This window comes from Paenibacillus contaminans (assembly GCF_003285015.1).
Taxonomy (GTDB): Bacteria; Bacillota; Bacilli; order Paenibacillales; family NBRC-103111; genus Paenibacillus_V; species Paenibacillus_V contaminans.
The window spans coordinates 57,672-113,373 of record NZ_QMFB01000031.1 but is presented as its reverse complement, the minus strand read 5'-3'; the positions used below and the strand labels follow the sequence as shown (position 1 = coordinate 113,373).

The 55,702-nt window shown below is 55.8% G+C and carries 43 protein-coding genes (1 of these 43 running past the window's edge); 30 read left to right on the top strand and 13 right to left on the bottom strand.

All coding sequences use genetic code 11. The features are described 5' to 3' along the window. On the top strand, nt 1–302 hold a 302-nt coding region (locus tag DQG23_RS34035; RefSeq protein WP_192894667.1), incomplete at its 5' end, for a transposase. Between the two features lie 230 nt (nt 303–532). Here DQG23_RS34035 and DQG23_RS34030 read toward each other — a convergent pair. Continuing rightward, nucleotides 533–2,668, bottom strand: coding sequence for a HelD family protein (locus DQG23_RS34030; protein WP_113035499.1), 2,136 nt, complete (start codon nt 2,666–2,668; stop codon nt 533–535). Between the two features lie 480 nt (nt 2,669–3,148). Between DQG23_RS34030 and DQG23_RS34025 the strand changes: the two genes are divergently transcribed. The 10 genes from DQG23_RS34025 (at nt 3,149) to DQG23_RS33975 (ending at nt 15,842) form a co-directional block, all read left to right on the top strand. Continuing rightward, complete coding sequence (locus DQG23_RS34025) at nt 3,149–4,057, top strand: Gfo/Idh/MocA family protein (RefSeq protein ID WP_113035498.1); 909 nt, start codon at nt 3,149–3,151, stop codon at nt 4,055–4,057. Nucleotides 4,058–4,202: 145 nt separating this feature from the next. Further along, nucleotides 4,203–5,228: a Gfo/Idh/MocA family protein gene (locus DQG23_RS34020; protein WP_113035497.1), complete on the top strand. Its 1,026-nt coding sequence runs from the start codon at nt 4,203–4,205 to the stop codon at nt 5,226–5,228. A gap of 239 nt (nt 5,229–5,467) precedes the next feature. Further along, a complete protein-coding gene (locus DQG23_RS34015) occupies nt 5,468–6,754 on the top strand; it encodes an enolase C-terminal domain-like protein (RefSeq protein WP_113035496.1) in 1,287 nt (428 codons plus the stop codon). Nucleotides 6,755–6,859: 105 nt separating this feature from the next. Next, complete coding sequence (locus tag DQG23_RS34010; RefSeq protein WP_113035495.1) at nt 6,860–8,152, top strand: enolase-like domain-containing protein; 1,293 nt, start codon at nt 6,860–6,862, stop codon at nt 8,150–8,152. Then, a complete protein-coding gene (locus DQG23_RS34005; protein WP_113035494.1) occupies nt 8,149–9,027 on the top strand; it encodes a helix-turn-helix transcriptional regulator in 879 nt (292 codons plus the stop codon). Before DQG23_RS34010 ends, DQG23_RS34005 begins: the two co-directional genes overlap by 4 nt. A gap of 161 nt (nt 9,028–9,188) precedes the next feature. Beyond that, nucleotides 9,189–10,826 (top strand): plastocyanin/azurin family copper-binding protein, encoded by a 1,638-nt coding sequence (locus DQG23_RS34000; protein WP_158560838.1) that lies wholly within the window; start codon nt 9,189–9,191, stop codon nt 10,824–10,826. An 851-nt stretch (nt 10,827–11,677) separates the two neighbouring features. Further along, nucleotides 11,678–12,322, top strand: a complete 645-nt coding sequence (locus tag DQG23_RS33995) for an RNA polymerase sigma factor (protein ID WP_192894666.1) — start codon at nt 11,678–11,680, stop codon at nt 12,320–12,322. Between the two features lie 8 nt (nt 12,323–12,330). After that, nucleotides 12,331–13,113: an anti-sigma factor gene (locus DQG23_RS33990; RefSeq protein WP_158560839.1), complete on the top strand. Its 783-nt coding sequence runs from the start codon at nt 12,331–12,333 to the stop codon at nt 13,111–13,113. 620 nt (nt 13,114–13,733) lie between these two features. Beyond that, on the top strand, nt 13,734–14,132 hold the full coding sequence (locus DQG23_RS33980) for a DUF2203 domain-containing protein (protein ID WP_113035489.1): 399 nt from the start codon (nt 13,734–13,736) through the stop codon (nt 14,130–14,132). Nucleotides 14,133–14,210: 78 nt separating this feature from the next. Beyond that, nucleotides 14,211–15,842 carry a copper resistance CopC/CopD family protein gene (locus DQG23_RS33975; protein ID WP_146762439.1) on the top strand — a complete coding sequence of 544 codons (1,632 nt, stop codon included), beginning with the start codon at nt 14,211–14,213 and terminating at the stop codon, nt 15,840–15,842. Nucleotides 15,843–16,443: 601 nt separating this feature from the next. On the opposite strand, the gene DQG23_RS33970 is transcribed toward DQG23_RS33975, so the two are convergent. The 4 genes from DQG23_RS33970 to DQG23_RS33955 are packed head-to-tail and all read right to left on the bottom strand — an operon-like array spanning nt 16,444 to nt 20,560. After that, nucleotides 16,444–17,559, bottom strand: coding sequence for a GerAB/ArcD/ProY family transporter (locus DQG23_RS33970; protein WP_158560837.1), 1,116 nt, complete (start codon nt 17,557–17,559; stop codon nt 16,444–16,446). A 22-nt stretch (nt 17,560–17,581) separates the two neighbouring features. Continuing rightward, nucleotides 17,582–17,809, bottom strand: coding sequence for a hypothetical protein (locus DQG23_RS33965; RefSeq protein ID WP_113035486.1), 228 nt, complete (start codon nt 17,807–17,809; stop codon nt 17,582–17,584). 6 nt (nt 17,810–17,815) lie between these two features. Further along, nucleotides 17,816–19,015: a Ger(x)C family spore germination protein gene (locus tag DQG23_RS33960; RefSeq protein WP_238178164.1), complete on the bottom strand. Its 1,200-nt coding sequence runs from the start codon at nt 19,013–19,015 to the stop codon at nt 17,816–17,818. Nucleotides 19,016–19,030: 15 nt separating this feature from the next. Next, nucleotides 19,031–20,560, bottom strand: coding sequence for a spore germination protein (locus DQG23_RS33955; RefSeq protein WP_113035485.1), 1,530 nt, complete (start codon nt 20,558–20,560; stop codon nt 19,031–19,033). 182 nt (nt 20,561–20,742) lie between these two features. Between DQG23_RS33955 and DQG23_RS33950 the strand changes: the two genes are divergently transcribed. Beyond that, a complete protein-coding gene (locus tag DQG23_RS33950; protein ID WP_113035484.1) occupies nt 20,743–20,943 on the top strand; it encodes a YwbE family protein in 201 nt (66 codons plus the stop codon). A gap of 233 nt (nt 20,944–21,176) precedes the next feature. Here DQG23_RS33950 and DQG23_RS33945 read toward each other — a convergent pair whose 3' ends face one another. From DQG23_RS33945 to DQG23_RS33935, 3 genes are all read right to left on the bottom strand, one after another. After that, nucleotides 21,177–22,103 carry an aldo/keto reductase gene (locus tag DQG23_RS33945; protein ID WP_113035483.1) on the bottom strand — a complete coding sequence of 309 codons (927 nt, stop codon included), beginning with the start codon at nt 22,101–22,103 and terminating at the stop codon, nt 21,177–21,179. Between the two features lie 134 nt (nt 22,104–22,237). Next, nucleotides 22,238–23,158, bottom strand: coding sequence for a helix-turn-helix transcriptional regulator (locus DQG23_RS33940; RefSeq protein ID WP_113035482.1), 921 nt, complete (start codon nt 23,156–23,158; stop codon nt 22,238–22,240). A gap of 206 nt (nt 23,159–23,364) precedes the next feature. Continuing rightward, nucleotides 23,365–24,060 carry a phosphatase PAP2 family protein gene (locus tag DQG23_RS33935; protein ID WP_113035481.1) on the bottom strand — a complete coding sequence of 232 codons (696 nt, stop codon included), beginning with the start codon at nt 24,058–24,060 and terminating at the stop codon, nt 23,365–23,367. Nucleotides 24,061–24,380: 320 nt separating this feature from the next. Between DQG23_RS33935 and DQG23_RS33930 the strand changes: the two genes are divergently transcribed. The 9 genes from DQG23_RS33930 (at nt 24,381) to DQG23_RS33885 (ending at nt 40,901) form a co-directional block, all read left to right on the top strand. Next, nucleotides 24,381–25,484 (top strand): Gfo/Idh/MocA family protein, encoded by a 1,104-nt coding sequence (locus DQG23_RS33930; RefSeq protein WP_113035480.1) that lies wholly within the window; start codon nt 24,381–24,383, stop codon nt 25,482–25,484. A 119-nt stretch (nt 25,485–25,603) separates the two neighbouring features. Further along, nucleotides 25,604–26,461, top strand: a complete 858-nt coding sequence (locus DQG23_RS33925) for a DUF6807 domain-containing protein (protein WP_113035479.1) — start codon at nt 25,604–25,606, stop codon at nt 26,459–26,461. Next, a complete protein-coding gene (locus DQG23_RS33920) occupies nt 26,458–27,468 on the top strand; it encodes an NAD(P)-dependent oxidoreductase (RefSeq protein WP_113035478.1) in 1,011 nt (336 codons plus the stop codon). Before DQG23_RS33925 ends, DQG23_RS33920 begins: the two co-directional genes overlap by 4 nt. A gap of 500 nt (nt 27,469–27,968) precedes the next feature. Next, nucleotides 27,969–28,535: a hypothetical protein gene (locus DQG23_RS33915; protein WP_113035477.1), complete on the top strand. Its 567-nt coding sequence runs from the start codon at nt 27,969–27,971 to the stop codon at nt 28,533–28,535. A gap of 892 nt (nt 28,536–29,427) precedes the next feature. After that, nucleotides 29,428–30,462: a phenylalanine--tRNA ligase subunit alpha gene (gene pheS / locus DQG23_RS33905; protein ID WP_113035475.1), complete on the top strand. Its 1,035-nt coding sequence runs from the start codon at nt 29,428–29,430 to the stop codon at nt 30,460–30,462. 78 nt (nt 30,463–30,540) lie between these two features. Continuing rightward, a complete protein-coding gene (gene pheT, locus DQG23_RS33900) occupies nt 30,541–32,973 on the top strand; it encodes a phenylalanine--tRNA ligase subunit beta (protein WP_113035474.1) in 2,433 nt (810 codons plus the stop codon). A 619-nt stretch (nt 32,974–33,592) separates the two neighbouring features. After that, nucleotides 33,593–33,823 carry a hypothetical protein gene (locus DQG23_RS41960; RefSeq protein WP_146762438.1) on the top strand — a complete coding sequence of 77 codons (231 nt, stop codon included), beginning with the start codon at nt 33,593–33,595 and terminating at the stop codon, nt 33,821–33,823. Between the two features lie 841 nt (nt 33,824–34,664). Continuing rightward, on the top strand, nt 34,665–40,343 hold the full coding sequence (locus DQG23_RS33890; RefSeq protein WP_113035472.1) for a hypothetical protein: 5,679 nt from the start codon (nt 34,665–34,667) through the stop codon (nt 40,341–40,343). A gap of 12 nt (nt 40,344–40,355) precedes the next feature. Then, on the top strand, nt 40,356–40,901 hold the full coding sequence (locus DQG23_RS33885) for a CvpA family protein (protein ID WP_158560836.1): 546 nt from the start codon (nt 40,356–40,358) through the stop codon (nt 40,899–40,901). A 199-nt stretch (nt 40,902–41,100) separates the two neighbouring features. Here the strand turns inward: DQG23_RS33885 and chrA are convergent, their stop codons facing one another. From chrA to DQG23_RS33870, 3 genes are all read right to left on the bottom strand, one after another. Then, nucleotides 41,101–42,330: a chromate efflux transporter gene (gene chrA, locus DQG23_RS33880; protein ID WP_113035470.1), complete on the bottom strand. Its 1,230-nt coding sequence runs from the start codon at nt 42,328–42,330 to the stop codon at nt 41,101–41,103. Nucleotides 42,331–42,621: 291 nt separating this feature from the next. Further along, entirely contained in the window at nt 42,622–43,299 is a 678-nt protein-coding gene (locus tag DQG23_RS33875; RefSeq protein WP_113035469.1) for an SDR family NAD(P)-dependent oxidoreductase, read from the bottom strand. Nucleotides 43,300–43,625: 326 nt separating this feature from the next. Further along, a complete protein-coding gene (locus DQG23_RS33870) occupies nt 43,626–43,994 on the bottom strand; it encodes a phage holin family protein (protein WP_113035468.1) in 369 nt (122 codons plus the stop codon). Nucleotides 43,995–44,335: 341 nt separating this feature from the next. On the opposite strand from DQG23_RS33870, the gene DQG23_RS33860 reads away from it, so the two are divergent. The 6 genes from DQG23_RS33860 (at nt 44,336) to cysK (ending at nt 51,666) form a co-directional block, all read left to right on the top strand. After that, nucleotides 44,336–46,711 carry an endonuclease MutS2 gene (locus tag DQG23_RS33860; RefSeq protein WP_113035466.1) on the top strand — a complete coding sequence of 792 codons (2,376 nt, stop codon included), beginning with the start codon at nt 44,336–44,338 and terminating at the stop codon, nt 46,709–46,711. 346 nt (nt 46,712–47,057) lie between these two features. After that, nucleotides 47,058–47,735: a PspA/IM30 family protein gene (locus DQG23_RS33855; protein WP_113035465.1), complete on the top strand. Its 678-nt coding sequence runs from the start codon at nt 47,058–47,060 to the stop codon at nt 47,733–47,735. 139 nt (nt 47,736–47,874) lie between these two features. Next, nucleotides 47,875–48,294 (top strand): DUF350 domain-containing protein, encoded by a 420-nt coding sequence (locus DQG23_RS33850; RefSeq protein ID WP_113035464.1) that lies wholly within the window; start codon nt 47,875–47,877, stop codon nt 48,292–48,294. Nucleotides 48,295–48,479: 185 nt separating this feature from the next. Next, nucleotides 48,480–49,070, top strand: a complete 591-nt coding sequence (locus tag DQG23_RS33845) for a hypothetical protein (protein WP_113035463.1) — start codon at nt 48,480–48,482, stop codon at nt 49,068–49,070. 187 nt (nt 49,071–49,257) lie between these two features. Further along, entirely contained in the window at nt 49,258–50,598 is a 1,341-nt protein-coding gene (locus DQG23_RS33840; RefSeq protein WP_113035462.1) for an MFS transporter, read from the top strand. Nucleotides 50,599–50,745: 147 nt separating this feature from the next. After that, complete coding sequence (cysK, locus tag DQG23_RS33835) at nt 50,746–51,666, top strand: cysteine synthase A (protein WP_113035461.1); 921 nt, start codon at nt 50,746–50,748, stop codon at nt 51,664–51,666. A gap of 168 nt (nt 51,667–51,834) precedes the next feature. Here cysK and DQG23_RS33830 read toward each other — a convergent pair whose 3' ends face one another. Further along, nucleotides 51,835–52,110 carry a MoaD/ThiS family protein gene (locus DQG23_RS33830; protein ID WP_113035460.1) on the bottom strand — a complete coding sequence of 92 codons (276 nt, stop codon included), beginning with the start codon at nt 52,108–52,110 and terminating at the stop codon, nt 51,835–51,837. 1 nt (nt 52,111) lies between these two features. After that, complete coding sequence (locus DQG23_RS33825) at nt 52,112–53,212, bottom strand: WD40/YVTN/BNR-like repeat-containing protein (RefSeq protein ID WP_113035459.1); 1,101 nt, start codon at nt 53,210–53,212, stop codon at nt 52,112–52,114. Nucleotides 53,213–53,503: 291 nt separating this feature from the next. On the opposite strand from DQG23_RS33825, the gene DQG23_RS33820 reads away from it, so the two are divergent. The 3 genes from DQG23_RS33820 to DQG23_RS33810 all read left to right on the top strand — a co-directional run. Next, the gene (locus DQG23_RS33820; RefSeq protein ID WP_158560835.1) at nt 53,504–54,664 is read left to right on the top strand and encodes a DUF4062 domain-containing protein; all 1,161 of its coding nucleotides are present in this window, start codon (nt 53,504–53,506) and stop codon (nt 54,662–54,664) included. Beyond that, nucleotides 54,657–54,854 (top strand): hypothetical protein, encoded by a 198-nt coding sequence (locus tag DQG23_RS33815; RefSeq protein WP_113035457.1) that lies wholly within the window; start codon nt 54,657–54,659, stop codon nt 54,852–54,854. The genes DQG23_RS33820 and DQG23_RS33815 overlap by 8 nt, the downstream gene beginning before the upstream one ends. 192 nt (nt 54,855–55,046) lie before the next feature. Next, on the top strand, nt 55,047–55,702 hold the 5' portion of the coding sequence (locus tag DQG23_RS33810) for a polysaccharide deacetylase family protein (protein WP_113035456.1). The gene runs 217 nt beyond the window's last position; 656 of the gene's 873 nt are visible here — the first part of the coding sequence; the start codon lies at nt 55,047–55,049; its stop codon lies off the right edge, out of view.

Sequence of the window (55,702 nt, the reverse complement as noted above, 5' to 3'; positions counted from 1 at the left end):
TTGATGTGAAGAAATGCAAGGTTTGTCCGTTTAAAGAAGGATGCTATAAAGGTGGTGCAAGTAAGTCATATGCGGTGACGATAAAATCCAGTGAGCACTCAGAACAGGCCAAATTCCAGGTCAGTGAGTACTTCAAAGAGAAAGCAAAAGAACGATACAAGATCGAAGCGAAGAATAGTGAACTTAAAAATCGACACGGGTACGATGTAGCCACATCCTCGGGTCTGTTAGGTATGCAGATCCAAGGAGCAATGACAATATTCGCGGTGAATCTGAAGCGAATATTGAAACTGAATGACTAACAAATAACCACGAAACCCTATAAAAAATGCGACATCCACCGAGAAATTTGGAGGAGTGTCGCATTTTTTGTACCCGCTACTGGAACTCACTGAAAAATCATTAGTTTGTCAGTGGCCTCCTTTAGCTGTGGTTTTGGAAGCTTATTTGCGTATAGTTTGGGACGTCCCGCCCCGCTCTGACCTTCTGGGGCAGCCTCGATTTACCGTCGAGCTTTAGACGGGCCGACGCGTTATTCCTGGTCGAGCTCCAGCAGTGGCGACGGCTCGCCGCTGTAAAGCAGCGAGAGCCGGTGCAGCGCGCGCGTGCAGGCGACATACAGCAGCTTGGCGTCCAAAGCGCTCGCTTCGTAGTTTTTGTCGTCGGCGTCGGCGATCAGCACGGCGTCGAATTCGAGCCCCTTGGCTAAGTAAGCCGGAAGCACGGAAACGCCGCCTCTGTATTCCCGCTGACGCGCGTCGATAAGCGTAGCCGCGATGCCGGATGCTTCAAGCAGCTTATGCAGGCCAGCGCAAATTTCCTCCGTGCGGCCGATAACGGCTACCGTGCTGGCGCTGCCTTCCGTCAGCTCGCGCACCTCTTCGACAATTATGCGGTCTCTGTCCTTCGGATCGACGGAGGCTACGCTTACTTTGTCGCCGCTGCGAAAAACGGGAACGGCAAGCGGCAGCGTCTCGCCGCTGCGCGATAAGACGCCGTTGGCGAAGCGGATAATTTCCATCGTCGAGCGATAGCTTCTCTCGAGCTGGAAATACCCCGATTGTCCGCTATCGAACAAGCCGAGAAATTCATCCCATTTCCAGATGCCCTGGTAGGCGTGAATGCCTTGCGCCAAATCGCCAAGAATCGTGAACGAGCCGCCTTTCGTTTGCCGGCTCAGGAGGGCGATTTGGAACGGAGAAAAATCTTGCGCCTCGTCGACGACGACGTGATCAAACATGCCGCCGTCCACCCCGGCCAGCTTGCTTCGAATGAGCAGAAGCGGGGCCAGGTCTTCGGGCTGCACTTCTTTCTTCTTCCATATAGGTTCGGTTGCGGCGATAACCTCGCTCGGGATATGCAAGGGCTGTTCGCCGGACGCCGATGCGCCGCCGTTAGCGGCTTCTTCGAACATTTGCTTATAGAGCGCAAATGGCGTCGGTGCCGGCCAGCCTTTGAGAAACGTCTTCAGCCGCTGTCCCGCTTTTTTCTTCTGTTCCTTACGCCGCTTCGGATCGCCGATTTTGTCGAGCTCCATTCCTAGCCAGCGCTCGATTCGGGCTACGGTTCGCTCCCGCCTCTTGAGAAGCGGATAATGCTTGTACTCGACATAAAACCACTCGTGAATACGCTGCGATGCGAGCGTACGGCCTTCCCACGGCTCGAAATCGGCCTGCGGAACGAATGTCCGCTCGTAGGCTTCAACCCATGCTTCGATCATGCGCAGGTACCCGATCGAGCCTTTAAAGCGTCCGGGCGTTTCATCGGATAAGACGGGGCGTTTCGGCCCCACGGCAAACCAGCGGCGAAGCGTGGCGGAAGGGTCGGCAAGCTTGACTTCCTGCTCGAGCAGCTCAAGCGCCCAATCGGCGAATGTCGTCTGCTGGATATTGCCGACCCCGAGCTCCGGAAGAACGCCGGAGATGTAATCGAGAAACATGGAGTTTGGCGCGAAAATGATCATATTTTCCGCTTTGACATTATCGCGGTATTGATACAGCAGGAACGCCAGCCGGTGCAGGGCGACCGTCGTTTTGCCGCTGCCTGCGACGCCTTGGATGACGAGCGCGGTGTTCTTGGCGGCGCGTATGATTTGATCCTGCTCGGCTTGGATCGTCGATACGATGTCGCGCAGCCGGTTGTCTTTGTTCTCGCCGAGCCGGTAAAGCAGAAACTCGTCGGCGACGGGCAACAAGTCGCTCCCGCGCTCATAGGTGTCGACGACACGCTGCAGCATTTGCTTGCGGATGACCAGGTTCCGCTTTAAGTAGACGAGGCCGTCGATTATTCCTTCCGGCGATTCGTAGGAGGCGGTCAGCTCGCCGCCCGTAAAGGAATAAAACAGGCTGGCGATCGGCGCCCGCCAATCGATGACGAGGGGGGCGTTCGATTTCGGATTTTCTACGCCGGCTTTCCCGATATAGAGCGGCTGCGGTTCCGTGCGCCCCGTTTCCTGAAAATCGAGCCGGCCGAAATACGGCTCGTTGACGGCGACGGCGAGCGTATGCCTCTGCTGCTCGCGCCGTACGTCCAGCGCTTGCTCCGTCAAGTCTTGCCCGAAATAACGGGGGGTGGACCGCAGTTTGGCAAGCTGGGCGTCGATGATGCCCGAGGTTTCCTCGAGCCTGGCCAGCTCCTCCTCAAACGGATTTTGCCGGGTTTGCTCCATGGCGTTAGCCTCCTTTTTTTACGTGCTGTTTATGTTTAGGCTCGCTCGCTTTCGACTTAGCCAAATCGAGCGTTTGCGTGATCGCAATCCGAAACGTCAGAAAGGTTCCTCCGATGATTGTTCCCATTTGTCGCTAAAACGCTGCTGCTCTTAAAGGGAAGAGCAGCCGTTTCTCCTTGTGTATCGCAACGCGCGCTTAATTCCGGCGGGCGCCGGAGCAGGGCATGACGGCAGTCGGGCCGCATGCGATAAGGGTTATATTATAGTGGATGCCGAATGCTTTTTCCAGCCGAACGAATCGTTAAAATCAAATATTCCGGAAGCGTCTCGAAAGGAGGAGTCATTTTCAGATAAATAAAATCGGGAATAAAGCACCCAGAGAGAAGAGTGGGCGGAAAACGTGTGCTATACTTTGGGCAAAGGGAACGTTTGCGGACTTGACCGCGTTGCCCGGACCATATTGCGGAGGGGAATAACCATATGACTAAGCAATTGACAATCGGCCTGATCGGCCTCGATACGTCTCACGTTACCGCGTTTACCGAATTGTTGAACAATCCAGAAAATCAGTACCATGTTGCAGGCGGCAAAGTTATCGCAGCATTCCCGGGCGGCTCGGCCGATATCGAAATGAGCCATTCGCGCGTGCCGGGCTTTACGAACGATCTTCGCGACAAATACGGCGTGCAAATTTTGGATTCGGTGGAAGCGGTTGCCGAAGCGGTTGACGCGATCATGATCGAGGCTGTAGACGGCCGGACGCATATCGATTATTTCCGGCGCGTGGCGCCATACGGCAAGCCTGTATTTATCGACAAGCCGATGACGGTAAGCTCGAGCGAAGCGCTTGAAATCGCAGAGCTGGCCCAAAAATACAACATCCCGGTTATGAGCGCTTCGTCACTCCGTTACTCCGAGACGCTCACGCAGGCGATCGCAAACAGCGAGAAAGGCGCGATTCTTGGTGCGGACGTATATTCGCCGATGGCTCTCGAGCCGACAAACCCCGGCTACTACTGGTACGGCATCCATTCCGTCGAGATGGCGTTCACCATTCTCGGACCTGGCTGCGAACACGTGACGGCTTCGGTCAGCGAAGATTTCGATGTTGCGGTTGGCGTGTGGAAGGACGGCAGAATCGGAGTCGTACGCGGAAACCGTAAAGGAAATCACGGCTACGGCGCCCTCATTCATCACGAGCAAGGGCCGCAAGAAGTAATCGCATACGGACCGGGAATCAAGCCTATGTACGCAAGCATGCTGGAAGCCGTTATCGGCATGTTCCAAACCGGCCAATCGCCGCTGCCGCTGGAGCAGTCCGTCGAGATCATGCGCTTCATGGAAGCGGCCAACGAAAGCCGCGAAACGGGCAAACGCGTATACCTGTAAGGCAGAAGGCAAGTACCCTGTTTTCACTTAGCTAAAGATTTTCAGCGAAGCTTCCTAATGAAACGGTGAACGCCGCTTTTAGAAATCTGCAGCTGTAGTGCGGACGGGTGCTTGTAATGATCAGCTTGATTATGGAGGAGCGCTCGTGGACAAAAAATTGCGGTTCGGAATATTAGGAGCCGGAGTCGTCGCCCAGTTTCACGCCCGGGCAATCAAGCTAAGCGACCGTGCCGAGCTTGCCGCCGTTTGTTCTTCCCAGCTCGATAAGGCGCGGGAATTTGCCGGGCAGTTCGGCGCGGAGCAGGCATACGACGATTACGCGCAAATGCTGAGCAAGGACGATATCGACATCATCTGCATTTGTACGCCAAGCGGTGTGCATGCCGAAGCCGGCATAGCGGCCGCGAAAGCGGGGAAGCATGTGCTGGTCGAGAAACCCCTCGATATTACGCTGGACAAAATCGACGCTTTAATCGATGCATGTGCCGCTAATGGCGTAAAGCTCGGCGTTATCCACCAAAGACGCACGATGCCTGCAGCCGTCGAGGCCCGCAAGGCGATTGCAGCCGGCAAGCTCGGCAAAATGGTGCTCGGCGACGCGTATCTGAAATATTACAGAAGCCCCGAGTACTACAAGAGCTCGACTTGGCGAGGGACTTGGGAGATGGATGGCGGCGGGGCGCTGATGAATCAGGGCATCCACGGCATCGATCTGCTGCAATGGATGATGGGCGGCGTCAAGTCGGTATTCGCCTATGCGGCACCGCTTGCCCGCGATATCGAAGTGGAAGACACCGCGGTTGCGGTCGTTCGCTTCCATAACGGCGCATTCGGCGTCATTCAAGGAACGACTTCCGTATACCCGGGCCAAGAAGCGCGTTTCGAGCTTCACGGGGAAAGCGGTACGATTTCGTTCGGCGACAGCGGCATTCAACAATGGGTGCTCGCTGACGGGAACGAGGAAAAGCCGGAGGTAGCGGAGGCACCTTCGTCCAGCAGCGATCCCGCCAACATTTCGATAGCGGGACACTCGATCCAGATCGAGGATATGATCGATGCCGTAACCGAAGGCCGCGAGCCGATGGTAAACGGCGCCGAAGCGCGGGCGGCTGTGCAGCTGGTTCTGGCCATTTACGAATCGGCCAAAACCGGCAAAGAGATTTTTCTCTAAACGCAAGCAGGTTATGACCGGCAAAATCAAAACCGGCGACGCGCAGCATATGCACGAACATAAAAGGATGGCGGGTATTCCCAGACTGGGATACCCCGATCATCCTTTTGTTCTTTGGAAATAGTGGACTTTCAAGGTTTTATTTATAGCAAAAACAAAAGACAAATAGCACCTTGAAAATCCTCTATTCATCAAGTGAGGCAATTTTATCTCAAAAATGATTCGTAGGAGTGTTGTGAATGATTACGATTAAAGAAACGGCCCAGGCTGTCGAGAAAGAACCGCTTCTCGCGCCGTTCGGTTTTAAGGGCGGCTATTTGACCGAGCTTTGGCAGTCGGTAGTCCGGCTTACCGGAGCGTCCGGCAAGCAAGGGATCGGTCTTGGCGTGCAGAGCATCCTTTGGTCCGACCCGGCCATCTTCACGGCAAGCGGCGAAGAAACGGGAAACCGGTATATGCAGCAGATTGTGCAGTATGCGCTGGAGGAAGCGAAGAAGGAAAGCTTCTCGACGCCGTTCGAGCTGCTTGACGCCCTGCTGCCGAAAGCTTACGCGTTCGGGAAGCAGCTGACGGGCAACAACGGGCTCAGGTTAACGTTCGTGCTGAATGCGCTTGTAGCGGTCGACCATGCGGCATGGCTGCTGTATGCGAATGAAACCGGCGCGGCAAGCTTCGACGAAATGCTGCCCGCCGCTTACCGTAAACCGTTGTCGCATCGGCATTCCGGCGTAGCGGAGGTACCGGTCGTCGCTTACGGAACCAGTGAGGAGGAGCTGGTGCGTATGCTCGATGCCGGGAGCTTCGTGCTGAAGATCAAAATCGGCGCGGACCCGGACAAAGACGGCGATCAGAACAAAATGCTCGAATGGGATAAGCAGCAGCTTTCCAAAGTACACAGGATTGCAAAAGAGCGCACCAGCCCTTATACGGCAAACGGGCGCATCGCCTACTATTTGGACGCCAATGGGCGCTACGACGGCCTTGACCGCGTGCAAAGGCTGCTCGAGCATGCGGATGCGATCGGCGCCTTGGAGCAAATCGTGCTGTTCGAGGAACCGTTCGCAGAGGATAACAAAATCGATGTCAGCAGCCTTCCTGTAGCCATTGTCGGCGACGAGAGCGTGCATAACGAGTTTGATGCGGTCGAGAGGATCGAGCTCGGCTACCGGGCGATGGCGCTGAAGCCGATCGCGAAGACGATGAGCATGAGCCTCAAGGTCGCCAAAATCGCCGAAGAACGCGGCATACCGTGCTTTTGCGCGGATTTGACGGTTAATCCGTTTATGGTGGACTGGAACAAAAACGTCGCGGCCCGTCTCGCACCGCTTCCTGGCTTATCGATCGGGCTGCTCGAAACGAACGGCCGGCAAAATTACCGGAACTGGGACGCGATGCAAGCTTATCATCCGCTCGCCGGCGCTCCATGGACGCGTATGGAAGGCGGAATATTCCGTCTGAACGACGAGTTCTACGCGCAAAGCGGCGGCGTGTTCGAAAAAAGCGGCCATTACGCATCGCTGGTATAGCCAATCCAACCACGTCCCAAGCGATGCGTCATGCGAAGCTTGGGATTTCATTTTATTGAAAGACACGCAGGGAAGCTGCCGAACTAGGGGGAGGATGGAATACCGATGATAACGATCCGACAAACGTCTGCGGCAATCGAAAGGGAGCTGCTTTCTTCTCCTCTAGGCTTCAAGGGCGCGTATTTGACCGAGGTATGGCAGACGATCGTCCGTTTGGAGGGGGCGAGCGGGGCATCCGGCACCGGTCTTGGCGTACAAAGCATATTGTGGTCGGACCCCGGCGTTTTTGCCAAATTCAGCGAGCTGCACGGCAACACGATCATGCATCAGTTGACGCGCCATGCGGTACAACTGATTAAGGAAGCGCCTTTCGGCTCGCCGCTCGAGCTGATGGAGAAACTGTTTCCAGCCGCCTTCGAGTACGGTAAAAAGCTGCTCGACGACGGGCTGAAGCCTGCATTCGTACTGAACGCGCTGGCGCCGGTCGACCATGCGGCCTGGCTGTTGTACGCCGCGGAGCGCAAGCTTTCATCCTTCGACGAGCTGCTGCCTGAAGTTGTCCGTCAGCAGCTGAACAGCCGGCACCATGCGCTCGCAAGCGTACCGCTCATTTCGTACGGGATGACGGAGACGGCTATCCAGGAGCTTGTCGAGGAAGGACATTTCGTATTAAAAGTAAAGCTGGGTTATGACCCGAATCAAGACGGAGATCCGGACAAAATGCTCGATTGGGACAAACGCCGGCTGTCCGTCGTTCACCGTCTGGCGCGCGAGCGGGAATGCGCATACACGCATAATGGGCGTATCGCATACGTTCTTGACGCGAACGGACGGTATGACGGAAGGGAACGGCTCATGCGGCTGTTCGAGCACGCGGAGCGAATCGGCGCGCTGGACCGCATTTTGCTGTTTGAAGAGCCGTTTGCCCCCGATTGCTTTGAAGCGGTAGGGGATATGCCGGTGCGTATGGCCGCCGACGAAAGCGTCCATAACGAACGCGATGCGCTGGAGCGGCTCGAGCTCGGCTATTCGGCGATTGCGCTGCAGCCGGCCGCGAAGACGATGAGCGTATGTTTGAACATAGCGAAGGCAACGCTCGAACGAGGCGCTTCCTGTTATTGCAGCGATTTGACGGCAAATCCGTTTATGATCGAATGGAGCAAAAACCTGGCGTCCCGTCTCGCGCCGCTGCCGGGCATGAGCGTCGGCATACTGGAATCGAACGGCGCCCAGAACTATGTGCAGTGGGAGAAAATGCGCGGTTATCATCCCCGTTTCGGCGCTTCATGGACGGAAAGCGCGAACGGCTTGTTCCGGCTCGATGAGACGTTTTATGCGGTGAGCGGGGGGATTTTCGATCGCAGCGAGCATTACGAAAGGGCGGCAGCGGGACGATGAGCGAACGGAGGGAGCGAATGGCCTCTTACGATATTTTCTCGCAATGGGATTACAGGATCGCGCTGGACCCGAAGCCGGCGGCTGCCGGCGCCAAGCAGGGGCCGATGTACGCCGCTCCGGCGGAGCCGGGCGGGTGCGCTATCGTTTATGTGCATGCGGGCAAGTGTCTGTATGCGGAAAGCAAGGAGCAAGGCGAGCTGGAAGCGGGATCGCTGCTTCTGTCATCCGGCGGGTTCATAGACGTCACGGCGGCCGATGAGCGATGTATCGTTACGGGGATAAGGTTCGATCCGTCAATGCTGCAGCCGCTGCTTAAGCCGTTCAGTCCTGTTCGCGTGCTTCAGCCGTTCGAGGAATTGGCGGTTTGGAAGCAGCCGCTTGCGGAAGCCGAACGGTCGGAAATGGACCTGCTGTTTGAGAGGCTGGAACGGTTTTACGGACTGGACGAGCCGTTGTCGCAAGGAAGGCTGCGAGCGGCGGCAGTCGATTTGCTGCTTTTCATATGCGGACAATGCCAGGAAAAGCTGCTTGAAAGAAAAAAGCCGCCGACCGAGAAGGAGAAGGTTGTCCGCGAAATCATCACGTTCATCGAAAGCCGGTATATGGACGATTTATCGATGGAGCAGCTGGAAGCGCACATACATTTGAGCAAGTATTATATGATGAAGCTGTTCAAGGAGTTGACCGGGATGACGATCTTCCATTATTTGAACCATTTCCGGATCAACCAGGCCAAGGTGCTGATCTACGTAAACAAAGAGCTGTCGATTACGGAGGTCGGTTACCAGGTAGGCTTTAAGCAGCCCTCGCACTTCAGCCGCAATTTCAAAGAGATCGTGGGTTTGTCTCCGGAGCAATACAGGCGGATGGTATAACGCCGCGTTTGCCGTTAGCAGGGACGGACTCGCCCCCCTTTTGTTTAGCGATTCGTAAAAATATTTTTGCTTTCCGTAAAACCGTTTCCCGATTTGCTTCGTTACCTTGGATGCAGGCTGTTTATAGGGCAACGAATACATATCGGGGAGGAATATCGATTATGAAGAAGCGGAATCGAATGGCGGCTATGCTGCTGACAAGCGCGCTTATGCTGGGCTCTGCCGTTCCGGTTTGGGCGGAGGAGGCTCACACCGGGGCAGCGGAGGCGACGGCAACCGCCGCAAATGTAAAGACGGATGTGCAGATCGTAACGGAGCTGGGTGTTCTGCAAGGAGACGGTAGCGGGGTGACCGACAGCTACTTGGCCAAGCCGACGACTCGTTTGCAAGCGGCTATTTTGTTTTTGCGTCTGAACGGACTTGAAGCGGCGGCTCTGGCTTACAAGGGAACGGACAACTTTGGGGACGCGGGAGCCGTGAACGAGTCCAATCAGGCGATATTGGCCTATTTGAAGGCAAATCCGCAGCTTGGCTGGACGGGAACGGGCGATAACAAGTTCGAGCCTGCCGGGCCGATTATGGATCAGCAATACTATAAGGTGCTGCTGGAGTCGCTCGGTCAGAAGCAGGATACCGATTTCAAATACGATGAGACGATTGCCTTCGCGAAAAATCAAGGGCTGTCCCAAATCGCCGGTGCAGGCGCGCTCCGCAACCGGCATATCGCCGCAGCTACAGCGGAAGCGCTCAAGCTGAACGTCAAAGGCGGCGGCAAAACGCTGATCGATACGCTGGTCGAGCAAAAAGTCGTCGATGCCGGCAAAGCGTCAGCAGCAGGCTATGCTTCGATCCGTTTGGCGCATGATATGACGCTTGGCCCCTATTTGACCGACCAAGCGGGCATGACGCTGTACTATTTTACAAAGGACTCGGAAAATACGAGCGCTTGCGCCGATCAGTGCGCGGTCAACTGGCCGGTTTATTATGCGGAAAACATTCAAATTCCGAGCGAGCTGAACGCCGCCGACTTCCAAACGATCGTACGCGCCGACGGCAAGAAGCAAACGACTTACAGAGGTATGCCGCTTTATTACTTCTTCAAAGACGCCAAGGCGGGAGACGTGAACGGTCAAGGCGTCAACAATGTCTGGTACGTCGTTTATCATGCGGCCGTTTCCGTAACCGAGAAGGACGGATTAGGCAAAATTTTAGTCGACTCCAACGGCAAAACGCTGTACATGTTCACCAAGGATAGCAAGGATACAAGCGTGTGCAAAGACGCTTGCGAGACGAATTGGCCGATCTTTTACACGGAGCATGCGGCGGATGCAACCGATTTGAAGGCGGCCGATTTCGGCACGATCGTGCGTTATGACGGGACGAAGCAAACGACCTATAAAGGGATGCCGCTTTATTACTTCTTCAAGGATACGAAAGCGGGAGACGCGAACGGTCAAGGCGTCAATAACGTTTGGTTCGTCATCGATCCGACAGCGGGCAAAGAGCCGGCTCCGCAGCAGACGGCTAAAACATATGCCGTAGAGATGGCGAACTTCGCTTTCTCTCAAGAAATATTGACAGTCGAGGCGGGCTCGACAATTACGTTCACCAATAAAGACAGTGGAGCCGAGCACAATGCCGTATCCGACATGCTCGATGCCGACGGCAAGCCGGTTTTTGCCACCAAGCTGCTGGCCGCAGGCGAATCGGCGTCCATTACGCTCGACAAGCCGGGCGAGTACACATACTACTGCGAGCCGCACAAGGGCTTTATGAAGGCGACGATCATCGTCAAATAACGATTTGCTTCTGCTGCCGCTCTCCCAGCGGCAGCTTCCATCCCGTTAAGCCGGACCTAGCCGGTTTGACGGGGATTTTTGTTTTATTCGGCAAATGTCAGGGAAATGGTTCGCCATCGATAAGGCAACCAGCAGGTTGACCGCCGCCTATGATATTTAGGTTTACTGCCCGACTTGTGGTGAAGAGCACGCGGTCAAACGGCGGATTCGTAGGATGCATACAAGCACCCAAACCTTTTACGGTCAGCCTGCCGGTACCTTGAGCACATCTTAACTAATGTTTGCCGCCCACACATGTCATGAAAGTGCCGTCCACAAACCGATGGTTCTTATGAGGCACAATAGCACCCCAGCCTTGCAATTGATGCGGCCAAGGTATTGGTAAGGTATCCTCGCTATCTCTCGAAAAAAACATGTTCTGGAGACATTGATGAGGAAAAAGTTACTATTCGTTTTGGAAGCCTCACTATTTCTAGCCGATACCTGTTTTCTGGTGAGAGAATGAGGCAAAGTTTGCTATTAGTGAAGCAAACGAGATTGATAGTGGCGTTTGCCTCATTATCGGGCGAGAACGAGCATTTTACCGGTGGAATAGTGAGGACAGCCTCATGAACAATAAGGTTTTCTCCATTAAGTACAGAGGACCGTGCATAACCATTACGATATCCATGTTTGCTTTCGTAACCGTGTCCCATGCCCGATAGTGGGGACTACATTTACAAATGAGCCGCAAAACGTGGCGGGGCCGGATCTATCTGACCGCTTTTCTTGCCGCCCAGCGCGTGACTCCCGGTTTTAGCCAGGGGACGGAATAAAGAAAATCCTTGCGGAAAGGAGTGCGATATAAGAAGATGACGGTAGTTCGTTTGCCCGCTCCGGGCCTGGACGATAATAGGGGTTATAAACCCGTGGGGAGTGCCGATCGCGTGCAGGATGTTTCGGATGAGCAATTGATGCGGATGATTGGGGACAAGCAAAGCGAAGCGCTGCGGGTGCTGTATGACCGCTATGTGCGTCTCGTCTATTCGTTTGCGTGGAAAGCCAAAAGCGACCCGCAGTTTGCAAGCGATGTAGTGCAGCTTGTGTTTACGAAGCTGTGGACCTCGGATAAAGGCTATGACAGCGCAAAGGGACAGTTCGTCAGCTGGCTGCTGACGGTAACCCGCCATGTTGCGATCGATCAGCTCCGCAAAGAGCGAAGGCAGGAAGCGCTGGTTCCGCTTGACGATTTTACCGTTCCGGCTGATGAGAGCGGCGGTTTTTCCGATCGCACGCAGGACATCGTAACGCGGCGGCTGCTGAAAAATCAAATCGAGGAGGCGTCCCGCCAACTGTCGGATAGCCAGGCGCGCCTCATTCGCGAGTTGTACTGGGAAGGATATACGCTTACGGAAATCGCGGAACGCAACAGCGAACCCGTCGGTACGGTGAAAAGCCGGCTGCACCAATCGCTTAAGCGGCTGCGCGAATATATGAAATCATGGAGAGAGGAGTGAGCGCGAAGATGTCTAGGCAACCGAACCCGTGCGAGCGGTTGATACCGTATTTATTGCAGGAGCTGCCGCCGGAAGAAGCGGACGTTTTTGCCGCTCATTTGGAGGAATGCGAGGCGTGCGGGAAGGAGTATACGGAGCTTCGGGAAACATGGGAGATGCTGCCCTTCGCGGCGGAAGAGGTCGACATGCCGGAGGATCGCAAGGAGCAGGTTTTCGCTGCTATTTTGAATGGAACAAATCAGGCTGGCGTCATCCCGGCAGATGCTGAGGAAATGGGAATAGCAAAAGGACTCGTTTCCAATCCGAATGAAAAGGTGCGCCCCTCCAAAAGAAGAACGTTCGGATATGCCGCGGCGGCAGTCGTTTGTTTGGCTGCGGGAGCTATTGCGGCATGGGGATGGACGGCGAGCCGCGGCAGCGAAACGACAATTGCCGACGAGAGGCTTCAACCGCCGGCGCAAGTCGTCAAGCAGCTTTCGCTGAAGGCGTTCGACAAATCGATGCCGGAGGCGAACGGCACCGGATGGCTGACGCGGCAAGGAAACAGCGAGCGTCTGACTTTGCAGCTGAACGGGCTGGCCTTGACCAGCGGCGAGGAAGCGTACCAAGTATGGCTTATCAAGGATGGCAAGCGGCATAACGGCGGAACGTTCCGGGTGGACGACCAGGGACGAGGCGTTCTGACGCTCGAGCTAAGGCCCGACGAAACGGCGTTCGAAGCCGTCGGCATTACGCTAGAGCCGGATGCAGGGGGGACGCAGCCGAGGGGCAAAAAGGTGCTCGGTACATAGCCGAGCGCGCTAGCCCGATTTTGCGCCGTGCGGCGGTGCGATAACGGCCGGCCGCCGACCGCAGGAAGCGCGCGCTCCCGTAAGCGCTGAGCTTCTCCGAGGCGCCGTGCGCCGGATTTGCGCCGTCGATCGGAGCATCCGCCGATCGGCGGTGCTTAACGGCCTGGCAGCCGACCGCAGAAGCGCACCTCGTAAGCGCTGAGCTTCTCCGCGGCTCCGTGTGGCCGGATTTGCGCCGTCACACGGAGCATCCGCCGTGCGGCGGTGCGATAACGGTCGGCCGCCGCCCGCAGGAAGCGCGCGCTCCCGTAAGCGCTGAGCTTCTCCGAGGCGTCGTGCGCAGGATTTGCGCCGCCTCGCGGGGCATCCGCCGATCGGCGGTGCTTAACGGCCGGGCAGCCGACCGCAGAAGCGCACCTCGTAAGCGCTGAGCTTCTCCGCAGCGCCGAATTGCCGCTTTTTACGCGAAGTTCGCGCATCGTTCACCTCTTGTTCACCATTCCGGTCGGCAAAACGTGGTTTTTATATTGACTTTCTAGTAAACTGGTCTGGAAGCCGGAAGAATCAAGAATTCGCTCTCCTGCTTATTAATTCCGTGTAAATTGGGGGAAATTCGCTCGATGAAAAAGCATTTTACGGTGCAGGAGGCGAACGCGCTGCTGCCGGTAATCCGGACGGAGCTGGAAGCTTTGCAGGATACGGTCCGCAATATGGAAGATAAGGTCGCCGAGCTGCGGCTGCGCAAATTCGTATCTTCTGCAGGCGATGCCGATTTGGGAAACGATCCTTTTTTTGAGCTGGAATGCGAAATCGAATTTCTGCAAATTGAAGCGCATACGCAAATAAAAGGCATCCATATGAAAGGCGCGCAGCTGAAGGATATCGAAAACGGGCTTGTCGATTTCCCCGCCGTGCTTGACGGGCAGGATGTGCTGCTCTGCTGGCGGCAGGGCGAGGAGCGCATTATGTTTTACCACGGGATGGAGGAAGGGTTCCGGGGGAGAAAACCGCTCGGATAGGCGGACGCGAACGATAAATAGCGATAGTGGCTGTTATGTTTGCTTCCGTTATATTTTTTGAGGAAGAAGGGATCCTTGTTGTTCTATTTTAGGATACCGGCGAATCGGACGCGGATTGTGAAGCTGATATTGCCGGTTTTCATTTTGCTGGCTGCTCTGCTGGCCGTTCCGTCAACGGCGTTCGGCCACGCCTCGCTCATCCAGTCGGTGCCCGAGCCGAACAGCCAGATGGATACGCCGCCGCGGCAAATCGCGCTTACGTTTAACGAACGAATCGAAGAAAAGCTGTTTTATATTAAAGTGATCGATGAAATCGGACGGCAAGCGACTTCGGATAAAGCGAAGCTGAATGCGGATCGTACCGGCTTGACGCTCGATCTGCCCGAGCTTCCGAAGGGAGCGTACGTCGTTACGTATCACGTCATTTCGGCGGATGGACATCCCGTTGACGGAAGCTACGTCATTACGGTAGGACCGCCGCGGAATACGACGGCTTCGATCGGGAGCGAGCATGAGCACAGCTTGTCATGGAATATGGGCTTTGCGGATTTGCTGAAATACGCGTCGAGGATCGCTTCGTATTTTGCCTTGCTGGCTTTGACGGGCTGGGTTGCCTGGTCTTCGCTGCAGTCCGGGCAATCGGGAGAGACGAGAAACCGGTTCAAGGGCTGGGCGATCGGGCTGCAGCGGGCATATGTCATCACACTACTGCTGGTCATTTATACGCATTACTCGGAATTGCTCGGAGAAGGCGGAGCGGCGGAGCTTGTCGGCTTGTTCACCGGCACGAGCATCGGCTTGTCGTGGATTGCCTCGCTGCTTCTGGCGCTTGCCGCGTTTGTGGTGCTACGGCGCAACCGCATCGTCGATTTGGTTTGGGTCGGCGCGCTGCTTGCAGCCAAAAGCGTAAACGGGCATGCGATGGCATTCGAGCCGAGATTCGCCGCTTTGCTGCTCGATTGGATTCATTTGGCGGGCGCTGCGCTTTGGGTCGGCGGCCTGCTGATGATCGTCGTTTTCTGGCGGACCTCGGACGTCCGAGAGCGGCTCCTGCCGCGGTTTTCCCGGGCTGCGCTCCTCTCCATCATCGTGCTTTCGCTGACGGGAGCCGCATCGACGCTGATCTACCTGCCGAAGCTCGACTACCTGCTGTATACCCAGTGGGGAACGCTGCTGCTGATCAAAATCGGACTCGTGCTGCTAGTGCTCATTTCGGCCGGCACGATCAGGTTCATGCTCCGCAAACGGCAAAACGCAGGGGCCAACCTCTGGCTTCGCATCGACCTGGGGCTGATGGTTCTGATCGTCGCCACAGTCGGCGTGCTTACGTATGTGGCGCCTGTGCCGCCCAATAAGCCGCTGTCTTATCATGAAATGGGCACGAAGGCGCATTTGACGCTGCGCATCACGCCGAACGCGCCCGGACCGAATACGTTTACGGTCAAAGTATGGCTGCCGGAAAAGCTCGGCAAGCCGAAATACGTCAAGCTCAACATGATCTACAACGACGACAAGTCGATCGCGCCGATCGAAGTGCCGATCGAGACGTACGACGACAAAGAGCTGGACGCTTTTATCGACTATGCGCGCTTCAGCTACAAGGCCGCCGGTCCTTACATGCCGTTCGCCGGAAGCTGGACCGTAGAAGTGCGCATCATGGATCCGAATGACGATGAGATCGTTTATAAGCAAGACATGCGAATATACTGATTCATTTAATGATCCAGTGGGGCTATCCCCAAAAAGAGTTTCTTATAGTAACTGGAAAATCTGCATCTATTATTCTGCTTTCACGGCTTCTGAACGAACTAGATGGAAAAACTGCAGTTGATTTTATCCGTTTCACCTATTATGGATGAAATCAACGAAAATACCTGTAGTTTTTCCATCAAGATGCCGACTTTTCATGTTTTAAGCAGAATTAGCTGTAGTTTTTCCATCAAGACCCGGGACCCAAAGCAGGGCATGAACGGAGCTCCCGAAAGTCATTTCCGTTTCCATTTTCATGCCCCATCTGTCGCTTAATAATGCCGAATCAACAAACAAATACGCTTCCACCCACTTTAACAGTGGCTTGGAAGCGTATTTGTTTCTATTATGGGAATTACCCATTCGAAATCTAACCCTATGGAACAGACAGCGGAGCCAGGAGACCGGATAGGGAGCATATCGAAAGCTCCGTTCAACGGGAATAGGCTCCTCGGCCACGAGGTCTGACCCGCGGCCGGCTGCTGACCGTCAGCGAAGCGGCCGAAGGCTGTCAGGCAAAGCAGCGCCGCACTCCGTCAGCTTCGCACGAGGTGTGATCCCCTTATTTTTCGGCTGAAGCGGGACGTTTCAGTCTCTTTTTTCGTCGCGTTAAGCCTATGAAAAACAAGAGCGCCGGAATGAGAAGGGCGAACAAGATGTCGATGATGACCCAGTAGCTTACTTTGGCGTTGAAATAAACGATGTTCGGCGAAATGATGAAGGCTAGTCCGAATACGATCATGCCTGTAGGAACGGTAAGCTGCCGGTAGTCCCGTAGGTTGAACAGCTGTGCGGAACCGAGGATGAGGCCGTAGTAGAACAGCGATATTTTGTAATAAGTGGAGACGATCCAATTGACGGCCAGCAGCGCTTCGAGACGTTCCACAAAGTGTCCGATGCTAATTTTCTGCGCGATTGCGTAGGAGGCATAGGAATGATAGGCGCTTAGGTTCGGGCCGAGCACGAGAATCGAAATGAGAATGAGCAAGCAAATCGTCAAGCCGCCGAACAAAACGGCAAGCATGTAATCCTTTTGCAGCTTGGGGTTATGCGCGACATACGGAAATATCATAAGCAGCACGATCAGCTCGCAGAACGGGAACGCGAAAATAAACAAAGATCCTCTCAGGATGGAGGGGATTCCCTGGCCAAGCATGGGCTGAAGCCTGTCGGAATGGAATTGCGGAAGCAAAAAAACGAACATAGAGATGAGCAATACCGCAAAAAGCGGGAAAAATACCTCGCCCGCTCGCGCCAGCGTCTCCAGTCCGCTTTTGACAGCCCATATGATGAGAATGACGATAATCAGGTGAACGGCCCGAAGCGGCGTTTCCGGCAAAAATTGCGTGGTGATGAAGTCGCCGATTTCCCGGATCAACGCAGATATATTGATGAGAAAGTAGAGCAAATACAGGACGGAAACGGTTCCGCCCGCCCACCTTCCCAGCAGCGCACGATTATGCTCGATAAGCGTCTTGGGGCCGTAGGTTTGTCCGATCCGGAATATCATCCAGGCGATCAGAAGGCCGGCCGTCATCCCGATCAAGCCCGAGATCCAGGCATCCTGCTTGGCCTCCTCGGCGACAGAGGAGGGAATGACCAGCAGAGATTCGCCAATGACGGAAAAAATAACAAGTACGGACAGCTGCTTCGTGCTCAAACGCCCTTTTTCCAGCATTCGCTTCATCCTTCTCCCATATTTATTTGGGGAACAGCCAGTCGTTTATCGGCTTGAAAACGGTGACGATGATATTCAAGGGACTGGGCAGCGCAATCAGCCGAATTGCGATGATGCTGAGCACGGTGCCTGCAAGCAGTGCGGCGATGTGGACGACGGCTTCTTTGTACCAGCGTTTCCTGAAAAGCGGCGGCAGTTCGATCATACCTACCGAGACTGCAACGAATAGGACGGCAAAGGTTCCCCACATCGTTAGCTACTCCTTTACGATTTCCTTTAACGCTTTATTCGCCAAACCAACCTTTCGGATATGCGTCTCGGCCTCGTAATTGACCTTGAGCTTGACGAAATGCTCCTCCCAATCGTTCTTCACCAGCTCCCAAGCCTTTGGATCCGAACGGTATATCGCTTGGCCGAAGCCGAAAATGTCCGTTTTGAATTCGTTCTGGACGACTTCGACGGATTTTTGCATAATTCGGATCGTCTTCTCTTCGCTCTGCGCCTCCAGCTCTTTGATCGTCTCCGGGTCTTGAATATCGATCAGGCAATCGACCTCGCCGATATTGACTTCGTTCATGATCCGGACGTCGATGGAGGGCTTCCCGTCCTTGACACGTCCTTTTACATCCGTATGGCTGCGGATCGTTTCGAGGGCAAGCTTTCCGCCGTCCGGACAAATCAAGTGGCCGACGGTGCTTTTCACATCACTGATGATATAATTGTAGCCTTTGCTTTCCTCTTCGTTCAGCCAGCCGACCAAGCGATCCTTGCGGAAAACGGCCAATCCGGAATAACGCAGCGTCGCCGACGATTCGATCTCCTCCACATTCGCTTGTTTTTTGCCCATTTCTTTGTCGCCGGTAACCGTGATTCCCGTCAGTACGGGGCTGACCCCTGAACTCATTAGCTTATCGAACAAAATGTCCATCGTCACGATCGCCGTAGGCGCCCAGGACTTCGCAGACGTTTCGAGCGAATGAAACAGCTTATTGGCCGGAATTTTTTCGAGCGGCGTCATTATTTTTAACACTTCTTCGGCGGACGTGTGTCTGGCAACCATTACATAAAAATCGGACCGCAGCTCGGGATCGCGTATCGAAAGATCCATGACGCCGGCGATCCCGTCCTTCGCAATCGCTTCGCTGAATACGAGCACCCGCGTGTGCGCGCCGTAAATTTGACGTGGACTTGTCTCCGTCAGCTTGCGAAAAGCCTCAAAGAGGGTAGGGGCAGTCGCTTTGTACATCGTTACCGGCGAACTTGTGCTGACGGCTTTTCGCGCGCTAACCTCCCCCGGAACGACGATCTGCACGGCCACCTGATATTGGTCGCCGACCTTATCGATCGCGGTGCCCATCTGAATGCCGAGATCGTTCAGCTCTTTGCGGTTCCAGCATCCAGCGAGAAGAACGATCACCAATCCGAATGCAAGCATGCCCGACCCCATCCTTCTCATGCGGCCACCTCCGGTTTATCGTCTGATATGCTTTCTTTTCTGCCGGACTCGGTTCGGGCTTTGGCCGGAAATCGGACGTGTCAGCATGCTTGTCCAAGGAATCCGGAACAGCGTATCCTTATGGTCCTGCAAGTGGAACGGGCCGAATGGACTCATGTAAGGCACGCCGAACGAACGAAGCCCGGTCAAGTGCAGGACAAGCGGAATAATGCCCGCCAAAAGGCCGAACAGCCCGAACGAAGCCGCCAGCCCCATCAGGATGAAACGGATCATCCGGACGGAAATGGACATCCCCGGAGCCGGTATGACAAAGCTGGAAATGGCCGTAATCGATACGATAATGACCATAACGGCCGAAACGATACCGGCTTCGACCGCCGCCTGGCCGATGACGAGCGTACCGACGATGGAGACGGCTTGACCGACTGTCCGAGGCATCCGAACGCCGGCTTCGCGCAAGATTTCGTAAGTAATCTCCATCATCAGCGCCTCGATGAAGGCGGGGAAGGGAACGCCTTCCCGCTGCGCGGCCAGACTAATAAGAAGGCTGGTCGGGAGCATTTCCTGATGGTACGTCGTCACGGCGATGTAGAGGGACGGCGCCAGCATGGCGATAAAAAAACCGGTAAAACGGATGATCCGAAGCAATGTGCTGATGTCGGCACGCTGATAGTAGTCTTCCGCAGATTGGAAAAAGTGAATGAACAGGGCGGGGACAAGAAGCACGAACGGAGAACCGTCCACGAGAATGGCGACTCTTCCTTCGAGCAGACCGGCTGCGATCGTATCCGGACGTTCCGTATTGTAGACGGTCGGAAAAGGCGTGAGCGTTCTGTCCTGAATCAGCTCCTCGATATAGCCGCCTTCCAGAATGCCGTCGATATCGATGCCGTCCAGCCTCCGCCGGACTTCGTCGACTATGCGCTCGTCCGCTACATCTTTCAAATACATGATGGAAACGTTCGTTTGGGTAATTTTGCCGATCTGCCTGCTTTCCATCCAGAGCTTGGGATCTTTGATTTTACGGCGAATGAGCGACGTATTCGTCCTTATATTTTCCGTAAAAGCCTCCATCGGGCCGCGTACGACGGCTTGCGAAGTCGGTTCGCTGATGCTGCGGTCCTCCCAGCCCGCCGCGCCGATCCGGATGCCCAAGGCGCATTGATCCAGCAGAACGAGAACGTCGCCGGACAGCAGATGGTTGAAAAGCGAGCCGAAGTTGTCGAAGGAACTCGTGTCTCCTGCGACGAGCACATGCTTCGTCAAGTAGCGCAGCCGCTCGCAGCCCTCCAAGAAGGCCGCGTCGTTCGTATCCGGCTTGTAGACCATCATCGACTCGAGGATGGCGTTGTGGACGATTTGAAGATCCACCAAGCCCTCCATATACAAAACGGCGGCTTGCCAGCCTGCGACACAGGTCATTTCTTTGACGATCAGATCGGGACTTTGCCCGAGCATGCTTTTGGCAAGCTCCAGGTTTTGAAACAAGCCGGTATGAAGCAGAGCGCGTTTGCCGGACGATTGCGTCTCGTGTTGGGAAGTCATGAACGGCTCTCCTTCGTTTTGCGGATTATCGGTTGTTTGTATTATGACCGGAATGTCCGCAATCTATCGCAAATTATGGAAACGCGGGATAGCGAACGTTTTCGTTCATCCACGATATGTGGTAGACTGCTACAGGAGAAGCGCGTCTTCTTCATCGCAGCATGAAGGACGGGAGGACTAGCATGAACGGGCAAATCCGTACGAATATCGTGCCGGGCATCGAAGTGAACATAGTTTTGAAGCAGGATCAGCGCACCGGCAAGCTGACCCGCGGCATCGTCAAGGAGCTGTTGACCAAATCGCCGACACACCCGCACGGGATTAAAGTAAGGCTTACGGACGGCCAGGTCGGCCGGGTCAAAGAAATTATTGCAGGCGCGTAAATGACAGCGTCAGCTGCATGACCGGTCCAAAATAAAAACCCGCCCGCTCCTCCGATGAGGCGCGAACGGGTTTTTCAGTTTATCGGGATGCTTACCGCGCGGGAACGGTTTTTTAGACCTGCGTGCGGTAACCGCTAGCGTCATATAGCGTCAAAAATCGTATAAGGCGTTATTGGCGAAAAAAGGCGATCGCAGGAGCCGAATTACAGGATCGGCGCGCGAGACGGTTTCGCTTACTCTTGCTCTTTCCAAGCTTGCGGATGCGTGTCCGCCACATAATCGACCGCTGCGGCATTCGCTGCGACCTGCGCTTCGTCCTTGCAGCCCGGAATGACGCAGGTTACGGCATCGTGCTTCAGCACCCAAGCTAACGCCCATTTGGCCATATCCATGCCCTCAGGCACTTCATTGCGCTGAATTTGCTCCACCGACCGCAGCTTCTCCGCCGTCTTGGCTGCGTCATGGCTCCGCCTGACGTCATTCTCGGCGAAGACCGCGCCTGGCTTGTATTTGCCGCTCAAGTAGCCGCTGGCGAGCGGAACGCGGGCGAGCACGCCCAGATCCTGATCTTGGCAGGAAGGAAACACGCGGTTCTCCGGCAGCCGGTCGAGCCGGTTGTAAACGACCTGAATCGCCTTGGCGTTCACGCGGCTCGCGGAGGAGGTTTGATGGAGATTGTCGTTGCTGCCGATCGAAATGCCGAGATGGCGTATTTTGCCGGCTTGCACCTGCTTATCGAGAAGCGTCCACAACTCGTCGTTGTCGAACATTTCATCCGTGCCGGAGTGGAATTGATATAAATCGATATAGTCCGTCTGCAAAGCCTTCAGCGAGCTATCGAGCTGCTCCTGTACGTCGGCGGCCGTCCATTGCTGCGTACGCTCCAGATGGCCGTGGAACTTGTGGCCGAATTTCGTCGCTACGACCCAATCCTCGCGTCCGCCTTCGCGCAAATACCCGCCGATCAGCGATTCGGACAAGTGATCGCCGTAGCATTCCGCCGTATCGAGCAGGTTGATCCCGAGCGCCTTCGCTTGATCGAGAATGCCGTTCACTTCCTGCTGCGAGTATGATTTGCCCCACTCGCCTCCAAATTGCCAAGTCCCTAAACCGATGACCGAAACCTTCATATTCGTCGCGCCAAGTCTGCGAAACTTCATGGGATCACTCCTTCGTTAACATAAATTGAAAGATTGTTATGCCGGGTGCCGCTCATTTTGACTATAGATTTTCTCGGCCTTAAGCGCAAGCGAACGGGATAAAGCAAACGATCCGAAGTCCGGCCAAAGCCGGTTTATTCGTAATTCGCCGCTACGCCTAGCGCAAGCTCCCGCAATCGGGAGCGTATAGGATCGGGTTCGAGCACCTTGAGCTCCGGGCCGAAACTGAGCAGGAGATTGGCGACCCAAGATTCGTCCGGAAATTCGGCGTGGACGAGTAATTTTCCATTCTCCAGCGTCTCGATGTGCCGTATATGATTTTCGAGCCTCCCCCTGAATGCCGGCGGCATCTGAAGGAGAACGGGAATTTTGGGGCTTCGCAATTCCCAATGCTCAAGTGGAATAGGCGGATTGAGCCGCCGTTCGAACGTTTCGAGTTCGATCCGAAGCTCATTGATCCTGGATAAGCGGAACGTCCGAAAATCCTTGCGTAACCGGCAGTATCCGTATACGTACCAGGAAAACCATTTGAGCGCGAGTCCCATAGGCTCCAGAATTCGTTCGCTCTCTTCGCCTGCGGAGCTGATATACCCGAAGCGTACCAAGTTGTTGTTTTTGACCGCTTGCCGCAGGTCGGCGAACACTTGCTTCTCGGCATTTCCGTTCCGCCACGGATTAATATCGATTAGAAGATTTTCCGAGGCCGCGTCCGTCTGCTGCTTTTCCGTACGGGCGACCAGTGCGCCCACCTTCTCCAGCAAGCCGCCCATTTCCTGTTCGCCAAGCGCGCTTTGGATCCCCTTCAGCGACGTCACTAGTGAGGAAAGCTCGCCGATCGACAGAAATTGCCGGTCGAGCCTGTAGTGCTCCATAATTTCATAGCCGCCCGTGGCTCCGTCGTAGGAGACGATCGGAATCCCCGCTTGATTGATAGCCTCCATATCGCGGTACACGGTTCGCAGCGACACCTCGAAACGCTCCGCCAACTCTTTGCCGCTTACCCGTTTCCGGTTCAGCAGCAGCATGGTAATCGCGAGCAGCCGGTCCAGCTTCATTTGTAACCTCCGTTTAAAGGGATCTTTCGTTACGGCGCATATGATCTTCGAACAGTATACCATGATTTCTTGATTAACGTTTCGGCTGCGAAGCCGCACTGCATGCAAAAGCCGGACATCGTCTGGCGAAGTCCGGCCGGGCAAAGTCATTAGGTACGGTTGCTTTCTTGCGTTGTCGTTAGTATGGGGCGCAAGCGTGAGCGCTTTTAAGCGGAAATTTTCGTGGAGGCCGATGATTTCAGCGCCATCTTGCCCGGCAAGCCGCTTGCAGCTTCGGATCTCCGGCGCGCGAATATTCCCGTCAACAGCCCGAATACCGGGAACAGCAGCTCTACCAGGAAGATGGAGCCTGCCGCGTCAAGGATGACATGCTGCTTGATGAGCAGCGTCGAAGCGATGATCGTCCAGCTGAAAACCCCTGCAGCGATACGCGTGAACCTCCCGAAATTGCCGCTAGCCGAAACTCCTTTAATGATCAAATAACTCGTCAGCACGTGGATGCTGGGGAAGCAGTTGTACGGTTGATCCGTTGCATAAATAAAGCGGACGAGGCTGTCGAAGGCTCCATCCCCCGTCACGAGCGCCCGCGGTACGGTCGTTTGAAAAACGGCGTAAATCGCATACGAAACGATCAGTCCCGCACAAAGCGTAATGAGCGTTTGGTAATACGCCTTTCGGTTTTTGAGGAAAATCGCGACAAGCATAAGAAATACGAACGGATACCAGAGCAAATAGGGAACGGCGAAGGCCGCTTCGAACGGGATGATGTTATCGAGGTCGGTAACGAGGTTTCCCGCCCCGTTTTTCCCGTGATTCAGCAGGGCGTAGAAAACGTTCAAAACCGGAATCGCCAGCAGCCAAAGCAGGGGCCGGTAAGCGGCAAGTTTGTTTTTCATCGTCATTTTTATCGATCACCTTCCGCAAAGACATTTATAGTTGTATTTTACTTGCACCGGGGGCGAGGGGAAACGGACCGGCGGCGGTGATGGAACTGGACCAAAGGCGGGAATAAATTTGACCGATATCGAGTATACGGAAACCTGGAACGAGCGCGGAAAGGGATTTCTCTCATCGGATTCGAGCCTTCCATTCCCGGGTTTGACCGGAAAACTGGAAAGCATAGCTGTTTTTGAGAAACATTCGACAGGCTTGGAGAAGTGAAGCCGGTGAACGATCGCCTATAATGGCTCTGAGAAAGCGCTATTATGGGAGGGCTGGAGTTATGGGGAGAAAAATTCGTATGGCTATAGCGGGGCTTGGCTTCGGAGCGGAGTTCATTCCGATTTACCAGGACCATCCGCATACGGAGATGGTTGCGATCTGTCAGCGCAACGAGAAAAAGCTGAACGAAATCGGCGATCATTTCGGCATCGCAAAGCGGTACACGAGCTTTGAGGAGCTTCTGGCGGACGATGAAGTGGATGCGGTCCATATCAACACGCCGATTCCGGATCATGCGGCGCAGAGCATTGCGGCCTTGAAGGCCGGCAAGCATGTGGCTTGCACGGTTCCGATGGCGACGACGATCGAGGAGTGTTTGGCCATCGTCGCTGCGCAGAAGGCGTCGGGCCGAACGTACATGATGATGGAGACAGCCGTGTACACGCGGGAGTTCCTCTATGTAAAAGAGCTTGTCGAAAGCGGAAAGCTCGGCAGGATTCAGTTTCTGCGCGGCTGCCATCAGCAGGAAATGGCCGGCTGGCCGGGCTACTGGGAAGGGCTGCCGCCGATGCATTACGCCACGCACGCGGTGTCGCCGCTGCTGGCATTGTCGGGGAAGGAAGCCGGCAGTGTCGCCTGCTTCGGCTCCGGTCGCATCGAAGAGCGGCTGGCGTCCAAGTACGGCTCGCAGTTCGCGGTCGAATCGGCGTTGTTCCGGCTGCGTGACTCGGAGGTCGCGATGGAAGTGACCCGATCGCTGTTTGAAACGTCGCGCGAATACGTCGAAAGCTTCGACGTTTACGGCGACAAGATGAGCTTCGAATGGCAGCGGCTGGAAGCCGAGGAGCCGATCGTGTTTAAGGGAGAGGAAGGAAATCGGGTGCGCATTCCGGATTTTGCCCATTTGCTGCCCGAGCCGATCCGTAAATATACGACGGAGGGCGTGTACGACCATGCGGGCAACACGCATTTGTCCTTCAAGCAAGGCAGCGGGCACGGCGGCTCGCACCCGCATCTCGCCCATGAGTTTGTAATGAGCATTGTGGAAGGCCGCCGTCCGTTCCCGGATGCGATAACTTCGGCGAATTGGACGTGTGCGGGCATATGCGCGCACGAATCGGCTATGCGGGGCGGCGCGCACGTCGACATTCCGCGGTTCGGCTGAACACGAGAGGATAGCAAGGGCATGAAGCAAACGAAAGACGCGGCGCTTTATGCGATACATTCGCCGGAGCGCACGTCGACAAACCGCGGTTCGGCTGAACACGAGAGGAGAGCAAAGGCATGAAGCAAACGAAAGACGCGACGCTTTACGCGATACATTCGCCGGAGCGGATTTCCATCTACCGCAGCGGGCAGGAGGAGCCGATCGCGGTGCAGCAAGCGGCCGCGCACACACGGCCTTTCATACACCCGATTACCGGCCCCGACGGTATCGGAACGCTGACCGAGAACGCACCGTCCCACCACCCGTGGCAGCATGGCTTATACGTGGGATTGAACAAGGTGAATGGCGTAGGGTTTTGGGAGGAGGGGCTGCGCGGCAATGCGACCGACGGCTCGTTTCATCCGAAGCCGCTTGAAGTGCCGTGGACCGAAGGGAATAAGGCGCGCTGGCAGGTAGAAACGGAATGGCACAGTCCTGACGGCGAAACGATGCTGATCGAGAAGCAGGAATGGTCGCTTGAAGATCTCGGCTCCGGCTATCATCTCGATCTGGTTTGGACGCTGCATGCGCAGACGGATATTGTGTTCGGGCAACATTCGTACGGCGGATTGTTCCTGCGGATGCCGTTCCGTCGCGAGGAGGGCGGCGAAGCTGTAAACGATAGCGGACAGGCGAATCGGGATGCGGAAGCGCAGCCTGCAAGGTGGGTGGCGGTTAGCATGCCGATCGAGGAAAGGGATGACTGGTCCGGCATCGCGCTTATGGACCATCCCGGCAATCCGGAGCATCCGGTACGCTGGCGGGTCGACGGGGAGCTGGGCATCGCGCCGAGCCGCTGCATTTCCGGCGATTGGCGAATCGCCCAAGGACAATCGGCGGCGTACAGACACCGCGCGTTCGTGTTTATCGGACGGACGAATGCGGAGCGCGTTCAAGAAAGCTGGAATCAATTTGCGGGAGGGGAAGGACGATGAGAAGCGTTATTGTCGTACACCCGCGGTTCGAGGCCATTTGGCCATTTGCTGCGGATCATTTTCGCGCGCTGTGGGAAGCGCAGGGCGCGGTCGAGTTTGTTCGGTTGGAGCATGGCGATGATCGGAAGCTGGGTGAAATCGTCGGGGATTGCCGCGGCGTGGAGCGGCTCGTGTCTATATACGTACCGGTGACGGAAGACTGCATAAGCAGGTTTACGGATTTGCGCGAAACCGTTCTGTACGGTCCTGGCATTACGGCGGAAATGCGCGAAGAGCTTGTTACGCGGGGAGTACGCGTATATATGCACCGAAGCGAAGGCTTCTGGGGACAGTCCGTCTCCGAATTCGCGCTTGCGCTTACGCTGTGCGGATTGCGGCGTATTCCGCAAACTTATCGGGACATGATTGCGAGCCACGAGACTTGGGCTTACGAGCCTGCCGGCGGACTCGGCAAACCCGGCACGAGAGGCCAGCAGTTCGGCGACGATCCTAATTTCGCGAACGGCACCGTGGAGGGCAAGCGTGTCCGGATCGTCGGCGCGGGCAATATCGCCAGCCGGTATGCGAGCTTCGTTAGTTTTCTCGGCGCCGATACGGCGGCTTGGGATCCGTTTGCGAGCGAGCCGAGCTTTCATCGGGCCGACACGCGCAGGGAGTATCATCTGGACCGGCTTGTCACGGATGCCGAAATTTTCGCTCCGATGGTCCCGCTGACGGAGAAAACGAAGGGACTCGTTACGGCTGAGCATATCCGCGCTTTGCCTAAGGGATGCCTTGTCGTGCTCGCGACAAGGGCAGGCATATGCGATATGGAGGCGCTTCGCGAACGGGTGCTCAACGACGAGCTCAGCTTGGCCGCCGACGTTTTCGACATCGAGCCGCTCCCGCTGAACGATCCGCTTATCGGCCGTCATAACGTCGTGCATACGCCGCACAACGCCGGTCGTACGATCGATGCGAACAGAAGATGGGCCGAAGCAATCGCCGAGCAGTTCGCGCCCGTATAGAAATAAATGCGGGACGGTTAATGCGCGGCTGCGCTGCGAGCTTACCGTCCCGGCATAAAACGCGGGATACCCGCTTGCGGGAAAGACGCGCGGCGCGAAGGTTGGAAGTGCCGCTATGGCGATGGCTTGCTTCTACGGCAGCCCATCAAACGTATAGTCACCGGTCAAAAGCGACAACGCAAATCGATATCGTATTTGGAAACGCCGCGAGGCGTTTTTCTTTTGAAATGCCGGTAAAAAGAGGATGGTAATCCGATCGAGGCAGGAGCGAATTTTTGTAAATGAAGTGACGGAGCGTGTCTGATGCAATTGGAAGTGAAGCCAACGTTTACTGAGCCTGCCGGCAATTCGCCGTTTGGGGGCTAGTGAAGAAAAGGTGATTATCAGTGGGCGTCGCCGATTTCCGCGTCACTTTTCATGAAACAATTTAGCGCGGAGCTTCGTCTTTAGAGGCAGCGGGAGGAAAAAGCCCGGCGTAAACGTTACAGGGGGGATAACGTATGAAAAAGGCCGCAATAACCGCGCTTCAGATCATTCTGTTTACGGCGTTTTTCGCATCATGGCACATGATTCATCCGCAAAAGGGATTTGCCTGTTCATGCGCGGGTCCGAATTCCGTTCAAGAAGAGCTGCAGAAGAAGGCGGCCGTTTTTTCCGGTAAGGCGGTAAGCGTAAAAACGAGCGGGGGCTTGCTCCGTTCGTCGGCCGACCCTGTGGAAGTGAAAATTGAAGTGGATAAGGTGTGGAAAGGGGAGCTCGGCAAAACTCAACTCGTTTACACGGCGAGGGACGGCGCAAGCTGCGGCTTCGGCTTCGAGAAAGGCAAACAATATTTGGTCTACGCATACAGCGATAACGACCGGCTGGTGACGAATATGTGCGACAGAACGAAGCTGATCTCGAATGCGGCGGAGGATTTGAGCCTATTGAAGGAAGGGAAGCTGCCGTCTCTCGAAAACAGGCAAGCCGATCCGGATTTTACGGGCTGGTACATCCTTATAGGAGCCATTTTGCTGGGAGTCGCGTCTTATATCGTATTCACCGGGTCAAAAAGAAGGCGGAGATAGAGTATATTTTTGCGGCAAATGGGGAGACACCCAATCCTTCAGGGCGTTTTCAACGTAGGATGTCATGCGTCTACTAATAACATTACACGAAGGGTGGATGAACAAATGGGCAATGTTGCAGGACTTGGTTTCGGTGGTTTTACTTCGACCGGCGTCATTCTGGTGCTCTTCATCCTGCTTGTTATCGTAGCTTGCGCATGCATGGGGGGGTTTAGCTGCGGCTGCTAACTTTTAACGTCAAATGTGCGCGATAGAAGCGGCGCAAACGGGAAGGTCCTCGTCCGGCGGGCGGGGGCCTTCCGCGCGTTAAGCTGTTTTTCGCAGCGCTTTCGAAAAGCCGGATATTGCCGAAAAGCGGCTTCCGAAGCTTATACGAGCGCTCGGTTAGCGGATTTTCCGGGGTTTCGCGGCCGTATTGCCGCTCAAAGCTTGCAACAATGTGCGCTTTTGCATATAATAACTGTTAATATCCATACCGAAATGCAACGACGGAGAAAAGTACGCAGTGCTTCTTTACAGGGAGAAGGCGCCGGAGATTGAGAGCGTCTTTAAGGAATCAGGCTGCCGAAGTTCGCTCCCGAGCAGTCCCTTGAAACCGTGCGAATGCCGGCAAGTAGAGGGTACCGGCCGCAGGCCGTTATCGCAATGAAGCGAAGACATGCTGGCGCATCGTTCTGAACGGGAGCGCTGATGATGTTTATCGGGGTATTTTTCGTGTCATGCGAAATGGTCCGAATAACGTCGAGCATGGCTTAACAAGGGTGGTAACACGGCGATTTCGTCCCTTAACAGGGAGGAGGTCGCCTTTTTTGTTGCGGTTCAACGGATTTTTCCGAGATAGGGGGATTTCGCCTACCGCACATCGGATCATCAAAAAGGAGGCTAACCGAAAATGAAACAACGTTTGGAGGCGCTCAAGCAGGAAGCGCTGCAGGAGCTCGAGCAGGTGGCAAGCAGTCAGCATCTGAACGATCTGCGCGTCAAATATTTGGGCAAAAAAGGTCCGCTCACCGAAATTTTGCGCGGTATGGGAGCGCTCAGCGCAGAGGAGCGCCCGGTAATCGGGCAGGTGGCGAACGACGTCCGCGCCGCGATTGAGGAAGTGATCGAAGCGAAGCAGGCGGAGTACCAGCGGCAGGAAACCGCTAACCGGCTTGCCGCCGAGACGATCGACGTTACGCTGCCGGGCCGTCCGGCCGCACATGGCGCCACGCATCCGCTCAGCAAGGTGATCCAGGATATCGAGGACATTTTTATCGGAATGGGCTATACGGTAGCGGAAGGTCCCGAGGTGGAGCAGGATTACTACAACTTCGAAGCGCTCAATTTGCCGAAAAACCATCCGGCGCGCGATATGCAGGATTCGTTTTATGTGACCGAGGATATTTTGATGCGTACGCATACTTCGCCGGTCCAAGTGCGCACGATGGAGAAAATGAAGGGCGCCGCGCCCGTTAAAATCATTTGTCCGGGCAGAGTGTACCGCCGCGACGACGACGACGCGACTCACTCCCATGTGTTTACCCAAATTGAAGGACTGGTCATCGACCGGAACATTAAAATGAGCGACTTGAAGGGAACGCTGCTGCAGTTCGTGCAGGAGATGTTCGGCAAGGATACGCAAATTCGTTTGCGTCCGAGCTTCTTCCCGTTCACGGAGCCGAGCGCCGAGGTCGACGTAACGTGCTGCATGTGCAAGGGAGCGGGCTGCCGTACTTGCAAGCAGACGGGCTGGCTCGAAATTCTCGGCTCCGGCATGGTGCATCCGCGCGTGCTCGAGATGGCCGGCTACGACCCGCAGGAATTCAGCGGCTTCGCCTTCGGAATGGGCGTAGAGCGGATCGCGATGCTGAAATACGGCGTCGACGACATCCGTCATTTCTATACGAACGACCTGCGTTTCCTTAAACAGTTCGTGCAAATTTAGGCTTGAGCCGATACAACCGCGCTATCCGGATGATACCGGAGGCCGATTATTTCTGGAAGGAAAGGGAGTAGCCAAACAATGAAAGTTTCCTATAAATGGTTATCGGATTACGTCGACGTTTCGGGCTTCACGGCTGCGGAGCTGGCCGAAAAGCTGACGCGCAGCGGCGTCGAGGTCGACATCGTGGAAAACCTCAACAAAGGCGTCAACAACGTCGTCGTCGGCTTCGTCAAATCGAAGGAGAAGCATCCCGACGCGGATAAATTGAATGTTTGCATCGTCGATGCAGGGCAAGGCGAGGATCTGCAAATCGTTTGCGGAGCGAAAAATGTGGACGCCGGCCAAAAGGTGCCTGTCGCGCTGGTCGGCGCGAAGCTGCCCGACGGTCTGCAAATCAAACGCGCGAAGCTGCGCGGCGTCGAATCGCAAGGAATGATCTGCTCGGCCAAGGAGCTCGGCCTTAACGACAAGCTGCTGCCGAAGGAGATTCAAGAAGGCATTCTCGTGCTGCCGGAAAATACGCAAATCGGCGCGAGCATACTCGATGTGCTTGCGATCGACGACCATGTCCTTGAGCTGGATTTGACGCCGAACCGTTCCGACTGCCTCAGCATGCTGGGCGCAGCCTACGAGATTGCGGCGATACTCGGCCGCGAAGTGAAGCTTCCGTCGCCGGAAGCGGGCATTCAGGCGAGCGGAGCGAAAGCGGCGGATGCCGTAAGCGTAACGATCAGCGCGGCGGAGGGCTGCTCGCATTACAGCGCACGGCTGCTCGAGGGCGTAACGATCGGCCCTGCGCCGCTCTGGATGCAGAACCGCTTGATGGCGGCAGGTATTCGCCCGATCAACAACATCGTCGACATTACGAACTATGTCATGCTTGAATACGGCCAGCCGCTGCATGCTTTCGACGCGGACCGGCTTGAAGGCGGCCGGATCGACGTCCGCTTGGCGCGCGAAGGCGAAACGATCGTTTCGCTTGACGATGTCGAGCGCACGCTTGAGCCGCATATGCTTGTCATCGCGGACGGCGTGAAGCCGGTTGCGATCGCAGGCGTGATGGGCGGAGCGAACTCGGAGGTGACTCCGGGCACGACGCGTATTTTGCTCGAATCGGCGAGGTTCGCGGGAAGCACGGTTCGTAAAACGTCCCGCCAGCTCGGACTGCGTTCGGAATCGAGCGCCCGTTTCGAGAAGGAAGTGAATCCGGAAGGCGTCATTGCAGCCTTGAACCGTGCGGCTTCGCTCATTTGCGAATATGGCGGCGCCAAAGCGGCGGCGGATATCGTCGAAGCGGTTGCGCAAGATCATAAGCCCGTACAAGTGAAACTGGCGCTGACGAAGGTGAACGGCTACCTCGGAACGTCGTTGTCGCTGTCTGAAGTGAAGGCTATTTTCGACAGGCTGCATTTCTCTTATGACGCGGAAGGCGAGGAGACGCTTGTCGTTCATGTGCCGAGCCGCAGAGGCGATATTACCCGCGACGTCGATTTGATTGAAGAAGTGGCGCGGCTGCACGGCTACGACAACATTCCGACGAGCTTGATGAACGGCGTAACGACGCCGGGTTCACTGACGAAGGAGCAGCGTATTCGCCGGACGGTGCGCGGGTTGCTGACGGGAAGCGGGCTGCACGAGGTGGTTGCCTACAGCTTTACGCATCCTCAGCAAATCGGGCAATTTCCCGGACGATATCCGGATGCGAAGCCTGTAGCATTGGCGCTGCCGATGAGCGAAGAGCGGAGCGTGCTGCGTACGAGCCTCATCCCTCATCTTCTCGATACCGCCGTTTACAACCGGAACCGGAACAACGACGATATCGCCGTTTTTGAAATGGGGAAAGTGTTCGTCTCCCGCGAGGAGAAGCTCTCGGAGCTGCCGGAGGAGCGGCTGCTGCTTTCGGCGCTCTGGACGGGCAACCGCCGGGGCACGCACTGGACCGGTAAAGCGGAGAAGGTGGACTTCTTCGACGCGAAGGGCGTGCTGGAGAAATTGTTCGCTTACCTCGGCGTAGACGTAACATTCGCGGCTTCCGCGAACGTGGACGGATTCCATCCGGGCAGAACCGCCGTCCTGTCGATCGGCGGAACCGAGATCGGAACGCTCGGACAGCTTCATCCGGAGCTGCAGCAGGCGAAGGATTTGGACGACACGTATATTTGCGAGCTGGAGTTGGATACGCTTAGCGGTCTTGTCGGCTTTGACATCGCCTACAAGGCGCTTCCGCGCTTCCCGGCAAGCACGCGTGACATCGCTGTCGTCGTCGACCGCGGAGCCGCCGTCGGGGCGCTTGAAGCCGCGGTGCGCGAAGCGGCGGGCGAGCTGCTGGAGTCGGTTCACGTGTTCGACATTTACACCGGCGAGCGTCTCGGCACTGACAAGAAAAGCGTAGCGCTTGCGCTCGTATATCGCCATCCGGACCGTACGCTGAACGACGAGGAAGTGGCGGATGCGCACGGCCGCGCCGTAGCTGCGCTCGAGCAGCAATTCGGTGCGGAGCTGCGGAAGTAGCGAGGGCGGCGTTAGCGCGTAGGCGTGCTGTTAGCTGAGCTGGAGCCAGTTTGTTGCGGAGCTGCGGAAGTAGCGAAGGGCGACGACAGCGTATAGCCGTGCTGATAGCTGAGCTGGAGCGGAAGTTCGGTGCGGAGCTGCGGAAGTAGCGAGGGCGTCGTTAGCGCGTAGCCGTGCTGTTAGCTGAGCTGGAGCGGAAGTTCGGTGCGGAGCTGCGGAAGTAGCGAGGGCGTCGTTAGCGCGTAGCCGTGCTGTTAGCTGATCTGGAGCGGAAGTTTGTTGCGGAGCTGCGGAAATAGCGAGAGGCGGCGTTAGCGCGTAGCCTAGCTGATAGCTGATCTGGAGCCAATTCGTTGCGGAGCTGCGGACTCACGTGTGAACGATGATAGATTGCGGTACTAAAATAAGAACCTTACGACCAAGGAAGCGTGCTTCCTTGGTCGTAAGGTTTTTTTAGATCGGTATCCCTTGCTTGTTCAAAATTTCCGGTAATACGCCAGTCCTTTAAGAATGGCAAAGCTGTTTTTTACAAAAATGCACGATTACCGGGCCGAATTTTCATCGCAGCCTATGACCGAGGGGGCATGGCGTCCTTACGCTGCCAGTAAGGCTCCTCGATATGCTGGAGTCCGAAAACGCCCGCTTGGAGCAAGGAATCGGGGTTCGCCTAACGCTGGAGTCCGATTTTGCCGGCTTAGAAAACGGATTTGCCGGTGTGCCGAGCAAAATACCCGCTGCAAGCAGGCGTTTTCGGACTACAAGAGGGGAAAGGAAGCCGTACTCGATTCCAAGTGGGCGAAATCGGACTGCAGCGCATGCAAGCGACGAGCGAGGATGGGCAAGCGGGTAGTAACACCGGTTGGAGGAGCCGCCGAGAAGACGGCGAAGCCCGCTTATCCTTGTTTGTTTATGCTGCAAGTTTGTGAGCGAATATAATTGTAACCATAGTGCCGCTAAAAACGTTTTAAATAGGTAATCCGACAAGCGGTCGTTTGTCAGGATGAAATTTCCAAAACTTACATCGGCAACGGCCATTTCGCTAACTTTTCGGATAATTAATGAGTTTGGGTTCACTGTTGATGAAGTTAAGGGTATGATGGAAGTTCCAGAGTGTAATTTTACTGCGGAAAATCGGGTAACGGAGCGAAAAAAGACGTTTGCCCATCACCGTAATAGAGGAACTTTGGGGATTATTGTCGGAATTGCGTAAATGAGTCTTTTTACACTAGTGGCAGAAGGAAATCGGGCTTTCGTTAGCGAATAGTAACGGATGAATCGGTTGCGCGGTATACGGCACGATTCGCAGCTGGAAATTTCATACTACATAATAATGGATTTTTATCTATCAAACTTCCATGCCGCTTTGCGGTTCTTTTGATAGATGGAAAATACTGGGCTTGTTTTGGGGGCAAAAAAGATATCGTGGAAGCGGGTCCGGACCCTATGGTAGACGCCGGCAGGCGGTTAAACTTGGTTTATCAGAAAGCAAATCGTGGAAGCGGCTCTAAAACTCGGTAAACGCGGCTGTCCAAGCTTATGCTTACGAAGTCGCTTTCTTCGAAAGCGTTTAGGACGGCGCAGCCGCTTATCCTTGGAACGATCAATGAAATGACAACTATAACCAAACGGACGTGTTACGCCGTATGATGCAAAAAAATAGCGGAAGCAGGAGAAGTAAGGAGGCCTTTTAAGTGAGTAGCGAAGAGAGCAAAATCAAGGTGACGGTTGATATTTACGGTAACCAGTATCGGCTTGTAGGCGAATCGAGCCCCGGCTATATGAAGACGGTGGCCGCCCAAGTCAATGAGCATATGCATCGAATTGCAAGCTCGGTTCCTCAGCTCGATACGATGAGAATCGCCGTGCTTGCGGCAGTACATATGGCGGACGAGTTCCAAGTGATGAAGACGGAGCTCGGCAAAACGCGGAACGAGATGCAGCAGCAGATGGATTCGCTGCAGAAGGAAATGCGTGATTCGCAAGGCCGGATCAGATCGCTGGAAGGAGAATTGGCAAACGCGATCGAGCGGGGAGTGGAGCAGGAGAATTCGCTGCGAAGCGAGCTGGAGAAGGCGCAAACGGCAGTGCAGGAGCGCGGAAAAGCGCTGGAAGCCGCTAAATCGGAAGCTTCTGCGAAGCATCGCGAGCTGCAGCAGACGCTGGAGCGTACGCAGGCAGGGGCGAAGGCGGAGCGCGAGCGGCTTGAGAACGCGCTGAATTCGGCCCGTTCGGAAGCGGCCGGCAAGCAGCGTGAGCTGCAGCAGGCGCTGGAAAGCGCGCAGGAAGCTGCGAATGCCGAGCAAGAGCGACTCGAGCAGGCGCTGAAAGCTGCGCAGGCGGAAGCGGCCGCTAAACAGCGCGAGCTGCAGCAGACGCTTGAGCGCACGCAGGCGGGAGCGAAGGCGGAGCGCGAGCGACTTGAGCAGGCGCTGAATGCGGCGCGTACGGAAGCGGCCGCTAAACAGCGCGAGCTGCAGCAGTCGCTGGAGCGTGCGCAGGCTGGAGCGAGAGCGGAGCGTGAGCGGCTCGAGCAAGCGCTGAAAGCGGCGCAGACGGAAGCGGGCGCGAAGCAGCGCGAGCTGCAAGAGTCGCTGGAACGCGCACAAGCCGAGGCGAAAGCGGAGCAGGAGCGACTCGAGCAGACGCTGCAAGCGGCGCAGACGGAAGCGGGCGCGAAGCAGCGCGAGCTGCAAGAGTCGCTGGAACGCGCACAAGCCGAGGCGAAAGCGGAGCAGGAGCGACTCGAGCAGACGCTGCAAGCGGCGCAGACGGAAGCGGCCGTGAAGCAACGCGAGCTGCAGGAGACGCTGGAGCTGGCGCAGGCCGAGGCGAAGGCGGAGCAGGAGCGGCTCGAGCGGACGCTGCAAGCGGCGCAGACGGAAGCGGCTGCGAAGCAGCGCGAGCTGCAGGAGACGCTGGAGCTGGCGCAGGCCGAGGCGAACGCGGAGCAGGAGCGGCTCGAGCGGACGCTGCAAGCGGCGCAGACGGAAGCGGCTGCGAAGCAGCGTGAGCTGCGGGAGACGCTGGAGCTTGCGCAGGCCGACTCGGCCGAGCAGGGCCGCGAGCTGGCGAAGCTGCGCGAAGCGAAAGCGGAGCTGGAGGAGTCGGCTGCAACGATGGAGCTGCTGCATGAGGAGGCGCTTAGCGAGTGGGAAGAAGAGCGTTCGCGGCTTAACAGCCACTCCGACACGCTGCAGGCGGAACTGAATGCGGCGTTCGAGCGCGAGCAGCAGGCTGCGCAGGAGCTGGAGGCGTCGCGTGAGGAGGCCGGAGCGAAGCAGCATGAGCTGCAGCAGTCGCTGGAGCGTGCGCAAGCGGGCGCCCGCGCGGAGCGTGAGCGTCTTGAGCAGGCGCTGCAAGCGGCGCGTACCGATGCGGAAGCGAAGCAAGCGGAGCTGGTCAAGCTCCACGCGGCGAAGGCGGAGCTGGAAGAGACGGCGGCGATGCTGGAGCTGCTGCAAACGGAGGCGCAGACGGAGTGGGAAGCGGAGCGTTCGCAGCTGACCGGCAAGGCGGAAACGCTGCAGTCTGAGCTTAACCTGACGTCCGAGCGGGAGAAGCAGGTTAAGCGTGAGCTCGAGGCGGCGCGCGCGGAAGCTGAAACGAAGCGGAAGGAATTTGAGGCTGCGCAAGAGGCGGCCGGAGCGAAGCAGCATGAGCTGCAGCATACGCTTGAGCGTGCGCAAGCGGGCGCCCGTGCGGAGCGTGAGCGTCTCGAGCAGGCGCTGCAAGCGGCGCGTACCGATGCGGAAGCGAAGCAGGCGGAGCTTGCCAAGCTTCACGAGGCGAAAGCGGAGCTGGAAGAGACGGCTGCCATGCTGGAACTGCTGCAAACGGAGGCGCAGACGGAGTGGGAAGCGGAGCGTTCGCGGCTTAACGGCAAGGCGGAAACGCTGCAGTCGGAGCTGAACCTGACGTCCGAGCGTGAGCAGCAGATCAAGCGGGAGCTCGAAGCGGCGCACGCAGAAGCGGAAGCGAAGCGCGAGGAGTTCGAAGCCGCCAGCGAGGAAGCCGAAGCGAAGCAGCGTGAGCTGCAGCAGACGCTGGAGCGTGCGCAAGCGGGCGCCCGCGCGGAGCGTGAGCGTCTCGAGCAGGCGCTGCAAGCGGCGCGTGGCGATGCGGAAGCGAAGCAAGCGGAGCTGGTCAAGCTCCGCGCGGCGAAGACGGAGCTGGAAGAGACGGCGGCGATGCTGGAGCTGCTGCAAACGGAGGCGCAGACGGAGTGGGAAGCGGAGCGTTCGCAGCTGACCGGCAAGGCGGAGGCGCTGCAGTCGGAGCTGAACCTGACGTCCGAGCGGGAGCAGCAGATCAAGCGGGAGCTCGAGGCGGCACGCGCGGAAGCAGAAGCGAAGCGGGAGGAGTTCGAAGCCGCCAGCGAGGAAGCCGGGGCAAAGCAGCGTGAGCTGCAGCAGACGCTGGAGCGCGCGCAAGCGGGCGCCCGTGCCGAGCGTGAGCGTCTCGAGCAAGCGCTGCAAGCTTCCCGTGCGGAAACGGAAGCGAAGCAGACGGAGCTGGTCAAGCTCCAAGAGCTGAAGGCGGAGCTGGAAGAGACGGCGGCGATGCTGGAGCTGCTGCAAACGGAGGCGCAGGCGGAGTGGGAAGCCGAGCGATCGCAGCTTAACGGCAAGGCGGAAACGCTGCAAGCGGAGCTGAATCGTACGTCCGAGCGCGAGCGGCAGGTTCAGCAGGAGCTCGAGACTGTGCGTGCGGAAGCGGAGGATACGCGGAAGGAGCTCGAGTCTGCACGTGAGGAAGCCGGCGTAAAGCAGCGTGAGCTGCAGCAGTCGCTGGAGCGCGAGCAAGCGGGCGCCCGTGCGGAGCGCGAGCGTTTTGAGCAGGCGCTGCAAGCTTCCCGTGCGGAAGCGGAAGCGAAGCAAGGTGAATTAGGCGAATTGCTGAGAAATGCGCAGGCAAATGCATCGGTGCTGGAAGTCGAGCTGACGCAGCTGCGTGAAGTGAAGGTGCAGCTGGAAGAAACGGCCGCAACGCTTGAGCTTATGCAATCGGAGGCTATGGACGAATGGCAGGCGGAACGCGAACGGCTTAGCGGTCGGGCGAACAAGCTGCTGGACGAACTGAATGCGGCCTCCGACCGCGAGAAGCAGGCGGAACGGCAAATAGAAACGCTTCGAGCGGAAGCGGCGGCGCTGCGGAAGGAGCATGAAGCTGCGCAAGCTGCGGCCGAAACGAAACAGCGCGAGCTCCGGCTGGAGCTTGAGCAAGCGGAAGCTTATGCCATCTCCGAGTCCGAACGTCTCGGTCAAGCGCTGGAAGCGTCTCGAGCGGAAGCGGCGCTGCGGGAAAGCGAGCTGGCGAAGCTCCGCGAGGAGAAAGTACAGCTGGAGAAAAACGCGGAGGCGGAACGGGCGCTGCTTAGCGGCCGTGCGGACAAGCTGCAATCGGAGCTGAATGCGGCTTCCGACCGGGAACGGCAAGCTGCCGAGCAGTTGGATGCGGCTCACACGGAGACGGGAGCGCTGCGCAAGGAATATGAGGCGGCTCGGGAGGCCGCGGATGCGAAGCAGCGCGAACAGCAGCGGGCGCTTGAACAAGCGCAAGCGTCGGGAGCGGCGCAAGAGCAAGAGCTGGCACGGCTGCGCGCGGAGAAGGCCGAGCTCGAAGAGACCGCAGCGATGCTGGAAGAGCTGCAAACGGAAGCGCAAAGCGAGTGGGATGCGGAGCGTGCCAAGCTGAACGGCCAGGCCGGCAAGCTGCAATCGGAGCTGCATGCCGCATCGGAGCGCGAGCTGCAAGCAGCCGAACGGTTGAAGGCCTCGGAAGCGGAAGCGGCGGCAGCCCGTCAGGAGCTAATGTCCGTTCGTGCCCAAGCGGAAGAGAATTACCGCTTACTGAGTCAAGAGCTTGAGCTGACGCAATCGGATGCGCTGGCTAAGGAACGTGAGCATGTCGAGCAGCTGAAGGCGCTCCAGGAGCGCGCGCAGACTGAGATACAGCGTCTCACTCAATCGCTGCATGCCGTACAAGCCGACCGGCTGCGTCAGCGCGAAACGCTGGAAGGAGCGGCAGCCGAAGCCAAAGCGGAGCAGCAGCGTCTTAAAGAAGCGCTTCGTGCCGTTAAGACGGATGCTCAAGCCACGCTGGAGGAAACTCGCAAGCAACTGCTGGCGGCTGAGGAAGAAAACGGGCGGCTTCGGCTTACTTTGGAAACGGCGCTGCAAGATGCCCAGGCTGAGCGCGAGCGGTTGCGGGATGCGGCAGCGGAAGCGGAAGCGCAGCTGGCAGCCGAACGCGAGCGTCTGGCTGCTGAGCTCGAGAAGCTGAGAGCGGAAGCCGCACTAGCGCAGGAACAGGCGAACGAGCGGATGGAAACGGCGTCGGCAGCTCTGGATGAGCTGAAACGTTCCTTCGAAGCCGAACGCGACGAGCTGCAAAACGCGCAGGAAGAAGAGCTGACCGCAGCGCGAGCGGAGCGTTCGAAGCTGCGCGATGCGTTGGAATCGCTGGAGGAGCGGGCCCAAGCGGAGCAGGATCGGCTTGCCCAATCCCTGGAGGAAGCCCAAAACGACCGTCAACGGCTGCGGGAAGCGCTGGATTCTGCGAACGAAGACGCGCTGTCGGAGTGTCAGCGGCTGAAGGAATCCCTGAAGACGGTCAAGCTGGAAATGAAAACCGTTCAAGAGCTGGCCGATCAGTCCGTCAAAGCCGCGCAAAGCGAGCTGTCAAAGCTGCAGCATGCTCATGAAACGGTTCAGGAGCAAGCGGAAACGGAACGTTTGCGGCTGGAAAGAATGCTTGAAGCAAGCCGGGCGGCTGCGGATAAAGCTTCCGAAGCGAAAAAGGAGCTTGAGCTCGAGGTGCAGGAATGGCATGAGCAAACGGCTGAAGCGCAGCAGGAGTGGCGCGCCGAGCGCAGCAAGCTGAACGAGCAGCTGCTTGCGGTCAAGACGGAGCTGGAAGGCGCAATTGCACGCGAGCGGGATGCGGAACAAAAACTTTCGGATGTGCGGCGCGAAAGCGGCAGCTTAAACGAGCAGCGAGCAAAGTGGCAGGAAGAGATGGAGGCGGTCAAAGCCGAGTCTCATACGGAGCAAAAAAGATTGCGTGAAGCGCTTGAAGCCGGCCAAGTCGAGTGGACGGTCGAGCAGGAGCGGCTGAGCGATCTGCTCCAGACGCTGCATGCCGCACAAGCCGAAAGCACGAAGCTTCGCGAAGCATTGACCGCCGCCGAAACGGAACGGAAGGAGCTTTCAGGCTCCCTTGAGGCAGCCGCAACGCGGCTTGCGGAACGCGAGCATCAAGACGATTCGATGGAAGTGAAATACAAGGCGCTGAAGGAAGAATACGAGAAGCTTAAAGTGGAATACAACGAGTGGATCGAACTCATTATGGAGGAGCCGGAAGCCAAATAGACGGAGGCCATGATGAACATAGTGGACATTTCCGTTTGTATTTTTCTGATTTTGGCATTTGTCGCAGGCTACAGGCGTGGTCTGATCAGACAGCTGGTGTCGGTGCTCGGCGTCGTCATCGCGCTGTTCGTCGCTTACAAGATGTACGACGACGCGGCTCCTTTCTTGCGGGGGCTTCTGCCGCTTGAAACGTTTTCGGATTATACGGGGTACGGCATTTCACTGCAAAATACGCGTATCGAGCAGTATGCGGTAAATGCACTGACCTTCATTCTTCTTTTTGCGATTGTCAAAATAACGCTCAGCATTGTCGGACACATGCTTCATTGGATAGCCGGCGTTCCGGGCTTGAATGCTCTCAATCGGTGGAGCGGCGCTTTGCTGGCGATGCTGGAAGCGGCTTTGCTGTTCGTGCTGATCGTTTATGCACTAACCGTCTGGCCTTCGGATGCGGTTCAGTTCGCGCTTGAAGGATCGACTGCCGCCAAGCTGGCTAGCGCCGCCGCTCCCGTATGGCTGGAGAAGCTGCGCGTGCTGTGGGGCGAGGTCCGGCTGTGAATCGATACTACCCATAAAAATAAGGCGAAGGACTGGAGTCCTTGCCTTTTTTTTTTGTGTGTCAATAGGAGAGCGCCGAGATTCTGGTTAGATAGCGAAGGCAGCGGACTCCTGAAAGTTGACTGCTTGTTTTGCGTTCATCTGGACGGGGCCGCTGTCCGCCGAGTATGCTCTGGTGGCGTTATTTTAGACTGCTCAGCTACGCAATCGTATAAATCAAGCTCCCGCCTAGCGCTCCGGCGGCGACAACCGCCCAAGGGGGCGACTTCCATATATGCAGCAAAAGAAATAATAACGCAGCCAAAGCAAAATCTGCCGAGGTCCGGACGGTAGTCGTCCACAGCGGATTATACAAAGCGGCCAGGAGAATGCCGACTACGGCTGCATTGATACCGGCAAGCGCTCCCTGGAAACGCCGGCTGTTCCGGAGCGAGCTCCAGAACGGAAGCGATCCGACGACCAGCAGAAAGGCGGGAAGGAAAATCGCTGCGGTTGCGATAAGCGCGCCTCCAAGCCCGCCCGAAACGGCGCCCAAGTAAGAGGCGAACGTAAAAAGCGGTCCGGGTACGGCTTGTGCGGCACCGTAGCCTGCAAGGAATGCGTCTTTGCCGACCCAGCCGGCCGAAACGGTTTCGCTTTCCAGCATAGGCAGCACGACATGGCCGCCGCCGAAGACGAGCGAACCCGCGCGATAGTAACTGTCGAACCAGGCAAGCTCCGCTGCCGGCCAAATTTGTCTCAAAAGCGGGAGCGCAATCAACAGGCCGGCGAACAAAAAGAGACAACCTGCCGCGGTACGCTTTCCTATGGATACGTGCAAGAGGGATGGCGGCTCCGTACTGCTCGACCGGTAAAGCGCAGCCCCGAGCAGACCTGCCGCCGCGATGATCGCAATTTGGCTGAAGGCGTTCTGCCACATCAAGGCGACGGCAGCGGAAGCGGCTGCGATCGTCGCGCGGCTGCGGCCGTTTGCAAGCTTGTGGCCCATCCCGATAACGGCCTGAGCGACGATCGCGACTGCAGCGATCTTTAAGCCGTGAACCCAGCCCGCGTCCCCGATGTCAAACTGCTGTACGAACATGGCGAATAGTACGAGCGCGAAAACGGAGGGCAGCGTAAATCCGAGCCACGCGACTATACCGCCGGCCAGCCCGGCCCGGATTACCCCGATCCCGATGCCGACCTGACTGCTTGCCGGCCCAGGGAGAAATTGGCATAAGGCAACCAAGTCTGCGTAGCTGCGATCGTCCAGCCATTTGCGCTTGCGAACGTATTCCTCGTGAAAATAACCAAGATGGGCAATCGGGCCGCCGAAAGAAGTCAAGCCAAGCTTAACCGAGGCTGCCAACACCTCGAACAGCGCTCTCAGGCGGCTGCTGCCGGCTTTGGTCCCGATTTGCGCCTGGGATGCGTCGGATCTATTTTGCATATCGTTTGTAATCGGCTCCTTATCGTTTCTTTCGCGGCATCATTCCTGTGCCTAGTTAAATCCCGGCCTTCGCACGATACTGCACTTCTCATCGTACCACAGCATGGGGAAAGAAGAGGGAAAAGCATTTGTAAATTTTTTGTAAAAAATACCGAAAGGCTGCATGCTTTCCCTGTTTGGCGAGGGAATCATTCAGCCTTTCGGTTGAAAAAAATATACGCATAGCTGCGATGCTTCTTACATGCGGCTGCACCTTGCAGGCTGCCAATCCCATTCGTCATAGGCGCTGCATTAAACAGCCGCATCGATCAATTTGCCGCTTATTCCGTGCTTCGGCAGGGTAGCGAGCTTGAGAAGCTCCGGCACGACGGCGAACGGATCGCGTCCGGTTGCATGCATTTCCGTTTTGATGGCGCCCGGATTGAACATATTAATAAGGATGTCGTGGCCGATTTCATCATCGGCGACGGTTCGCGTCAGCGATTCGAGCGCAGCTTTGCTGGCGCTGTAAGCGGCAAATCCTCCGGAACCGTTATGGGCTAGCGCCGAAGTAATATTGACGATTCTGCCGTATGCATGCTTTCGCATCAAGGGTAGGCTGGCCCGGGTCACGAGAAAAGCGCTCGTTACATTGTTGTCGAACTGATAGTTCCACGAAGCCAAGCTCGTTTCACTGACAGTGCCTGGCTCGAAAACCGCCGCGTTATTAACCAGAATGTCGATTCTACCGTACAATTCATCAATGCGGCCGATCAGCCGGGCGACTTCCGCTTCAATGGATACGTCGGCCGGAATCGCGACAGCTTCTCCGCCTTCTTCGATAATCGTGTTTTGCAAACGTTCTATTTTTTCGGGTCTTCTTCCGCAAAGTACGACGGCTGCTCCCTCTTTGGCGAATGAAATGGCTGCTGCCGCGCCAAGCCCGCTGCCTGCTCCGGTTATGAGGACGACTTTACTTTCAAGTCCCATAATACCCACCTCTTTAGTATGCTTTGTATGTATCATAGCAAAATAAGGTCATTTTGGGAATGGGAAACGCTAAATTAATCCGATAGAACAACAGGGGATTGTCGAGGTTTGACCGCCGACGTGTGAGAGCACGCATGCCGCGATGGCACCGCGCGCCAGGTGGCGCGCGGTGCGGAAAGAGCGCTGCTCCCGGCGCGCGTTGGGGCGATACATGTTGGCGGTCACCCGTCTCGACGTTAATTTGCACATGCAAATTCAGCCAAAAAGAAACCGCCCTGACGAATGTCAGGACGGCTCTTTAGACGGAGGGCGGGATCTTCGTTCCGTTACGCCTTGGCACGGTCGCGGTCTTTATTGCGAGCCGCATCGAAAGGCGTAGGAATAAACAAGTCGATAATCCCGATTACCAAAGCCGCCAAAATCGCACCGATCAACGTTACGCTTACGCCGCCGACAATAAATTGCGCGACCCAGATGATTAACGCACTGACGATAAAACCGACGATACCCCGGCCGAAGGGGTTGATTCGTTTGCCAAATATCCCTTCGACAATCCAACCGAACAAAGCGATGACAAGAGCAAGCAGCAATGCGCTCCAAAATCCGCCTACGCTAAAGTTCGGCAAGATCCAGCCCACAAACATCAGAACCAAGGCGGCCACAATGAATCTGACTACATGTCCGAGAAATTGCACAGTCCTTCCTCCTTTAGTAATCCCGACAAAGCGATGTTAAGCTCGGAAGCTTATACCGGTTGCTTTGCAGGGGAACTCCGTTTCAAACCTTTTGCGAAAGCAAAAGGCTTATTTGTGAATCGGCTGGTCCGGAGCTTGACGGCGGCATCCCCCGGCAGAGCCGAAACACGATGGCTGTTGCATAAATCGAATCGGTGCATTTACTAGTTTTCCCGCGTTCGGAGCAAATATGTCGCCATTATCGTCCAGAACAGGGAACGGGCGGAACGTTTTGTTAAAAACAATTTTGCCGTTCGCTAATATGTGTGCGGTTGGATATAATAGGTTTGGGAGGGTCAACCATGCTAAATCGCAAAGTACATCAAACGCTTGAATTCCACAAAATTTTACATATGCTGAACGCCCGCGCCGAAACGTCTCTGGGAAAAGCCGAAGCAGAGAAGCTGGAGCCGAGCCCCATCCTCGACGAGGTCAAAAAAAGGCTGCAAGCCACCGACGAAGCGGTGACGGCGGAACGGCTGAAGGGAGCCGCGCCATTCGGCGGCATCCGCGATATTCGTTCTTCGCTGAAGCGCGCGCAGATCGGCGGTATGCTGAATGCTGCAGAACTGCTTGACGTAGCGACGACGCTTATGGGAGGAAGACGGCTTCAACGCTTTATTATTGGCGTTCACGAGGAGCACCCGCTGCCTTTGCTTGCCGAGCTGTGCAAGGAGCTGACCGAAGAGAGAGAGCTCGAGGAGCGGATCAAGTTCTGTATCGACGATACCGCCATGGTTGTCGACCAGGCAAGCTCTGAGCTGGGGGCGGTCCGGCATGAGCTGCGCGGCGGAGAGGCGCGGATTCGCGAACGTCTCGAGCAGATGATCCGCAACCCGTCCACTCAAAAAATGCTGCAGGACAATTTGATTACAATCCGCAACGACCGGTACGTCATTCCGGTCAAGCAGGAATATCGCGCCCATTTCGGCGGGATGATTCACGACCAGTCGGCTTCCGGCGCTACTTTGTTTATCGAGCCCGAATCGGTCGTCGCCATGAACAACCGGCTCAAGGAGCTGAAGTTCAAGGAAGAAGCCGAGGTCGACAAAATATTGCTTATGCTGACTACACAGGTCGCCGATGTTGCAGATCCGCTCAAAGCGAATCTGGAGGTGCTTGCCGAGCTTGATTTTATTTTCGCCAAAGCGAAGCTTGCGCATGAAATGAAAGCGGCGCTGCCGATGATGAACGACCGCGGCTTTATCAAGCTCAAAAAAGGGCGTCATCCGCTGATCGCCAAAGACAACGTCGTTCCGCTCGACGTCGAGCTCGGCAACAACTTCTCGACCATTATCGTTACCGGACCGAATACGGGGGGCAAAACGGTATCGCTCAAAACGGTCGGCCTGCTTAGCCTGATGGCGATGTCCGGACTTTTCGTTCCGGCGGAGGACGGCAGCCAGCTTTGCGTATTCGACGCCATCTATGCCGATATCGGAGACGAGCAAAGCATCGAGCAGAGCTTGAGTACGTTCTCCAGCCATATGACGAATATTATCGGCATTTTACGGGATATGACGCCCAAAAGTCTGGTGCTGCTCGACGAGGTGGGCGCCGGAACGGATCCTGCCGAAGGCTCCGCGCTCGCGATTTCGATTCTCGAATCGATTCATAAGCTTGGCTGCCGGATGATTGCGACGACGCACTACAGCGAGCTGAAAGCTTATGCGTACGAGCGGAACGGCATCATCAACGCCAGCATGGAATTCGATATCCAGACGTTAAGTCCGACGTACCGCCTGCTTGTCGGCGTGCCGGGACGAAGCAACGCTTTCGCGATCGCCGAGCGGCTCGGCTTAAGCAGCTCCATTATCGAGCATGCCAAAGGGCAAGTGCACGAGGAAGACCAGCGTGTCGAGACGATGATCGCCACCCTGGAAGAAAATCGGCTTACTACGGAGGCTGAACGGCATGAAGCCGAGCAGCTCCGCCGCGAAGTCGAGCAGCTGCGGGCCAAGCTGGATGCGCAGCTGCTCGATTTCGAGGAGAAACGCGATAAAATGTTCGAGAAGGCTGAACGCGAAGCGCGCGATGCGATTCAGAAGGCGCGCAGCGAGGCGGAGGAAATCATTTCGGAGCTGCGGCGGATGGCGCTTGAAGAACGCGGAGCGCTTAAGGAGCATAAGCTGATCGAGGCCCGCCGCAAGCTGGACGAGGCGGAGCCGAAGCTGCGCACGAATAAGACGGCGGCGCCTGCCGCCAGTAAAGCCAAACGGCCGATCGAGCCGGGCGATGAAGTGCGGGTAATCAGCTTAGGTCAGAAGGGACACGTCGTCGAGCTGGCCGGCGGGAACGAAGCATTCGTGCAGCTCGGTATTATGAAAATGAAGGTAAGCAAGTCCGATCTCGAGCTGATCGGTTCGGCGCCTGCGCCTAAACAGCCGAAGCAGCAGCAGGCTTCCTCCGGCCTTAAACGGTCGCGGGACGAAGACGTCAAGATGGAGCTCGATTTGCGGGGCGCGAATATCGAGGATTCCATTGTCGAGGTCGACCGTTTCCTGGATGAATCGTTTCTTGCCAATTTTCATCAAGTGTATATCATTCATGGCAAAGGCACCGGCGTGCTGCGCGCGGGCATTCAGCAATATTTGAAGCGGCACAAGCATGTGAAAGGCTTTCGTCTCGGCAACTACGGCGAAGGCGGTGCCGGCGTAACGGTAGTGGAATTGAATTAATGGAAAGCAAGGAAGGCTGTCCGTTGACCGGGCGGCTTTTTTTGTAGTCTTAGAAGGAGGCTGCGAAATCCGGTTATTTGTAAACCGGTTATAATGTCCGCTTTTGTCGGATGATCAGAGGTGCTATAATTTTTTTCAGAAAAAAGTTATACGCTTTGAAACCTCGCTGCAGGTTGAGCGTATATACTTGTGTAAGCAACAAACGGTTGTAAATTCGAAGGTAGGCCTAGCGGATTTACAGCAAAAAACAGTCCTTGCCGAAGCAGTCGACTAAAAGGCTTCTAAGGCGTACAATTGGTATAAATAAACATTCAACTACTCATACATTTCAAGGAGGAACACGAACATGGGAATTTTTAAAAGATTGCGCGATTTGACGGCTGCATCGATCAACGACTTGCTGGACAAAGCTGAAGATCCGGTGAAGATGCTGAACCAGTTCCTTCGTGACATGGAAGAAGACATTATGGAAGCGGAAGCTGCAGTAGCGAAGCAGATCGCTGTCGAGAAGAAATTCAAGCAGCAGTACGAAGAAGCCTTCGAGATGGTATCCAAGCGCGAAGAGCAAGCGATGAAGGCGCTCGAGCAAGGCAACGAAGATTTGGCGCGCCGGGCTCTTGCCGATAAGAAAGAGCACCAAGCCCGTTATGACGAAATGAAGCGTCAATACGACATCGCCAAAACGAATGCGGATCAGCTTCGCAACCAGTTGTCGGAGATGAAAGACGAATTCAACAAAATGAAAAACAAGAAAGACCTGCTGATTGCCCGTGCGGAAGCGGCGAAAGCGCAAAAAACGATCAACCAGGCGATGTCCGGCTTCGGAACCGACAATGCGGCACGCGGCTTCGATCGGATGACCGAGAAAGTCATGCAAATGGAAGCGGAAGCTCAAGCAAGCAACGAACTTCGCGCCGGCAACCGCAGCTTGGACGACGAGCTCGACAAGCTGGATAAAAGCGGCGGCGTAGACGATGAACTGGCTGCCCTGAAAGCGAGAATGGCCCAAAAAAATCAACAATAACGGGCTAACGCTTCGTATATAACATCCTATACCTGCCCGGGAAGAGACTGAAGAAATCTTCAGTCTCTTCCGTTGTTGCGGCGGCTTTTGACTGCATGAACGGACCCGTTTATAATTTCCATAGAAGGCAGGGATAACGATGAACGCAGAGGTGGATCAGATCATGAACAACGTGTATTTGAAGACGCTTGCTTTTTTCTCGGTATCGATCGTAGCGCTTGTTATTTTTCTCGCCATTTTCGCATTGATTACGCGCTACAAAGATTGGGAAGAAATTAAGAGAGGCAATGTTGCGGCCGCGATGGCGACGGGCGGTAAAATTTTCGGGATCTGCAATATTTTCCGGTTTGCAATCTTGAACAATGATACGTTATTCGAATCGGTTGTATGGTCTGCATACGGGTTTTTGTTACTGCTTGTAACGTATTTCATTTATGAGTTTTTAACGCCGTATTTCAAGATCGACGAGCAAATCAAAAACGGCAACAACGCAGTCGGCTTAATCTCGCTTATTATTTCCGTGTCGATCTCGTATGTTATCGGGGCAAGCGTAACCTAAGCGGACGACGAGATGGGGGCATAATCGATGAAATATTTATGGGGGAGCTTGCTGACGCTTGCCATCATTTTTTTTGCGATCGGCGTTTATTATATCGTCCGGTTCGGTTAATGGGTTGATGGGAGTCGGAAGGTTAAAGCGGAATAATTATCGCGAATGGATACAGCGAATGGAAGGTGCATGAAATGGAGCGGGAAGCAAATCAAATATGTCCTTGGTGTCAGACGGAAATTGTCTGGGATCCGGAAATCGGTGCGGAGGACGAATGCCCGCATTGTTTGAATCAATTGGGCGGGTATCGCAGCCTGACCTTCACGATGAAAAACAAAGACGATAAGACTGCCGGCGGTGCAGGCGAGGCTGCAGGCCGAACATCAATAGACAATGATGTGGACGATTGGGACGATGAAGAAGAGTTCGAAAACGATGAATCGGGCGATGAAGGCCCCGGCTTTGACGACGCGATTCGCAGCGGCAGAAGCCCGCTTTTCGCGGATGGCGGATTTGACGATGTTTATGGCGAGAAGGTCGAGCAGTGCATCGATACGCAGGAGGAAGCACCCGAATGCATCAGCTGCCGGGAGCTAATGCTGCTTGCCGGTCATCGCGAGTTTGGAGCGGATTTCAAACCGCATACGCCGGCTATTTTGGATAAACCGTTCTTGACGGTTCCGGTACGGCTGGATCTTTATGTTTGCCCGAATTGCTTCCGGACGGAAACGATGCTGTCGGAAGAAGACCGTATCCATATGATCAAAGCGATTAAAGAAGGATAGCCCCGGCGGCTCTCCATAAACCATAACTCCTGTCGTGCCGCATGCACGGTCGGGAGTTTTTTTCGTTTGGACATGTTTTCTTTCATTTTCGGGAACCTTATGGGGGTCGTGGCTACGGATGATGTGGTCGGCATGTCCGATGTCATAGAAGCGGGGAAACCTGCAGCCAACACAAAGGGGAACAACAATGAGCGAAAAAACGAAACGCCGCTGGTCGATTGGCGAATGGCTTGGCGAAACGGACGGAGGCGCTCATGGAGCCGATCCGGCACGGAAGGAAGAAGCAGTCGGTAAGGATGCCAAGAAGCCGAAAGAGAAGCTTTCCCGACAAGCGCTTCTGCTGCTTGCGGTTAACGCCTTGTTTGCCGTCGCCAATGCGCTGTCCGGCACATTCGTGAACGTCTACATATGGAAAATAAAGAATGATTTTACGCTAATCGGCTGGTTCGCCGTCGTACATCAGCTTACGATGGCGGTAACGTTCTGGCTCGCCGGCAAATGGGTCAAGGAGTACAACAAGATGAACGCGCTGCGGGTAGGCGTAGCCGTTTCGGCTCTCTTCTATGGGCTTGTTCTGCTGCTCGGTACGCAGGCGGTGTACTACATTCCGCTGCTCGGAATTGTGCAAGGCATTTCGTCCGGACTGTTTTGGCTTGCCTTCAACGTCGTTTATTTCGAAGTGACCGATCCGGGCAACCGCGACCGGTTTAACGGCTTGGCCGGCTTCCTTGGCTCAATCGCCGGGATGATCGCCCCGTGGGTATCGGGATTCGTCATTACGAGAATGGAGGATACGAGCGGATACCGGATCATCTTCTCCGTTTCCTTGGGGGTCTTTATTCTTGGGGCTATATTGAGCTTTTTTCTGCATAAGCGCAAAGCGCTTGCCAACTACGACTGGTTCGGCGGCTTTCGCAGCTTGCGGGAAGCCGGAGGCCCGTGGCGGACGGTGAGTTTGGCGATGGTAGCACAAGGGCTGCGCGAAGGGATTTTCGGGTTTATGATCGCTTTGCTCGTCTATATATCCACTCAGAACGAAATGAAGCTAGGCAGCTTCTCGCTCGTCACCTCGGCCGTCGCCCTTTGCAGCTTTTGGCTTGCCGGGCGGCTGTTGAAGCCGAAATACCGCAAGTGGGGAATGTTCGTCGGCGCCGTCATGATGAGCGTGGTTATATTGCCGCTGTTCTGGCAGGTGAATTACGGAACGCTGCTGGCGTTCGGTATTGGGGCGGCATTGTTTTTTCCGCTATATTCGATACCAGGCGTCTCCGTCGTTTTCGATATTATCGGGCAAAATGACGAGAGCGCCAAGAAACGCGTCGAATATGTCGTGTTTCGCGAGCTTTGTCTCAATACAGGGCGGCTGATCAGCACAATCGCGTTCATTATCGTCATATCGCAAAGCACGGCTCCGCTTGTCGTCAACAGCTTGCTGCTCATTTTCGGGAGCTCGCCCATACTCGTATGGTTTCTGATGCGCGAACGGCTCGGCCAAGAAATGAAGCATTCCTCAGAGCCCGCCGTTTAAGCTAAGCGTTGCGGTTACTCCGACAGGCGTCCGTTTCTGTATACTCGCAGCTTCTAGGCATATGGGCGTACACTCCGAGGGTTGTCAAAAGTCGCAAATACCGATAAAATAAGTGGGTAAAAGACGGCTTCGGAGGAGAGAATGGATATGGCGAGCAAAATGGTGAACAGCATCGCGGAGCTTATCGGCAACACGCCTGCAGTCCGGATCAACAGGCTGGTCGGTCCTGACGATGCGGAAGTTTATGTGAAGCTGGAGTATTTCAATCCAAGCGGCAGCGTGAAGGACAGAGCCGCTTTTAATTTAATCGCGCAAGCGGAGAAGGACGGCAAGCTGAAGCCCGGCGCGACGATTATCGAGCCGACTAGCGGCAATACGGGAATCGGTCTTGCGATGAATGCGGCGGCCAAAGGCTATAAGGCGATTTTGATCATGCCTGACAATATGACGAAGGAAAGAATCAATATTCTCAAAGCATACGGCGCCGAAGTGGTCCTGACGCCTGCGGCAGAGCGGATGCCGGGAGCAATCCGCAAAGCGCTCGAGCTGCAGCAGCAAATACCGGGAAGCTTTATTCCGCAGCAGTTCGAGAACAAAGCGAATCCGGATATTCATCGCGTCACGACGGCGCTGGAAATCATCGAGCAGACGGGCGGCCGTCTGGACGCTTTCGTCGCAACCTCGGGAACCGGCGGCACAATTACGGGAACCGGCGAGGTTTTGCGCGAGCGTATTCCCGGAATCGCGATTTACGTCGTCGAGCCGAAAGGATCGCCGGTGCTGTCCGGCGGACAGCCGGGACCGCATAAGCTTGTCGGCACGAGCCCGGGATTTGTTCCGCAAATATTAAACACGGGCGTTTATGACGAAATTATTCAAGTTGCGGACGAGGACGCGCTGCAGACGACGCGCGATCTGGCTAGCAAGGAAGGCATTCTCGTCGGACCTTCGGCGGGGGCTGCAGTTTGGACGGCTTTGCAGAAAGCGAAGCTGCTCGGCAAAGGCAAACGCGTGTTATGCATTGCGCCGGATACCGGCGAACGGTACTTGAGCATGGATATTTTTTAAGAAACGTTAGAGGATGGGAAGGCTTCGGTCGCGCTATGCGGCTGAGGGCTTTTTTTTGAAATAAAAAGCCATCCGATTACCCTCGGATGGCTTGGCTGCGTCGTTCACGCTTCATATAATCAAGGCTCATGCGAAAAAAGGAGGTTGCGAGAGCCCGTCTTGCCCTGTTCAGCCGCCGGAAACGGATTGCAGCACGTTCAGCTTGTCGCCTTTCTTCAACGGGATGTCCAGCCGGTCGAGCCAAGCGATATTGTCGTCGTTGTAGTAGAGGAAAACGTGCTTGCGCACATCGCCGGACTCCGTGTAGAGGTGAACCCGCAGCAGCGGATACGTATCCAGCATAAGCTGAAGCGCTTCCTGCAGCGTTTCGGCTTCAAGAGTAAAGCTGGCCCGGCCGCCCGTACAGTCTCTCAGCAGTCCGGGGACATTGACGTCGATCTGCATGCTACTCCTCCACGATCCAAGGCTTTACGCACATGATGCGGGAAAATTGGCCCGGCAGCTTATCCCAGCTGACGCCGCGGTCGAGCGAACAGAACACTTCGCCTGACGTCGTGCCGAAATAAAGGCCGTACGGCTCGAGCGTATCGACCGACATGGCGTCGCGCAGTACGTTGACGTGACGCTGCTCCTCGGGCATCGCGTCGCCGATCGGAACCCAGCTTCCGCCTTCATGTACCCGCCGCCAAATGAGCAATTTGCCGCCGCGGACGCTGCGCTGCTCGCTGCTTTCCAGCGGCAAAATAAATTGGTCGCCGTTCTTGGCGACAGCGAAAGGAAAGCCGAACAGTCTCGTCTCCCCGTTCACGATCAAGCCTTCCTCGATCGGGAACCAGCTGTCGGCCGCATCCGTCGACATAAATACGCCGCCATGCTCCTGCATGTAGAGAATGTCCGGATTATTCGGGTCGCCGGCTACTTTGTGGGCGCAGAAGCCGATGCTTTCATCCGGCTGTCCGGTCGGCACGCGGTTTAGTCCGTTGTTGCATACTTTCCAAGTCTCCCCGCCGTCATCGGTGCGAAATACGCCGACGGACGACATGGCAACCCATATGCGCTGCGGATTGTCCGGGTCGACGATAATGGTGTGCAAGCCCATGCCGCCGGCTCCGCCGATCCATTCGGGACGGGTAGGGTGCTTCGTAAGCGCGTCGAGCTCGCGCCAGTTTTCGCCGCGGTCGTGGCTGACGAACAGTCCGGCGTCTTCGGCGCCCGCGTAGATCGTATCCGGCTGGGAAGGCGCTCCCGGCGCGATTTGCCAGATGCGGTTGAGCGGGAAACCGCTTTCTTGCGAGTACCGGGGACCGTTCTCGATCTGCCTCCAGCTTTGGCCGAAGTCGTCGCTTACCCGGATTGTGGCGCCGTAAGCCGCATGAGAGGTGCCGGCGTACAACCGGTTGCCGCTTCTGCTGTCTCCCAGTACGCTGTACACTTCCCAACCGCCCAGGAACGGGCCCCGGACTTCCCATTTCAGCCTGTCGCCGTCGTTTTCGTAAATAAACAATCCTTTGTTCGTGCCCACCAGCAGCATGACGCGTTTGCCCATGTATCATTCTCTCCAATCCATTCGTGAAATGGAAGCCTTGTCATATTGTACCACATATAAGCGATTTAGGGGAATATATGTTCTTTTTTTAGATGGTCATTTTAGGAGGTTATCCGCTAAAGGTGCTTCCTTCACATTCTAACGGTATTTGTGCGAATGCGGCTGGACAGTTAACTTTTTCCAGCTTTCTTGATGGTACATACAGGAAAGGACATGTTATAATAATGGAACTATTCGCCAATTGCGGTTGCGCTATCAAAAAGCCGTATGAGAACGGGAGAGTGGTTGCCTTTGGCTTCTCGCGCCAAAATTTTTATTAGCTCGGTCGCACAGGACGATTTTACTCCGCTGCGCCATGACGTCTTCACGAAGCTGACGGAGCTCGGCCACGAGCCGCTCATGTTCGAGCGAAACTTCGGCCCTTGGCCGGCGCATACAGATCCGATCCGCAAATGCCTGGAAATCGTCGAGGAATCCGATATTTATTTGCTTTTTATAAAGAATAAAGCGGGCACCTATTTGAAAGCATCCGAGCGTACGGTTACGCATTTGGAGTTTTTGCACGCCCGTAAGCATAAGAAAACGATATTGGTGTTCGCCGACAATGCCGTTATGTCGCTGTATTTCAAGGAAGTCCAGAAAACGATCGGCGACTATGTATCGATGTTCCAGTCGGATCACAAGCGGCCGCCCCGTTTTGCCGAAGTGCTGGACATGCTGCGCGAAAGTCCGTCGGTCCCGTCGTTCGTCGACCCTTACATTTGGATGTTCATATACGATCTCGTACAGAAAGGGATTTATGTGGAGAGCTTGGCCACGGGCGTAGGCATCGATTGGGGATCGTATTTCAGCAACTTGCTTCGCAGGGGCGCGCTGCTTCTGCCGGAAGCGGACAGGATGGATCATAACGCGAGGATGGTCGAGCTTTTTGCGGATTTCCGCGGACTCACGTCGGTGCTGCTGCCGGTTATCGCGTTCAAAGGCTTTCGTGATGCGGACAAATTTCTGGCCTTGGTACAAGGAAGAATGAAAGGCGGAACGATCGCCGCTCGTTTTGCCGAATATACGAGCGAGGAGCTGGGCAGCATCAAAGACTGCTCTACCGTCACTTTGTACGGAAAGAAAGACGATGTCATGCGAATTGTGGGGCAAACGGACGAAGCCGCGGGCAAGGACGTGATCGAGCTGAACGATCCCGATTCGTATGTCGTTGCGGCGCATCGCAATTCCGGGCGGGAGCCGATGCTCTTTTTCCGTGAAGAGAAGCATATGTTTTACTTTTGCTTGCCGGTGGGCGATTTTGTGGCGACCTTTCACTTTCCGTCCGATAAAACTTGGGATACGCAGAAGTTTTGGCTCTACAATCAGGAAATTATTAATGGTATAATGGAAAAAAACTTCACGGTTTTGGAATTGGTTCAGCTGCTGCTAGGAGGGATGGACCTTGGGTAAAGGAACGGTATACGTTATCAAGAACGGACAAACGCAAATTGCGGAATCCGGCAATCAGCCGAAGAACGCGCTGCTTTTCGCCGCCTCCGGCAAAAGCCTGGCGCAAATGATTATCGAACAGACGGAACAATTCAAAGAGAACGCCGAGCTTGTTCGTTCGCGGCTCGCCGCCGCAAGCAAATGGGACTGATTACTTCATAATGTTGAAACCTGGGAGTCGTACGTTCATCGCGTACGGCTTTTTTTAGTTTACCGGCAAGTATAACGCCTGTGCGAAAGACTGTTGGCAGGTCGTATCGGAAAAGCAAATAAATTGAACCGTCATCGCTCGGGCTGCGCCTTTTAAGTGAACGCGCGTATCAAGCTTGAAAGGTCAAAAGCGATGAGTTATACCCGGTATGTTATGTTTGTCGTTCTTGCAGCCGGCTTGGCTGCCGCCGCAGCGGTATTGCATTTGCGGACGGAAGGGACAAGTCTGATTTATTATAAGGATAAAGCGATCGTCCTTGTGTATCACGATATTAGGCAAATGCCGGCTTCGGAGGAAGCGGGCGCGTCGACCCTGGGCGCCGACCGGCTGGAGGACCATTTAATGATGCTGGAAAGCCGCGGTTTTCAAATTATTTCGATGGATGCCTTCGCAGGCTTTATGCTGGAAGGGCGAAGCATTCCGCCCAATGCCGTCATTCTTACGTTCGACGACGGTTACGAATCGTTTTATTCCGATGCTTTTCCGATCCTGAAGAGGTTCGGAGCAACGGCCTCCAATTTTATAGTGGGCATTTCCAGCGATTTGTTCAACCCGGATGCGGAGCCCCATTTGACTTGGGAGCAAATGCGCGAATTGAAGGCTCACGGCATGGGGATATACAGCCACACGTACAATTTGCACCGGATGGTCCCTGCGGACCGCACGGGATCCGAGGAGCCGGCATTAACCGCCAGAATGCATTTGGAGCAGAAGCGGCGGAGCGAAACGGAGCCGGAATACCGGCGGAGAATATTCAGCGATTTGACTTTTCTGGAAAAGCGTTTTGA

What these genes read in the sequence shown, in the direction of transcription:
- chrA (WP_113035470.1), bottom strand. Translation starts at nt 42,330, where the DNA reads ATGCAAAATAGATCCGACGCATCCCAGGCGCAAATCGGGACCAAAGCC.
- DQG23_RS33940 (WP_113035482.1), bottom strand. Translation starts at nt 23,158, where the DNA reads ATGAAGCTGGACCGGCTGCTCGCGATTACCATGCTGCTGCTGAACCGG.
- pheT (WP_113035474.1), top strand. Translation starts at nt 30,541, where the DNA reads ATGAAAGTTTCCTATAAATGGTTATCGGATTACGTCGACGTTTCGGGC.
- DQG23_RS33915 (WP_113035477.1), top strand. Translation starts at nt 27,969, where the DNA reads ATGAAAAAGGCCGCAATAACCGCGCTTCAGATCATTCTGTTTACGGCG.
- DQG23_RS33875 (WP_113035469.1), bottom strand. Translation starts at nt 43,299, where the DNA reads ATGGGACTTGAAAGTAAAGTCGTCCTCATAACCGGAGCAGGCAGCGGG.
- DQG23_RS34010 (WP_113035495.1), top strand. Translation starts at nt 6,860, where the DNA reads ATGATAACGATCCGACAAACGTCTGCGGCAATCGAAAGGGAGCTGCTT.
- DQG23_RS33970 (WP_158560837.1), bottom strand. Translation starts at nt 17,559, where the DNA reads ATGCTGGAAAAAGGGCGTTTGAGCACGAAGCAGCTGTCCGTACTTGTT.
- DQG23_RS33885 (WP_158560836.1), top strand. Translation starts at nt 40,356, where the DNA reads ATGAACATAGTGGACATTTCCGTTTGTATTTTTCTGATTTTGGCATTT.
- cysK (WP_113035461.1), top strand. Translation starts at nt 50,746, where the DNA reads ATGGCGAGCAAAATGGTGAACAGCATCGCGGAGCTTATCGGCAACACG.
- DQG23_RS33980 (WP_113035489.1), top strand. Translation starts at nt 13,734, where the DNA reads ATGAAAAAGCATTTTACGGTGCAGGAGGCGAACGCGCTGCTGCCGGTA.
- DQG23_RS34000 (WP_158560838.1), top strand. Translation starts at nt 9,189, where the DNA reads ATGAAGAAGCGGAATCGAATGGCGGCTATGCTGCTGACAAGCGCGCTT.
- DQG23_RS33860 (WP_113035466.1), top strand. Translation starts at nt 44,336, where the DNA reads ATGCTAAATCGCAAAGTACATCAAACGCTTGAATTCCACAAAATTTTA.
- DQG23_RS33950 (WP_113035484.1), top strand. Translation starts at nt 20,743, where the DNA reads ATGAACGGGCAAATCCGTACGAATATCGTGCCGGGCATCGAAGTGAAC.
- DQG23_RS33855 (WP_113035465.1), top strand. Translation starts at nt 47,058, where the DNA reads ATGGGAATTTTTAAAAGATTGCGCGATTTGACGGCTGCATCGATCAAC.
- DQG23_RS33920 (WP_113035478.1), top strand. Translation starts at nt 26,458, where the DNA reads ATGAGAAGCGTTATTGTCGTACACCCGCGGTTCGAGGCCATTTGGCCA.
- DQG23_RS33965 (WP_113035486.1), bottom strand. Translation starts at nt 17,809, where the DNA reads ATGTGGGGAACCTTTGCCGTCCTATTCGTTGCAGTCTCGGTAGGTATG.
- DQG23_RS34015 (WP_113035496.1), top strand. Translation starts at nt 5,468, where the DNA reads ATGATTACGATTAAAGAAACGGCCCAGGCTGTCGAGAAAGAACCGCTT.
- DQG23_RS33960 (WP_238178164.1), bottom strand. Translation starts at nt 19,015, where the DNA reads ATGAGAAGGATGGGGTCGGGCATGCTTGCATTCGGATTGGTGATCGTT.
- DQG23_RS33845 (WP_113035463.1), top strand. Translation starts at nt 48,480, where the DNA reads ATGGAGCGGGAAGCAAATCAAATATGTCCTTGGTGTCAGACGGAAATT.
- DQG23_RS33850 (WP_113035464.1), top strand. Translation starts at nt 47,875, where the DNA reads ATGAACGCAGAGGTGGATCAGATCATGAACAACGTGTATTTGAAGACG.
- DQG23_RS34025 (WP_113035498.1), top strand. Translation starts at nt 3,149, where the DNA reads ATGACTAAGCAATTGACAATCGGCCTGATCGGCCTCGATACGTCTCAC.
- DQG23_RS33925 (WP_113035479.1), top strand. Translation starts at nt 25,604, where the DNA reads ATGAAGCAAACGAAAGACGCGACGCTTTACGCGATACATTCGCCGGAG.
- DQG23_RS34030 (WP_113035499.1), bottom strand. Translation starts at nt 2,668, where the DNA reads ATGGAGCAAACCCGGCAAAATCCGTTTGAGGAGGAGCTGGCCAGGCTC.
- DQG23_RS33955 (WP_113035485.1), bottom strand. Translation starts at nt 20,560, where the DNA reads ATGACTTCCCAACACGAGACGCAATCGTCCGGCAAACGCGCTCTGCTT.
- DQG23_RS33990 (WP_158560839.1), top strand. Translation starts at nt 12,331, where the DNA reads ATGTCTAGGCAACCGAACCCGTGCGAGCGGTTGATACCGTATTTATTG.
- DQG23_RS33945 (WP_113035483.1), bottom strand. Translation starts at nt 22,103, where the DNA reads ATGAAGTTTCGCAGACTTGGCGCGACGAATATGAAGGTTTCGGTCATC.
- DQG23_RS41960 (WP_146762438.1), top strand. Translation starts at nt 33,593, where the DNA reads ATGCTGGAGTCCGAAAACGCCCGCTTGGAGCAAGGAATCGGGGTTCGC.
- DQG23_RS34005 (WP_113035494.1), top strand. Translation starts at nt 8,149, where the DNA reads ATGAGCGAACGGAGGGAGCGAATGGCCTCTTACGATATTTTCTCGCAA.
- DQG23_RS33930 (WP_113035480.1), top strand. Translation starts at nt 24,381, where the DNA reads ATGGGGAGAAAAATTCGTATGGCTATAGCGGGGCTTGGCTTCGGAGCG.
- pheS (WP_113035475.1), top strand. Translation starts at nt 29,428, where the DNA reads ATGAAACAACGTTTGGAGGCGCTCAAGCAGGAAGCGCTGCAGGAGCTC.
- DQG23_RS33825 (WP_113035459.1), bottom strand. Translation starts at nt 53,212, where the DNA reads ATGGGCAAACGCGTCATGCTGCTGGTGGGCACGAACAAAGGATTGTTT.
- DQG23_RS33840 (WP_113035462.1), top strand. Translation starts at nt 49,258, where the DNA reads ATGAGCGAAAAAACGAAACGCCGCTGGTCGATTGGCGAATGGCTTGGC.
- DQG23_RS33995 (WP_192894666.1), top strand. Translation starts at nt 11,678, where the DNA reads ATGACGGTAGTTCGTTTGCCCGCTCCGGGCCTGGACGATAATAGGGGT.
- DQG23_RS33935 (WP_113035481.1), bottom strand. Translation starts at nt 24,060, where the DNA reads ATGACGATGAAAAACAAACTTGCCGCTTACCGGCCCCTGCTTTGGCTG.
- DQG23_RS33830 (WP_113035460.1), bottom strand. Translation starts at nt 52,110, where the DNA reads ATGCAGATCGACGTCAATGTCCCCGGACTGCTGAGAGACTGTACGGGC.